Origin of the sequence: Bifidobacterium sp. wkB338 (assembly GCF_003688325.1) — a bacterium.
Classification (GTDB): Bacteria; Actinomycetota; Actinomycetes; order Actinomycetales; family Bifidobacteriaceae; genus Bombiscardovia; species Bombiscardovia polysaccharolytica.
Genome location: NZ_NPOR01000007.1, coordinates 1 through 57,671, shown reverse-complemented (window position 1 = coordinate 57,671; position 57,671 = coordinate 1). Strand labels below are relative to the sequence as shown.

At 62.0% G+C, this 57,671-nt stretch carries 32 protein-coding genes (1 of these 32 running past the window's edge); 17 read left to right on the top strand and 15 right to left on the bottom strand.

The features are described from left to right. The 7 genes from CI603_RS01375 to CI603_RS01345 form a co-directional block, all read left to right on the top strand. Positions 1-3,177 carry the 3' portion of a PD-(D/E)XK nuclease family protein gene (locus CI603_RS01375; RefSeq protein WP_220702244.1) on the top strand. Its footprint begins 1,437 nt before the window's first position, so the window shows 3,177 of its 4,614 coding nt (coding positions 1,438-4,614); its start codon lies beyond the left edge, outside the window; the stop codon is at positions 3,175-3,177. Next, positions 3,174-7,214, top strand: coding sequence for an ATP-dependent DNA helicase (locus CI603_RS01370; protein ID WP_121912744.1), 4,041 nt, complete (start codon positions 3,174-3,176; stop codon positions 7,212-7,214). Before CI603_RS01375 ends, CI603_RS01370 begins: the two co-directional genes overlap by 4 nt. 128 nt (positions 7,215-7,342) lie before the next feature. Then, on the top strand, positions 7,343-8,083 hold the full coding sequence (locus CI603_RS01365; RefSeq protein WP_183122191.1) for an N-acetyltransferase: 741 nt from the start codon (positions 7,343-7,345) through the stop codon (positions 8,081-8,083). Further along, entirely contained in the window at positions 8,070-9,380 is a 1,311-nt protein-coding gene (locus tag CI603_RS01360; RefSeq protein ID WP_121912742.1) for a sugar MFS transporter, read from the top strand. The genes CI603_RS01365 and CI603_RS01360 overlap by 14 nt, the downstream gene beginning before the upstream one ends. Before the next feature lie 27 nt (positions 9,381-9,407). Then, entirely contained in the window at positions 9,408-10,145 is a 738-nt protein-coding gene (gene dapB, locus CI603_RS01355; protein ID WP_121912741.1) for a 4-hydroxy-tetrahydrodipicolinate reductase, read from the top strand. A gap of 40 nt (positions 10,146-10,185) precedes the next feature. Next, on the top strand, positions 10,186-11,091 hold the full coding sequence (dapA, locus tag CI603_RS01350) for a 4-hydroxy-tetrahydrodipicolinate synthase (RefSeq protein ID WP_121912740.1): 906 nt from the start codon (positions 10,186-10,188) through the stop codon (positions 11,089-11,091). A gap of 66 nt (positions 11,092-11,157) precedes the next feature. Continuing rightward, positions 11,158-13,011: a ribonuclease J gene (locus tag CI603_RS01345; protein ID WP_121912739.1), complete on the top strand. Its 1,854-nt coding sequence runs from the start codon at positions 11,158-11,160 to the stop codon at positions 13,009-13,011. 208 nt (positions 13,012-13,219) lie between these two features. Here the strand turns inward: CI603_RS01345 and CI603_RS01340 are convergent, their stop codons facing one another. Continuing rightward, a complete protein-coding gene (locus CI603_RS01340; RefSeq protein WP_121912738.1) occupies positions 13,220-13,399 on the bottom strand; it encodes a hypothetical protein in 180 nt (59 codons plus the stop codon). 92 nt (positions 13,400-13,491) lie between these two features. Further along, on the bottom strand, positions 13,492-14,250 hold the full coding sequence (locus tag CI603_RS01335; protein ID WP_121912737.1) for a hypothetical protein: 759 nt from the start codon (positions 14,248-14,250) through the stop codon (positions 13,492-13,494). A gap of 213 nt (positions 14,251-14,463) precedes the next feature. Between CI603_RS01335 and pepN the strand changes: the two genes are divergently transcribed. The 3 genes from pepN (at position 14,464) to CI603_RS01320 (ending at position 19,238) form a co-directional block, all read left to right on the top strand. Continuing rightward, entirely contained in the window at positions 14,464-17,079 is a 2,616-nt protein-coding gene (gene pepN, locus CI603_RS01330; protein WP_121912736.1) for an aminopeptidase N, read from the top strand. A 98-nt stretch (positions 17,080-17,177) separates the two neighbouring features. Beyond that, positions 17,178-18,554, top strand: coding sequence for a phosphoglucosamine mutase (gene glmM / locus CI603_RS01325; RefSeq protein WP_046322570.1), 1,377 nt, complete (start codon positions 17,178-17,180; stop codon positions 18,552-18,554). Positions 18,555-18,584: 30 nt separating this feature from the next. Then, on the top strand, positions 18,585-19,238 hold the full coding sequence (locus tag CI603_RS01320; RefSeq protein WP_121912735.1) for a peptide deformylase: 654 nt from the start codon (positions 18,585-18,587) through the stop codon (positions 19,236-19,238). A gap of 14 nt (positions 19,239-19,252) precedes the next feature. Here the strand turns inward: CI603_RS01320 and CI603_RS01315 are convergent, their stop codons facing one another. Continuing rightward, complete coding sequence (locus tag CI603_RS01315; RefSeq protein WP_121912757.1) at positions 19,253-19,936, bottom strand: SOS response-associated peptidase; 684 nt, start codon at positions 19,934-19,936, stop codon at positions 19,253-19,255. Between the two features lie 225 nt (positions 19,937-20,161). Between CI603_RS01315 and CI603_RS01305 the strand changes: the two genes are divergently transcribed. Continuing rightward, positions 20,162-21,280, top strand: coding sequence for a zinc-binding dehydrogenase (locus CI603_RS01305; RefSeq protein ID WP_052323105.1), 1,119 nt, complete (start codon positions 20,162-20,164; stop codon positions 21,278-21,280). Positions 21,281-21,415: 135 nt separating this feature from the next. Here CI603_RS01305 and CI603_RS01300 read toward each other — a convergent pair whose 3' ends face one another. Together CI603_RS01300 and CI603_RS01295 are read right to left on the bottom strand one after the other, a co-directional pair. After that, positions 21,416-22,546, bottom strand: coding sequence for a glycerate kinase (locus tag CI603_RS01300; protein WP_121912733.1), 1,131 nt, complete (start codon positions 22,544-22,546; stop codon positions 21,416-21,418). 27 nt (positions 22,547-22,573) lie between these two features. Then, positions 22,574-23,872, bottom strand: coding sequence for a GntP family permease (locus CI603_RS01295; protein ID WP_110424965.1), 1,299 nt, complete (start codon positions 23,870-23,872; stop codon positions 22,574-22,576). A gap of 199 nt (positions 23,873-24,071) precedes the next feature. Here CI603_RS01295 and CI603_RS01290 point away from each other — a divergent pair, with 199 nt between their 5' ends. Next, positions 24,072-25,256, top strand: coding sequence for a sugar diacid recognition domain-containing protein (locus CI603_RS01290; RefSeq protein WP_183122190.1), 1,185 nt, complete (start codon positions 24,072-24,074; stop codon positions 25,254-25,256). Positions 25,257-25,291: 35 nt separating this feature from the next. Here the strand turns inward: CI603_RS01290 and CI603_RS01285 are convergent, their stop codons facing one another. Continuing rightward, positions 25,292-26,011, bottom strand: coding sequence for a DUF4391 domain-containing protein (locus CI603_RS01285; RefSeq protein ID WP_183122189.1), 720 nt, complete (start codon positions 26,009-26,011; stop codon positions 25,292-25,294). 174 nt (positions 26,012-26,185) lie between these two features. Here CI603_RS01285 and CI603_RS01280 point away from each other — a divergent pair, with 174 nt between their 5' ends. Next, positions 26,186-27,223 (top strand): alpha/beta hydrolase, encoded by a 1,038-nt coding sequence (locus CI603_RS01280; protein WP_121912730.1) that lies wholly within the window; start codon positions 26,186-26,188, stop codon positions 27,221-27,223. A gap of 113 nt (positions 27,224-27,336) precedes the next feature. After that, on the top strand, positions 27,337-27,540 hold the full coding sequence (locus tag CI603_RS01275) for a hypothetical protein (protein WP_015021464.1): 204 nt from the start codon (positions 27,337-27,339) through the stop codon (positions 27,538-27,540). 74 nt (positions 27,541-27,614) lie between these two features. Here the strand turns inward: CI603_RS01275 and CI603_RS01270 are convergent, their stop codons facing one another. After that, on the bottom strand, positions 27,615-28,985 hold the full coding sequence (locus CI603_RS01270) for a sugar porter family MFS transporter (RefSeq protein WP_121912729.1): 1,371 nt from the start codon (positions 28,983-28,985) through the stop codon (positions 27,615-27,617). Positions 28,986-29,291: 306 nt separating this feature from the next. On the opposite strand from CI603_RS01270, the gene CI603_RS01265 reads away from it, so the two are divergent. Together CI603_RS01265 and CI603_RS01260 are read left to right on the top strand one after the other, a co-directional pair. Next, positions 29,292-30,248 carry a nucleoside hydrolase gene (locus CI603_RS01265; RefSeq protein ID WP_121912728.1) on the top strand — a complete coding sequence of 319 codons (957 nt, stop codon included), beginning with the start codon at positions 29,292-29,294 and terminating at the stop codon, positions 30,246-30,248. A 51-nt stretch (positions 30,249-30,299) separates the two neighbouring features. Next, positions 30,300-31,688 carry an MFS transporter gene (locus CI603_RS01260; RefSeq protein ID WP_121912727.1) on the top strand — a complete coding sequence of 463 codons (1,389 nt, stop codon included), beginning with the start codon at positions 30,300-30,302 and terminating at the stop codon, positions 31,686-31,688. A gap of 187 nt (positions 31,689-31,875) precedes the next feature. On the opposite strand, the gene CI603_RS01255 is transcribed toward CI603_RS01260, so the two are convergent. From CI603_RS01255 to CI603_RS09145, 5 genes are all read right to left on the bottom strand, one after another. Beyond that, on the bottom strand, positions 31,876-35,430 hold the full coding sequence (locus CI603_RS01255; protein WP_121912756.1) for an InlB B-repeat-containing protein: 3,555 nt from the start codon (positions 35,428-35,430) through the stop codon (positions 31,876-31,878). Between the two features lie 523 nt (positions 35,431-35,953). Continuing rightward, the gene (locus CI603_RS01250) at positions 35,954-39,520 is read right to left on the bottom strand and encodes an InlB B-repeat-containing protein (protein ID WP_121912726.1); all 3,567 of its coding nucleotides are present in this window, start codon (positions 39,518-39,520) and stop codon (positions 35,954-35,956) included. Between the two features lie 713 nt (positions 39,521-40,233). Further along, positions 40,234-43,458, bottom strand: a complete 3,225-nt coding sequence (locus tag CI603_RS01245) for an InlB B-repeat-containing protein (protein ID WP_259465445.1) — start codon at positions 43,456-43,458, stop codon at positions 40,234-40,236. Positions 43,459-44,448: 990 nt separating this feature from the next. Continuing rightward, a complete protein-coding gene (locus CI603_RS01240) occupies positions 44,449-45,639 on the bottom strand; it encodes a hypothetical protein (protein ID WP_259465444.1) in 1,191 nt (396 codons plus the stop codon). A gap of 51 nt (positions 45,640-45,690) precedes the next feature. Continuing rightward, positions 45,691-46,074, bottom strand: coding sequence for a hypothetical protein (locus tag CI603_RS09145; protein ID WP_259465443.1), 384 nt, complete (start codon positions 46,072-46,074; stop codon positions 45,691-45,693). Positions 46,075-46,372: 298 nt separating this feature from the next. Here CI603_RS09145 and CI603_RS01235 point away from each other — a divergent pair, with 298 nt between their 5' ends. Continuing rightward, complete coding sequence (locus tag CI603_RS01235) at positions 46,373-47,422, top strand: LacI family DNA-binding transcriptional regulator (RefSeq protein WP_121912725.1); 1,050 nt, start codon at positions 46,373-46,375, stop codon at positions 47,420-47,422. 5 nt (positions 47,423-47,427) lie between these two features. Here the strand turns inward: CI603_RS01235 and CI603_RS01230 are convergent, their stop codons facing one another. From CI603_RS01230 to CI603_RS01220, 3 genes are all read right to left on the bottom strand, one after another. After that, positions 47,428-49,851 carry a beta-L-arabinofuranosidase domain-containing protein gene (locus CI603_RS01230; RefSeq protein ID WP_183122188.1) on the bottom strand — a complete coding sequence of 808 codons (2,424 nt, stop codon included), beginning with the start codon at positions 49,849-49,851 and terminating at the stop codon, positions 47,428-47,430. Positions 49,852-50,138: 287 nt separating this feature from the next. Then, complete coding sequence (locus CI603_RS01225; RefSeq protein ID WP_183122187.1) at positions 50,139-53,753, bottom strand: InlB B-repeat-containing protein; 3,615 nt, start codon at positions 53,751-53,753, stop codon at positions 50,139-50,141. Positions 53,754-54,065: 312 nt separating this feature from the next. Next, the coding region (locus CI603_RS01220; RefSeq protein WP_121912722.1) for an InlB B-repeat-containing protein at positions 54,066-57,671 on the bottom strand (3,606 nt) is incomplete at its 5' end.

The window sequence follows — 57,671 nt, the reverse complement described above, 5'->3', positions numbered from 1 at the left end:
AACACAACCCTGCGCACCCTGGGCCGCAAGCTGCGCGTCCAAGGTGTGCCGGTGCGCTTCTCCTCAGTGACCCGTCCGCTCAGCCAGGAGCCTGCCATCCAGGGTCTCTTTGCCCTGGTCGAGCTGGCCCAGTCGGTACTGGACCCTGACACCATCGGCAGCGCCCCGGACGATCCTGCCCAGGTGGCCGCCTGGATCCGTTCGCGCCTGCGCACCCTGATGGCCGGACCGCTCTTCCGTGTTCCTGCTACTGCCGCTCGTGCAGAGCGTCCCGTCAGGATGGAGCGCCTGGAGTCCATCATGGAGACCATGGCCGCTCTGGCCCCCTTGTCCGGTGAGCAGGGGAGCGGGGCGGACTCATCGGGCTCCTTGGATGACCTGCCTCTCCTAGGACAGTCCTGGCGGAATTGGGTCGAGGACCTGGCCCGGCGGCGTGCTGAGCGGGATCGTTCATCCGGCATCAGCGTCGACGATTCCCTGCTGACCAGGCATGATTCCTCCCAGGAAAGGGGCGGGTCAGATCCCTTCTCGACTGCCTCGGCCCTCGACCAGCCAGTGGATCTGGGCGACCGGGATGCCCAACGGCCAGCCATTTTGTCTGTTCAGGCCTTGGAGACCCTGCTGGTTCTGGATCCGGATGGCCGATCCTCGGGAATCATCCTGGAGGCCATGACCGCCATCGCCGGAGGTCGCAGGGAGGATCCTGACGTTCAAGTCCTGGACAAGGCCCTGCAGGTTCTGCGACTGACCGCCAGCCGCATCAGCGCCCTGGAGGACCGTCAGCCTCAATACGTGCTCTGGGAGGCCTGGCGGAGCCTGGACCTGGCCGATGACTGGCAGCGGAGGGCCCTGATGGCCACCCAGGAGGGGGAAGAGGCCAATGACCGTCTGGACGCGCTCATGCGGCTCTTCCAGTACGCTGCTGGCTCCCGTCGTTTCCCCACGGTTGAGGCCTTCATGGATCAGGTGCGTACCATGCAAATCGAGGCCGACTCCTTGGCGCGGATCGGGCCCATTGAGCATGCCGTCACTCTGACCACGCCCGCCGGCGCAGCCGCCTTGGCCACTGACTGGCCCTTGGTCTGGTTGCCCGCCGTTCAGGACGGGGTCTGGCCCAACCTGATTCCCCGCGACACCATGTTCGGGGCCGAGGAGCTGGCCGACCTGGTTCTGCATGACCGCATCGGCGACCCCCTGGCGGACACGCTCAGCCACGATCCGGCCTTGCGATCCATCCTCTACGCCGAGAAAAAGGGTTTTCTGGAGGCGCTGACCCGGGCGCGGACCCAGGTGCGCATCAGCGCGGTCTGGAACGATGACCTGGTTCCATCGGACTTCCTTTACGGCTATCTGCCCGAACGCTATCCACGCACCGCCGATATGAGCCAGGCGGAGTTCAGCATGGTCGGCGCTGGCTCAGGCGGCAGTGAGCGCTATGGAGGGCTGGAGGTGTCTCCCAGGGGCCTGACTGCGGCCGCCCGGTCCATCCTGGCTGTCCAGGCGTTGCTTCCGCAGGACCAGGTCGACCGTGACCGAGTGGACGATGCCGTGCAGACCCTGCGGTTGCTGGCCGACCAGGGCCAGGATTCGGCCGATCCCAGGCATTGGCCCTTCCTCTATGACCAGTCGGCATTGAATCTGCACGTTCCAGACGGACAGTCCACGGTTGGGCCGGCTTCAGACCGGCATGCCACAGACGAGCAATCTACGGTTGGACAAGCTCCGGATGAGCATGTCCCGGATAGAGGGATTTCGGTTGAGCAGGCCGCTGAGTCAAGGGCCGTGACAGCAGCCTCAGGTGTCGCATCGGTTGCTGAATGGGATCGTGCTTCCCAGCCCTCGTCTGCTTCCTTCAATCACGCTACACAGGCGGGCCGAACCCACGACCATGACAACCGCCGTGACCATCGCCATGAGCACCAGTCCGGCCGCCAGGTGGTTCTCCTTTCGCCGTCGGCGGTCGACGCAATCTGGAACTGCCCCCTGGAGTGGGCTTTGGGAGACCAGTTCTCCGGTCCATCCCCCTCCAGAGTGCCCACCGAGTTCGGCTCCCTGATCCACAAGGTGGCCAGCGAGGGCACAGCCCAGGGTCTGGACCGTCCCGGCCAGGGTGATCCGGACGCTCGCCAGCAGCAGGTGCGGGATGCGCTTCTGGACATCTACCAGGAGCTGGCTCCTCAGGAACAGCGCCTGCGGGACCCCGACGAACTCTATGACCAACGCGGCCGCAGCAGCCGGGTGGAGTCCATCCTGGACAACCTGGCCTCTTATTTCGTTCGCTCCTCGGATTCCGAATACGGCCTGGGGGGCAAGAGTCCGGTCCCGGTCGGCGACCTGCTGGGGGTACAGAGCGAGCGTTCCTTCGACGTCAATATGTCCGTGGAGGATTTGGTTCCTCTTTGGAAGGCCACCTTCCCTGAAAGTCCTCTGGATGCCGACGGGCTCTTTGCCCTGATGTCCGGCCTGGTCGACGGCTTCCCCGCAGCCCTGGATGCCAGGACGACGGTCAGGCTGACCGGCCGCATCGACCGTCTGGAGGTCAGGTCCCTGCCCGAGGGCATCCGTCTGCGGCTGGTGGATTACAAGACTGGCAGAGTCCCCTATACCCAAGGGCAGCTCTTCAACGATCTGCAGCTGATCTGCTATCAGCTGGGACTGGCCTTCCCACCCACGCACGGCAGCAGTCCGGAGGTGGGAGCGGCCTGGAGTCTGTCCCAGGCCCCCGACCTGGAGAGAACCGAGGGGATGAAGCTGAGCCAGTCCCTGCTCTTGCAGCTGCAGGCCCCGCCCAAGGATGTGCAAACAGGGCTGCGCCGGGAGGAGATAGCCTACCAGCCGCCACTGTTCGAGCGTGACAGGCTGGTCACTATTGCTCAGCCCAGAACCGGCATGCCTTCCCCGCTCAAGTCCAAGGCCGAGCCTGCGGACCTGCCTGATCAGGTTCCCCCTGGGGTGGATGCGGACCTGTGGGCCATGGTCCGAGCCGCCCGGGTCTCCTCCCAGGCTGTATGGGGGCTGACCATGATAGCCAGGGTCTTCTTCGCTGCCGGGGTCAAGCTGACGGCGGGCCGGGATGACGCGGTCTTCGACCCTGCCCGTTGCCGTCGGGCCGGCAATGGCCAGGAATGTCAGGCATGGCAACTGGTGGCGCCCAATCTACTGGAGGATCAGGAATGAAGCAGACTGCCGAACAGTCCGCCATCGTCGATGCGGATGTCAACGAGGATCTTCTGGTGGTGGCCGGCGCCGGCTCGGGCAAGACTATGACCATGACCAGCCGAATCATCGCCCTGATCCGTCGGGGAGTGCCCTCCGAGCAGATACTGGGGTTGACCTTCACACGCAAGGCCGCCTCCGAGCTCCAGTCCAGGGTGGGGGCGGCGGTCATCCGACGCGACCAAGGCAGAGGCGCTTCGGGCGTGGACCCCGAACGCAACTTCCTGAAGCCGACTGTGTCTACCTATGACGCCTTCTTCCAGTCCATCGTGCGCCAGTACGGCCTGCTGGTGGGCATGGACCAGGACACCCGTCCCCTGAGTTCGGCCGGGGCCTACCAGCTTGCCTCTCAGGTGGTCGCCGACCATCTGGATCTGATCTTTCCCGCCGGTTCATCGGCACAGGATGGAGACTCCGACGACCTGGGCTCGGCGACCTTCTCGACCACCGTCAACCGAGTCCTGGGGCTGACCGGGGCGGTGACCACCTCCATGATCAGCAGCGACTGCCCGGATTTCGACCAGGCTATGGAGCGGATCCGCGCCTGGGACCGCGCCTTTGTGGATCGTGCGGACCAGTTGATCGGCGACCAGCCTGTGCCGGATGACGAGCCCAGGGTCAGCGAGACGCCGCCCAAGCGAACCAAGAAGGAGACCGACGAGCACTATCAGGGCAAAATCAAGGACTTCCAAGATAAGCGGCAGAGCATTCGCCTCTATCGGGTAAATGCCATGCGACGGGCGGTTCTGACACGCGAGAAGCTGCTGACCCTGGTCCAGGACTACCAGAGGGCCAAGCGCCAGGCCAACATGGCCGAGTTCGGCGACTTCACCCTGGCCGCCTTTCAGCTGGTCGACCGTTTCCCATCCATCAGTGCCCAGCTACGACGCCGCTACAGTCACGTTTTTCTGGATGAATACCAGGACACCTCCACCACTCAGGCCCTGCTTCTGGCGGCCATCTTCCATCCGCAGAATCGGCAGGAGGATCAGAGGAGCGCGGATCAGGCTCCTGGCAGATCGGCCGTGACTGCCGTGGGCGACCCCTTCCAGTCCATCTATGCCTGGCGCGGAGCCAGTCCTGGGGCCTTCCGCACCTTCCAGGCCCAGTTCGGCATGCTGGCCGACCGACCCGCCTCCGGCAGTGGTCCCATGTCTGGTGTGACCGCCTTTGGGCGCTCGCAGGACCAGGATCCGCTGACCCTGTCGCGCACCTTCCGCAATTCCAGCTGGGTGCTTAAGGCCGCCAACCAGCTGACCGTCCCCCTGCGCCATCGGGGCCAGGAGAGCCGGTCGGAAGCGGAACTGCGCGAGGTGGACGTGGCCAGGCTCCGTCCCCGTGAGGACGCCGACCCGGGCACCGTGGGCCTCTTGGGCTACAGCACCGGCGGCCAGGAGATCGATGGCGTGGTCAGGTTCGCCCTCAGAGCACGCGAGCTCTATGGCAATCAGGGTGATGCGCCGCACGTGGCCGTTCTCTTCCGCTCCAAGGCTGCCCTGCCCAGGTACCGCGAGGCCATGGAGGCTGCAGGGCTGAGCTGCCAGGTCGTCGGGTACTCCTCCCTCTTTGACCGGCCCGAGGTTATGGACCTTAGAGCCCTGCTCTCTCTAGTCTGCGATCACACCGACAGCGATTCCCTGATGCGTCTGTTGGCCTCGGCCCGGTTCGGCATGGACGCGGCCGATCTGAGCGCTCTGGCCTCCCTGGCCGCCAAGGTCAATGAGGACAGCCAATACCGGGCTCTTGTCCGGGCCGGTCTGGTCGAGTCCGACCCCGATCCGCGCCGCCGTCGCGAGGATTTGCATCGTTACCGTGACCAGGTCCCCAATGATGTCTTCCTGGTGGATCTGCTTCTGCGCGACGACCTGCCAGACCTCTTGAAGAGCTCAGGGCTCTCCGCCAGGGGGCAGGTCCTGGCCGCTGAGGCTGCCCGGGTCATCTGCCAGGTCCAGGCCGAGTCCTCGGCCCCCCTGCGCCAGGTGGTCATCGCTGCCATCCGTGCCCTGGATCTGGACGTGGACCTGGTGCTGGCCCGCACACTGGCCAATCCTGAACGTCCTCTGGAGCCCAGCCAGGCCAAGGCTGGCATCCAGGCCCTGCTGGATCAGGTGGATGTCTACCTGTCCGAGTTGCCCCAGGGCCTAGGGCCCAGCCTGCGTGGGTTCGTCTCCTGGCTGTCCTCACTGGATCAGAGTCCCGAAATGCCTGCTGACGGGAATGAACGACAGGCCGACGTGGCCCTGATGACCGTCCACCAGGCCAAGGGTCTGGAGTGGGATGCCGTGGCGGTGGTCGGGCTCAAGCGTGGAGCCTTTCCCAGCAGCCAGGGAGACCGGCTCACGGTCAAGCCCGCCTTGGACCAGCCGGTGGTCCAATCCACGGACGGCCCGGTCTACCAGTACAACTGCACGGCCCGTACCTGGTTGGTCGATCCCCAGTCTGTGCCGGTGCCGGTGCGGGCTGATGCCATGATCCTGCCCCGTTTTCCACACGACGCCCCCCTGGGAGCTGACCCTGGGGATCTGCTGGGTCGGATGGACCTGGCGGGCTTGGAGGAGGAGGCCATGGGCCTGTCTCGTGAGAGCGGGCTGGACGATCAGGCCCACCCGGTGCGTGCCGATGCCATTGCCCCCTCTCAGCGAGAACAGTATGGCCGACGGCTGCTGGACGATGAGCGGCGGCTGATCTATGTGGCGGCGACCAGGGCCCGGCATGACCTGCTGCTGACCTTCAGCCAGGATTCCCAGGCGGAGTCTGCAGCGCTGAACACGCCGGCACCGGACCCGGATAAGGCTTCCAACTTCTGGACCGAACTGGTGGAGCTCTTCCAGGAAGAACCCGATGCGGTCAAGCTGGAGCACGCAGAGGATGCACAGGAGGGCGAGCCAACGCCGCCCTTGGGGCTCTTTGTCGGTGAGAACGCCCAGTCCTACCGCCGGGCTGTCGTCGACCGTGCCCTGGAGGAGGTGGACCAGGTCGCCGCCCGAGACGGCGAGCGGGATCAGGTGCTCTGGCCTCCTGTTCTGAGTGCGCGGACCCGTGAAGCCTTGGATCGCTCGGTCGCCTGGGTGCGCGCCGGGGAACCAGGCGACCACGAAATCCCTGATGAGGGCGATGACGGGCTCTACGCCAATGCGGTCCGCGTCCTGCAGGTCAGCACGGGTCGCCTAGGGGTGGCAGACGACCAGTTGCTCACGGATCTGGATCTGCTGCGGCGCACCGGCCGCCGAATCCTGGGACATGGGACTAGCAGCGTCACCGCCATCCAGGCCAGCTCGGCAGGGGGCGATCCCAAGATGGAGAGGGATTACTGGCAGGGGCTGGTCAGACCCATACCCCGGGTGGCCTCCCCGCAGGCCGAGGCTGGCACCCGCTTCCACGACTGGGCCAGGCGCTTCATCCTGCCCGAGATTTCCGCCCCTCAAGGACTGGTGGACCTGCCTGATCAGGCGGAAGCACCGAACCTGCTCGATGGTCCGCTGGGCCCTGGGGCCATGGCTGAGCGGGCCCGGATGCTGGCCGGGCTTGACCAGGAGCGGGAGTCCCTGGATCCCAAGGCCGATCCCGTGCAGGCCCGTCTGCTGGCCTGGGAGCGGCGGCTGGCTGGTTCTGACTGGGCCCAGCGCACTCCTGTCTGGGTGGAACGGCCAATCGTGGCGGTGTTGGCTGGCTCTATCGTCAAAGGCAAGTTGGATGCGGTCTTCGCAGGTGGACTGGACCCTGATCGCCCGGATCTGCGCTACACCATCGTGGATTGGAAGACCGGAGCCCGACCTCACGGAGAGGAGTCGACCAACCGCCGTCTGGTCCAGCTGGACTTCTACCGGCTGCTCCTGTCACGCTTGGAGGGTATCGGCCTGTCGACCATCGACGCCTGCCTTTATTATGTAAGCGAAGACCAGCCCCAGGATCGACTCATCAGGGCCCGTGCCAGGACCGAAGAAGAAATTCTCACATCCCTGGCCGAGGGCATACCCGAGCAGTCGGACGAGGACTGAGTCTGTGGCAGACCCCGCCAGACAAGGGCGATGGGTGCCGCGCATCAGCAATCATGAACAGCAGGCGATCGGCAGACGGCCAAAGACCGTCGTGGGGCCGCGCACGCCCGAATGGAGCAATGAGACAGATGACTACGTCCAGTAATCGCGACCAGGCCTCCCGGCGGAGGGGGAGCGTGGAAATAAGACCCATGGTCTGGGCGGACATGCCCGACCTGGTGGGGACCTTTGATGCCACCTGGAAGGTGCAGGAGGATCCCGAGGGAACTGTGTCCCGGCTGAGCGCCGCGCATTTCATCCTGCATTATTTGGTGGGTACCACCAGGGCTCGGATAGCTGTCGATGGGCAGGACTTTCTAGGGGTAACTTTGCTGGCCGAGGGGCGTGGCGAGCTTTGCTTCCCCAAGGCTGAAGAGGAGCTGGAGCGAGTGGACCGGCAACTGTCTGCAACGACCTTGGGCGCCCATACCCTGGACCGGGCCCGTCAGTGGCAGCTGACCGAGGTCAGACTGGAAAAGCAGTGCGGGCTAGCCGTCCCGCCCCAGGCTGAACTGAGGCTATTCCTGGTCTCCAGCCGTGCCCGTGGACGCGGCGTGGGCGGCGCCCTATGGCGGGACACCTTGGTGCATCTGGACCAGGCGGGCATCGAGCGCTTCTATCTGCACACGGACTCCTCCTGCGACGTGGGCTTCTACGACCATCAGGGCATGGAGCGGCTGGCCGAGCTCAAGGGGCGGGACCATGCGGCCTTCGCCGGGCGCGACCCCTCGGACGATCCACAGTTCTTTGAGGGTATTGACGACATCTTCATCTACGGAGGCCGTGTGAGCGACCAGCTGGGCAAGGACGGTGATCATGGCGGCCGCTAAATCACCCTTCCTGCGCCTGTTCACCTACCCGGGCGCCGCCGGTTTCTGCCTGTCGGCCGTTCTGGCCCGTCTGCCCCTGGGCATGATGGGTCTGGGCATCGTGCTGGCCTTGAACCACATCTATGACAACTGGACTTCGGCCGGTCTGATGAGCGCCGTCTACACGCTCTGCGCGGCCCTGGTCACCCCCTTCTACGCCCGTCTGTTCGACCGGTTCGGTCAGCGTCGGGTCGGGGTGACCGCCCTGATCGTGCAGGCTCTGGCCATTCTGGGTTTCGCCGTGGGTGCCATGCGCCGGGTTCCCCTGGGAGTGCTCTTTGTGCTGGCCGCCCTGATGGGCCTGACCCAGTTCGCCTTCGGAGCCCTGGTGCGCACCCGCTGGGCCTGGGTGCTGCGCGACGACAAGACCAATCTGCTCAACACCGCCTACGCCCTGGAGTCGGGGCTGGACGAGTGCGTCTTCATCCTGGGACCCATCCTTTCCGCCTACCTGGCCACCTCGGTCAGCCCGGTTTCCCAGCTCTATCTGCCTGCCCTGGCTCTGCTGGTCGGTGGACTGACCTTCTTCGCCATGCGTTCCACCGAGCCTCCGGCCGTCGTTCGCATGGAGGCGGTCAACCAGTCGGCAGCGGATCATTCTCCGGTGGATGCCCATGGGGAGGTCCTGCCAAGCGATGCTGAAGGCCACCAGGGCTCTCGCTCGGCTCTGGTCTATCCGGGCATCCTCCTGCTGGTGGTGATCTTCGTCGTCTTCAACATGAGCTTTTCTGCGGTGGACGTCTCGGTGACCGCCCTGACCAAGTCCATGGGCCGCGAGGGGGCGGTGGGCCTGCAGCTGGCCCTGTTCGCCTTGGGCTCCCTGTGCGGGGCGCTGATCTTCGGCTCAGTCAGGCTCAAGGGATCCCGCTGGCGCTATCTGGCGACCTTCCTGGTGCTGCTGACCCTGGGCTATGTGGTCTTCCGCCTGGTCATGGACAACCTGGTCCTGCTGGGTCTGGCCGAGGTGCTGACTGGCTTGTGTGTTTCGCCCATCTTTGCTACCGGCAACTTGATTGTGCGCGAGAACGTGGATGCCCGGGCCCTGACCGAGGGGCTCTCCTGGCTGTCCACCGGCGGGTCCATCGGCACCTCCCTGGGATCCACACTGGCCGGGGTCGCCCTGGATCAGTTCGGGCCGCACGGCGGCATGACCATCCCGGCGGTGGTCACTTGCTGCGCTGTCCCCCTGGCACTGCTGGGCTGGGCCAGGAGCCGCGGGAGGGGTATGGTCGTGGAAAAGACCGAAAATGCTGAGTGAAATGAACAGTCAAGAAGGAGGCAGCCGATGATCCGCGTATCGGTGCTGGGTGCAGGCGGACGCATGGGAACCGAGGTGGTGCGTGCTCTGAATGTCGCGCAGGATATACAGACGGCCCTGCTGCTGGGCCCGGATGACGATCCGGCGGCGATCAGTCCGAGCAACACGGATGTGGCGGTCGACTTCACCAGCCCCGATGCAGTCCTGGGCAACACCCTGACCTTGATAGGGCAGGGGGTCCACTCCGTCATCGGCACCACCGGCTGGACCAAGGAGCGTCTGGACCAGGTCAAGCAGGCCTTGGACGAGCATCCCGGGCTCAGCGTCTTCATCGCTCCCAACTTCGCCATCTCTGCAGTGCTGGCCGACCGGTTCGCAGCAATGGCGGCCCGCTACTTCGAGTCGGCAGAGGTGATCGAGATGCACCATCCCGATAAGGTCGACGCCCCCTCCGGCACTGCCCTGGGGACCGCTTCCGCCATTGCCGAAGCCCGTCGCAAGGCTGGCATGGGTCCCATGCCCGACGCAACCCAGCAGCCTGATGCATCTAGGGGTCGGGTGGTTGACGGTGTCCACGTCCATGCCGTCCGGCTGCGGGGACTCAACGCGCATGAAGAGGTGCTCATGGGCAACCCCGGCGAGCAGCTGACCATTCGCGCAGACAGCTTCGAGCGTGTCTCCTTCATGCCCGGAGTCCTCCTGGCCGTGCGCCGTGCTGGAAGCATTCCAGGACTGACCGTGGGCCTGGACCACTACCTGTTCTGATATCCACAAGAGCGTCCCCATCTGCAAGTAGCGTGAAGGTATGACCGAGACCGTTACCCATCTGCTTCCGCCTGCACCCTTCGGACGGGTGATCCCCGCCATGATCACGCCTATGAATAAGGACGGATCCGTGGATTATGGGGCTGCCGCCAATCTGGCCCGTACCCTGGTGGCCGATGGGGCCGACGGCATCCTGGTCAACGGCACAACAGGCGAGTCTCCCGTCACCCACATGGAGGAGAAGGTCAACCTGGTCAGGGCCGTCAAGGATGCCGTTGATGTGCCCGTCATCTCCGGAGCGGGATCCAACGACACGGCGCACACGGTACGCATGGTGGAGATGACCCAGGAGGCCGGGGCCGATGCCCTGCTGGTGGTCATGCCCTATTACTCGCGGCCCTCCCAGGATGGGGTGGTGGCCCACTTCCGTTCGGTATGCCAGTCGGCTCAGCGACCGATCATTCTTTACGATGTGCCCGGACGGACCGGACTGCACGTCGAGCTGGACACCTACCGGCGCCTGGGCGATTTGGATGCGATCACCGCCGTCAAGGATGCCACGGGCGACTTGGCCTCCATGCCCCGCAAACGCCAGGAGACCGGCCTGACCTGGTACTCAGGCGATGACGGACTCTACCTGCCCTTCCTGGCCTTGGGCGCGGTCGGCGTCATCTCGGTCATTGCCCATGTGGCATCCGGACCTATGAAGCGTCTGGCTGACGACTTCGATGCTGGCGACCTGGATGGCGCAAGGGATCTGGCCGTGCGTCTGGACCCGCTGGTCCAGGCTCTGAACGGCCAGGGGCAGCAGGCCGTCATGGCCAAGGCCGCTCTGAAAGCGGCCGGCAGACTGGACCAGACGGCCATGAGGCTGCCCAATCTGGGTCCCGATGAGGACCAGGTGGCTCTTGCCCGCAAGGGCATGAAGGCTGCCGGGCTGATCTGAATCAGTCCTGAAAGCGACGTCGCCCCTGTATAGGCAGGGGCACAGATGATAGAAACACAAGTGACTATGGCAAGAAAACAAGAAGAATCAAACACGACCGGCAAGAGCAGAAGTCGTCGGTCCTCCTCCAAGAATGGCAAGCAGGGGTCAAGCAGGTCCCGGGGCGAATCCCGCAACCGTCGCAACGGCGCCATCGCCCGCGGTAAGGGCACCCAGACCGAGCAGCATCTGGTAGCGCCCCCCAAGTATCGCAAGGGCTCCATGCGCATCGTTCCCTTGGGTGGCCTGGGCGAAATCGGCCGCAACATGAATGTGATCGAGTACAACGGCCACATCCTGCTGATCGACTGCGGCGTGCTCTTCCCTGAAGAGGAGCAGCCGGGCGTGGATCTGATTCTGCCTGATTTCAGCTACATCAAGGACAAGCTGGATCAGGTGGATGCCCTGGTGCTGACCCACGGGCATGAGGACCATATCGGCGGCGTGCCATACTTGCTCAAGCTGCGTCCGGACATTCCCCTGATCGGATCCAGGCTGACCCTGGGATTCGTCGATGCCAAGTGTGAGGAGCATCATCTCAAGCCCACCAAGGTTGAAGTCAAGGGCCGTGACAAGCTCAAGGTTGGCCCCTTCAACCTGGAGTTCGTGGCGGTCACCCACTCCATTCCCGATGCCTTGGCCGTCTCCGTGCGCACCCCGGCAGGCCACATCATCGACACCGGCGACATGAAGATCGACCCGCTGCCTCTGGATCACCGTCTGACCGATCTGCGCGAGTTCGCCAAGCTGGGCGAGTCCGGCGTGGACCTGCTCATGGTCGATTCCACCAACGCCGAGGTCCCCGGCTTCGTCAAGCCCGAAATCTCCATCGCCCCCGCCCTGGACAAGGCCTTCGCCGAGGCCCAGCGCAAGATCATCGTGGCATCCTTCTCCAGCCACGTCCACCGGGTGCAGCAGGTGGTCGATGCCGCGCACAAGTTCGGCCGCAAGGTGGTCTTCGCCGGCCGGTCCATGGTCCGCAACATGTCCATTGCCTCCGACCTGGGCTACCTGCACCTGCCCGAGGACACCGTGGTCGACCTCAAGGACGCCCACAGCATCCCCGATGAGAAGATCGTCTACATGTGCACCGGATCCCAGGGCGAGCCCATGGCGGCTCTGGGCCGCATCGCAGACGGGACCCATCGCGACATCACCATCAACGAGTTCGACACGGTCATTCTGGCCAGCTCGCTGATCCCCGGCAACGAGCACGAGGTCTACAAGGTCATCAACAAGCTGGTGCGTCTGGGTGCCAAGGTGGTCAACCGCGACAACGCGGCCATCCACGTCTCCGGCCACTCCGACGAGGGCGAGCTGCTGCACTTCTACAACATCGTGCAGCCCAAGTGCGCCATGCCCATCCACGGCGAGAACCGGCACCTGGTGGCCAACGGCCTGATCGCCGTCAAGACCGGCGTAGATCCGCAGAACGTGGTCCTGGCCGAGGATGGCGATGTGGTGGACCTCTACCATGGCCAGGCCGCCGTGGTCGGGTCCGTGCCTTGCGGATACGTCTATGTGGACGGCGACTCCGTTGGCCAGCTGACTGACGACGAGCTTGAGCAGCGCCGGATTCTGGGCACCGAGGGCTTCGTCTCCGCCTTCGCCGTGGTCGACACCGAGACCAGCAAGGTCGTTTCCGGCCCCAAGCTCTACCTGAACGCCGTGGCCGAGGACGAGAGCGAGTTCAAGTCCATCAACGTCCAGATAGTCGATCAGCTTGAAGATGCCATGTCCAAGGGAACCACCGGCACCTACCAGCTCCAGCAGATGATGCGCCGCACCCTGGGCGGCTGGATCTCACGCAAGCTGCACCGTCGGCCCATGATTGTGCCCGTGGTGGCCGACATCGCCACCGACGTGCAGTCACAGGACTGACCATCGTTTCCTGCAACTGATACCGAAGGCTCCGGCCGTCCATCTGGGCAGCCGGAGCCTTCGGTGTTATCAGTAGACAGCAGCGCTTACATGCTCACGATGGTCTTGACGTGGTTTCCGTGTCCTCACGCAGCTGGCGGAAGCCCTTGTCCACGATGTCCTCGACGGTACCCGAGACCTCATGGCCGAAGACCACCGGTAGGGTCTCTCACGTCAGCGGATGGGGATGGTTGGGCGAATTCCTGCTCCCGTTGACCGTCCCGCCATAGTAAAGATGAACATTGGAACCGCAGATACTGGTGAAGGCGGGATGAATCTTGATGGTTCCCGGCTTGCGCCCAGGCTCGGGCACGTCCTCCAGACGTACAACTTCCTTGCCGTAGTACATCAATGCTTTCAGATCGCATATCCTCTCTGATAAGCGTGTACGACCCTGCGGGCGCGTGACGCTCTCTCGTTGGAGACTGCCCAATTTCCACGTTACCGTGGGTATTCGGCCAAAGTGATGGGAGTTTCGGCCAGAACCTCACCGCCCTGGTCGAAGTCGAAGTCGCCCAGCCAGTGTCCGAACCTGCTGGGTCCCTGACCGCACCAAACCACACAGGCGCTCCGGTCAGCCTGTCCGCTCAGCAGACGGTTGGCAGTTCCGGTCACCCTGTCGTTGCCCAGACGGTAGTCCAGGAACTTGCCGTCCCCGTAATGGCGGGCCACCCGCTTACGCTGCTCCTGGCCCAGCACCCGCCAGGGGTCGGCGGCGCAGAAGACCCGGGCGGGCAGGTCCTGCTCCGCCGCCTGAATCAGGGCGAGGCCTCCGCCCAGACTATGTCCGGTAAAAAGCACCCCGCGGTCGGTTCCCGCCTTGTGCCGGGCCAGGTCAAGCGCCTGCCTGGCCAGGATGCCTGCCTGCTGTGTCTGTCCCGGCTCCCCATTCAGCGGCGGCAGGAAGCAGGTCAGCGCGGCATGGATGTCGTGGCGGGGGTCGTCGCGCAGATTGGTGCCGGCATAGACCACGACCAAATGGGCATAGTCCGGACCGTTTTCCATGTTCTGGGCGGCAATCATCCCCTCGAAGCCGTTTTCGGGGCAGTAGCGTGAGCGCAGCACCCAGTAGCTGCCCAGGGTCGGATCCTCGAACCAGTGCAGGCCCGGCCGGGTCTTGACGTCCCCTCGACCGATCCCGTAGGAGTACTGGCAGAGCATGTTGAGCTGCTGTGTGGTAAACCCGGTCCGGACCTGCATGACGCTCCCTTTCCGCCAGACTCATAAAGCATGGACCATGAACAACCGCCTGGAGGCCTGACTATTCCCGTCCGGACTGCGCCGTGAGAAAAGAGGGAAACCGTCCCGCTGGCCCGTCGACTGGTGTCCGCATTAGACTTGACATGCCATATCCATACAGGACCTATGCCGATGCCGGTGGGGGCACCGACATCCATGCGCGAAAGGAAATTCATGCCCGGAGCCAATCTGACTCGTGTGGAAGCCGAAGAGCGAGCCGTCGTCGTATCCAATGTCAGCTACAAGGTCAATCTGGACCTGACCAAGGGGCCTGCAACCTTCCCCTCTACCGCCCTGATCGACTTTGATGCCCGGCCGGGGGAGTCCACCTTTGTGGATCTGATTGCCGACCAGGTCAGCCTGATCGAGCTGAACGGCCGGCGTCTGGACCCGGCCCTGGCCTTCAGGGACGACCGGATTGAGCTTACCGACCTGAGCGAGCACAACCAGCTGCGGGTGGAGGCCCTCTGCCGGTATTCGCGCACAGGCGAGGGTCTGCATCGCAGCGTGGATCCCTCGGATGGCAACGTTTACCTATACTCCCAGTTCGAGGTACCCGACGCCCGCCGGGTCTATGCGGTCTTCGACCAGCCGGACATCAAGGCCGTCTTCGACTTCACCGTGGATGCCCCCGCATCCTGGACGGTTCTGTCCAACATGCCTCCCGCCTCCCATCAGGCCCTGGACAGCCGCACCGCCGAGGGAACCCTGGAGAACGGCCGTACCGAGGGCGTGACCCGTTGGGTCTTCCAAACCACCCCGGTCATGAGCTCCTACCTGACCGCTTTCGCCGCCGGACCCTACGCCCGTTGGACCAGCGAGTACCATAACGAGGACGGCCGGACCATCCCCATGGGCCTATACTGCCGCCAGGCGCTGAAGGACTCCCTGGACGGGGATGCCGAATACCTCTTCGATGTGACCAAGAAGGGCTTCGCCTTCTACGCCAAGACCTGGGACCTGCCCTTCCCCTGGGCTAAGTACGACCAGATCTTCGTGCCCGAATACAACGCGGGCGCCATGGAGAACATCGGCCTGGTCACCTTCCGTGATTCCTACGTCTTCGAGTCCAAGGCCACCGGGGCCCAGATCAACCGCCGCGTGGAGACCGTCCTGCACGAGCTGGCCCACATGTGGTTCGGCGACCTGGTGACCATGAAGTGGTGGAACGATCTGTGGCTGAACGAGTCCTTCGCCGAGTTCATGTCGACCCTGGCCACTGCCGAGGCCACCGAATGGACCGACGACTGGGCCACCTTCTGCTCCGGGGAGAAGAGCTGGGCCCTGACCGAGGACCAGCTGCCCACCACCCACCCCGTGGTGGCCCCCATCCGCGACCTGCATGACACCGAGGTCAACTTTGACGGCATCACCTACGCCAAGGGCGGTTCCGTGCTGAAGCAGCTGGTCGCCTACGTGGGCCGTGATCGCTTCTTCCAGGGCATCCACAACTATCTGACGGCCCATGCCCACGGCAACGCCACCCTGAAGGATCTGCTGACCGAGCTGGAGAAGACCAGCGGCCGCGACCTGGGCAACTGGTCCCGGCTTTGGCTTGAGGAGGCCGGCATCACCACGCTGACCAGCCAAGTGCAGACCGACGAGCAGGGGACCATCACCGCCATGCGGATTGACCAGACCGCCCCCGAGGAGCATCCGGTCCTGCGTCCTCACCGCCTGGCTGTGGGCTTCTATGACGAGGACCAGTCCGGCAAGGTGGTGCGTACAGACCGGTTCGAGCTGGATCTGGACGGCCAGGGAGCCGAAGTGCCCCAGGTCGTTGGCAAGAAGCGTCCGGCCCTGATTCTGATCAACGATGACGACCTGACCTACGCCAAGCTGCGTCTGGATCAGGACTCCCTGGAGTATGCCACGCAGAACCTGTACCGGATCGAGGACCGTCTGGCCCGGGCCGTGGTCTGGCTCAGCCTGTGGGACATGACCAGGGATGCGCAGTTCCCTGCTGAGCGCTTCATCAGCCTGAGCTTGAAGGCACTGGCCACCGAGCACCAGTCCACCACCTTCCGCTACGCCCTGTCTCAGATCTCCACGGCCGCCCACCACTTCACCGCCTCCCGCCGCCGTCAGCCCATGCTGCAGCTGGTGGCCAGCACGCTCTGGGATCTGGCCATGAAGGCCCAGCCCGGTTCGGACGAGCAGTTCCAGCTGGTCCGCGCCTACCTGGGCTACGGAGACGACGCCGACTTCGAGGACCACGCCCGGGGTTTGCTGAGCGGTGACCTGAAGCTGGAGGGGCTGACCATCGACAACAACACCCGCTGGCTGATCATCCACGCCTTGTCTGCCCACGACCTGCTGGCTGACGGTGAGATCGACCGGGAGCTGGCCGCGAAAGACACCACGGAGAACCGCGAGTTCGCCATGGGAGCCCGGGCTGCACGTCCGACTTCCGAGGCCAAGGCCTGGGCCTGGGATCAGGCTCTGCACAATGAGGATCTGACCAATTCGCAGATCGAGGCCTTAGCCGACGGCTTCTCCGGTTCAGGGGACCAGGAGCTCTTCGCGCCCTACGTGGACCGCTTCTTCGCAGCCGTGGACGAGGTCTGGACCCAGAAGACCTTCCACATCGCGGAGACCCTGCTCAACCCCCTGTCGGCAGGCGGACTCTACCCGACCAAGGCCGACCCGGCCGCCCTGGTCAAGGCGGGCGATGCCTGGCTGGCCGACCATGCTGAGGCACCCAAGGCCCTGCGTGGGATGATCATCCAGAACACGGAGTCCTCCAGACGCATACTCAAGGTCCGCGAATACAACGAGCGTCTGCGCTGAGTATTCTACCCGCCCCGGCCCAAGTGGCGACGGGTCAGGGGCGGGGTCATAATGAATCTGTTGCCTGCATTCAGGATGGTACGTTCGGAGGAGAGCAAATGCCCAGATTATTCGGTACCGATGGTGTACGCGGTTTAGCCAACAGAGACTTGACTGCACAGCTGGCCCTTGATCTGGGCGATGCAGCTGTCCGGGTCCTGGGCCGTGGCGCGGATCGGTCCGCGGGCCGCCGACGGGCCCTGATCGGCCGCGACACCCGGGTCTCCGGGGACTTCCTGGCCTCGGCCCTGGCCGCCGGCATGTCTTCGGGCGGCTTCGACGTGATTGACGTGGGCATCATCCCCACTCCGGGCATCGCCTACCTGACCAGCGTGCTCAACGTGGAAATGGGCGCTGTCATCTCCGCCTCCCACAACCCCATGCCGGACAACGGCATCAAGTTCTTCGCCCGGGGCGGGTTCAAGCTCCAGGATTCCAAGGAGGACGACATCGAATCGGTCCTTGGCCAGGACTGGGAGCGCCCGGTGGGAGAGGGCGTGGGCCGCGTCTCCCATGACACGGTGACCGCCACCAACATGTATATCGACCATCTGGTGGAGGCCGTGGCCCCTGTCGCCCCTGACAAGACCCAAACCAAGCCATTGGACGGTCTGCGGATCGTGGCCGACTGTGCAAACGGAGCCACCTCGGTGGTGGCCCCCGAGGCACTGCGCCGGGCCGGTGCGGACGTGGTGGTCATCAATGCCTCGCCCGACGGGTACAACATCAACAAGCACGCCGGTTCCACCCACCCCGAGCAGCTGCAGGCCATGGTCAAGGCCTCGGACGCGGTCATGGGCGTGGCCTTCGACGGGGATGCCGACCGCTGTCTGGCCGTGGACGAAGAAGGAAACATGGTCAACGGCGATCAGATCATGGGCATCCTGGCCCGCGCCAAGCAGCGTGAGGGCAAGCTGGCCAACGATACCCTGGTGGTCACCGTCATGAGCAACCTGGGACTCAAGTTGGCCCTGAAGCAGATGGGCATCGTCACCGTCCAGACGGCTGTGGGCGACCGCTACGTCCTTGAGGAGATGCTGCGCGGAGGCTATACCCTAGGCGGCGAGCAGTCCGGTCACGTTATCAACCGCGAGTTCGCCACCACGGGCGACGGAACCCTGACTGCCTTGACCCTGGCCAAGGAGGTCGTGCGTTCAGGCAAGAGCCTCAAGGAGCTGGCTGCCGACTTCCCACAGCTGCCCCAGCAGCTGATCAACGTCTCCGGTGTGGACAAGAACGCGGCCCGCACCAATGCCAAGGTCCAGGATGCGGTCGAGGCGGAGGAGCGGATGCTGGGCAGCACCGGCCGGGTCCTGCTGCGGCCCTCGGGCACCGAGCCTCTGGTCAGAGTCATGGTCGAGGCGGCCACACAGGAGCAGGCCGACCAGGTCTGCCAGCGGCTGGCCTCAGTCGTGGCCGACGAGCTGGCCATCTGAACCGACGACCCAGGAAAGGCGGAATCATCCATGTTCGGCAGAAAGGCGGCCTTCGACGCCGATCTCAACCACCGGGTGGAATCCATGCTGGCCGAGGCCGGCAAAGAAGAGCTCCTGCCTATTGTGCAGATGGGCGAGCCCGTACTTCGTCAGCAGGCCCAGCCCTACAAGGGTCAGTTGGCAGCCAAGACCCTGAACAGGCTGCTCAAGGCCATGCGGGCCACCATGCTTGAGGCACCGGGCGTGGGGCTGGCAGCACCTCAGGTGGGCCTGGGCTTGGCAGTCGCCGTCATAGAGGATCATGTTCGCGAGGACGAGGATGATCCGCGTCAGATCGACGAACTGCCCTTCAGGGTCATCATTAACCCCTCCTATGAGCCTATCGGGCAGGAGACTGCGTCCTTCTACGAGGGGTGCCTGTCCCTGGAGGGATTCCAGGCGGTTCGTCGGCGCTGGTTGGACATCACGGCCAGCTGGGAGGACCGTTCCGGGCGCAAGCACCGCCAGCGCATGCACGGCTGGCCGGCCCGCATCTTCCAGCATGAGACCGATCATCTGTCAGGCGAGGTCTACATCGACAAGGCCGAGATTCGCAGTCTGTCCTCCGACGAGAACCTGAGCGAGTATTGGGCCTACGACCCGGTCCCCACCGAGGCGGCAAGGGAGCTGGGCTTCACTATCTGAATCCTGCCAACCCTCTAAATTCTCTTGACCCTCTGGTCCAGAGCCATAGCCTCTGTCAGCTCCGGACCGTCCCCTTTCAAGGGCGCCACCGGGTGCATGGTCAATGCTTCGGAGGCATGGCGGCCAGGCTCCACGGCCTTGGGCAGGATCGCCGTGCCCTCTATGCTTGGGTCCAGCCAGGAGTCCAGGTTTTCATCAGTGATCAGCAGGGGCATCCGATTGTGCACCCGGGCGGCCTCCGGGGTGGCTTGCGTCGTCAGGATGGTGGCCGTCAGCAGCCAGGGTTGGCCAGGTCTGGCACGCCACCAGGAGTAGAGTCCTGCTATATTCAGCGTGTGGCCGTCGGGGGCCTGGAAGTAGTAGGGCTGGTGGTCAGGTGCCCACTCGTAGTAGCCGCTTGCCGGAATGATGGCCCTCTGACTTTTGGCCGAGTCCGCGTAGGTCCGCTTGGTCAGGGCGCTCTCCACCCGCGCGTTGTGGGTGGGGTAGGCCATCTGGTCGCTTTCGGACCAGGAGGGGACAAGGTTCCAGCGGGCCGGATGCAGGTGCCGCTGCCCATGTCGGTCCTGGGCCACCAGGGCTATGACCGATCCGGGGCTGATGTTCCAGGAGGGCTCGGGCAGTCCCGGAGCCTGCCGGGCACCATAGTGTTGGGCCAGGCTGGAGTAGTCCAGGTCAGCCGCGAATCGTCCACACATGAAGCCCATTCTATGGATGCTTGGAGTCCCCGTCGAGGAAACGCCGGAGGCCTTTTTCCGGGCCAGTCTAAATGCTGATTGGCCTTTCTTTCCTGCTAGCATGAAGGTGGTCTGCGGCAGCGGTGCATACATTGAGGATGGCCGTGGTCACAGCGGAATGTTCAACGTTGTTTTTGCCCTGCCTGGCATGAGGCCGGTGGCGGCATGGTGATTAGGAGATGGTTTATGCCTCAGAAGATCAAGGCGTCGATTGCTTACGGCATCGGCAAGGGGTTTGCCCAGCCCGAGGAGATCATCATTGATGACCCCATTGGCGCGGAGGTCCTGGTGGACGTGCAGGCCTCGGGTCTGTGCCATTCGGATCTGCATCTGGTCGAGGATGACGACAAGTTCTTCCCCTTCCCGGCTGTGATCGGCCATGAGATCTCGGGCATCGTCGAGGCCGTGGGCCCCGAGGTGTCCGGCATCAAGGTGGGCGACCACGTGGTGGCTTCCCTGGAGCAGGTCTGCGGACACTGCGCCAACTGCCTCAAGGGCCAGCCCCAATCCTGCACTCAGCAGCAGGAGTGCGTGCGCGGTGCGGGCGAGAAGCCCCGTCTTTCCTTCCCGGACGGTCGGCCCATCACCCAGGCCTTCGGCACCGGCGGCTTCGCCGAGAAGGCCCTGATTCACGAGAACCAGCTGGCTGTGGTCAACAACCAGGTCAAGTGGGATGAGGCCGCCTGCATCGGCTGCGCCACCATCACCGGAGCCGGAGCGGCCATCAACACCGCCCATGTGCGTCCCGGCGACACCGTGGCCGTCATCGGCACCGGCGGCATCGGCCTGAACATCATTTCGGGCGCCCGGATTTGCGGCGCCAAGCGGATCATCGCCATCGACCTGCTGGACAACAAGCTGGAGTTCGCCCGCAAGTTCGGCGCCACCGATGTCATCAACTCCAAGAACGAGGACCCTGTGGCCAAGGTGCGCGAGCTGACTGATGGCGGCGTGGACCAGGCCTTCGAGGCCATTGGTCTGCCCGTCACCATGAAGCAGGCCTGGGACATGCTGGGCGTGGGCGGCACCGCCTACCCGATCGGTCTGACCAAGCCGGATGCCACGGTCTCCCTGGAGATCAACCCGGCCGACCTGCTGGTCCACCAGCGCGGCTTCAAGGGTGTCTGGATGGGCTCCACCAACATCAAGCACGACATCCCTATGTATGCTGACTTCGCTGTGGACGGGCGGCTGAACATGCATGACATCGTCAGCCAGCACATCAAGCTGAGCCAGATTGACGAGGCCTACAAGCAGCTGGTCAACGGCGAGGTCATCCGTTCGGTCATCACCGAATTCGACTGATCCCTTCCAGCTGTCCGGCATTACTGCTGATGATTGTGCCGAACAGGAGTTCTGACAGGGGTTCTGATTATCAGGGGTTCCGGGCGCATAAGACATCCGGAGCCCCTTTCGTGTTCTGCTGATCCGAGAGCCGGATCAGGCCAGGAGCCTACCGATGTTCTCGGCCACTGCGGCAAGGTTGTCGGCGGCCTTGGCCATGGCCTCCTTAAGGCTGACGGCCCCGGGGCTGATGCTGAAGATGGCATCGATGCCCACCTTGTAGAGCTCTTCGGTACCTGCGCCCACGTTCCCTGCCAGGGCGATGACCTTGCAGCCGGGGGAGGACTCCTTGACGGCCTGGGCTGTGCCCATGGGGGTCTTGCCGAAACCGGTCTGGAAATCGATGCCGCCCTCGCCGGTGAAGCAGAGGTCGGCGCTGCGGGCCAGCTCCTTAAGGCGTGTGGTCTCTATGACAATATTGACGCCTGAGGCCATAACGGCCGGAGTGAAGGCCAGGAATCCTGCGCCCAGACCTCCGGCAGCCCCTGCCCCCGGTTTGGTCTCCACCTCCCGGTGCAGGTCCTTGCGGATGACGGCTGCATAGTGGCCCAGGGCCGCATCCAGGGTGGCCACCATGGATGGGTCCGCCCCCTTTTGCGGCCCGAAGACGGCAGAGGCTCCTTCGGGACCGGTCAGGGGGTTGGTCACGTCCGAGGCCAGACGAATGCGGGTGCTTGCAAGCCTGGGATCCAACCCGGAGATGTCGATTCGGTCCAGTCGAGCCAGTGCGGCTCCTCCCTGACTCAATTCCCGTCCGTCAGCATCCAGCAGCCGGGCACCCAGGGCCTGGGCCATGCCGGCACCGCCGTCGTTGGTGGCCGAACCGCCGAGGCCGACGATGATCTCCTGCGCGCCCTGGTCCAGGGCTTTGCTGATCAGTTCGCCCGTACCGTAGGTGGTGGTGACCAGTGGATCTCGGGTCTGTTCGTCGACGAACTGGATGCCGCTGGCTGCAGCCATCTCGATGGCAGCCGTCCGTCCGTCGCCCAGGATGCCGTAGCTGGCGTCCACGGTCTGGCCCAGGGGTCCGGTGACTTGGGTCTGGATCATATGGCCTCCGGTGGCATCGACCAGGGACTGGACCGTGCCTTCACCGCCGTCGGCCATCGGCACCAGGACCATTTCGGCCTTGAGGGGGCTGCGTTGCAATCCGCGTTCGATGGCTTTTGCAGCCTCCTTGGCGGTCAGGCTGCCCTTGAAGGAGTCGGGTGCAATGATGATTTTCATGTTTGTTACCTTTCCTGACTCGTCGACTCAGAAGACCAGATAGACCAGCATGGCCACCAGGGTCATGGTCAGGCCTACCAGGAACTCAAAGGGGACGACCTTCATCCGCTCGCCCAGGGTCATGTTGATGGACTTGGCGGTGACGTGGAAGTAGTTGCCGTGGGGCAGCTGGTCGATGACCGTGGCGCCCGCCTGCATGGTGACGGCGGCAGCCACCCCCGAGGTGCCAAAGGCCAGGATGGACTTGCCGAATGAGCTGCTGCCCAGGATGACGCCCGTGGATGTGGAGGCCGTGGCGGCGGCCATGAGGATGCCGGCGATGGGGGCCAGCATGGACCCGGGCACGCCCATGGCATGGATGAGGTTGACGATCTGCTTGGGCAGGTCGGAGCTGGTGATCAGCCCGCCCAGGGCTCCGGCTCCGATCAGGATGAGGACCACATCAACCATGCGCTGCAGACCGGCACTGGTGTATGTGAGGATTTTGCCGCCTTGCCCCATGGCCAGCAGGCCCAGGATGGATGCCAGGGGCAGGATGTACATGGCATCCACTTGGAACCGCTCCAGCAGGCCGATGTGCAGAATGGAACCCACGGGGTTGAGCAGGAGCAGGACCACGGCGGTGATGGGAGCCACCAGTGAGCGTCCCAAGGAGGGCAGGTCCTTGTCCTTGGAGGCTTTAGCTGCATCCTCGCCAAGGTCGTCCATGGTGACGATCCGCCCGCGATGCTGCATGATGGTGGCCAGCAGGACGGCCATGGCCAGTCCGCATAGAGCCGGGATGAAGCTGCCGATCATGACAGCCGAGGGCTGTATGTGGAACCCTGAGGCCACCGCGATGGTGTTGGGATTGGGGGAGATGATGTTGCCGGCCTTGCCTCCGCCAGACAGGGCGATCAGCAAAGCCAGCTTGGAGATCTTGAGTCGGCTGCCGACCTCGATGGCGATGGGTGCCACAATCAGAACGGCCACGGGAATGAAGACCCCGACGGCGCAGATGATCATGGTGGCCAGGGCCAGGGAGAGGATGGCCATGCGCTCGCCCAGGCCGTCCACTATGGCTCGAGCTATCCGGTTGGCCGCGCCGGACTCCATCATGACTCCCGCCAGCACTCCAGCAGCCAGGACCCGGATAACCGTGCCCATGACGCTCTGGGAGCCGGCCACCACGATGTTGACGGTCTGGCCCAGGGAGGCTCCACCGATCAGGCATCCTACGATGGCTCCCAGCATGAGTGCGTAGGTGGTGTTGAGCTTCTTGAGAATGAGGATAATGGCCAGGGCCAGGCCCAGCAGGGCGGCCCACCATGACAGGGTAATGTCCATGTCAGTTCCTTTGATCCGTAACTTGTGCCAGGGACCAGGTTGGCATCGTCGTAGCTGCCAGACCAGTAACAGTCCCATGATTTTTCTCACTTCCATTGTGGCTCTGTTTTGCTCTTTTTGCCAGGGCTCCCATACTCGAAAAGCGATGGATGGCGTTGGCAAAAATGGTTCATGTACCATGTCCGTAGGGAGGCAAGCCATGACCATAGATCCTGCGACGGCGCAGACAATCGTCGACAATCTCAAGGATGTAATCGAGTACAACATCAACTTTTTCGACACCGAAGGAACTATGGTGGCCAGCACTGATACTTCGCGCATAGGCAGCTTCCATGACGCGGCCCGTCAGGCGGCCGTTGACTGCCAGACCGTTGCCGTGGATCGTCGGCATCCTTATCAGGGAGCCCGTGACGGTGTCAACGTGCCGGTAGTGCTCAACGATGCGGTGGTGGCGGTCATCGGAATCACTGGACCAGTGAACAAGGTGGGCGCTCTGGGCGGGATCATCGAGCGCATGACCGAGCTCATGCTCTGCGCCAACATGGAGCAGATCGCCCGATTCAACCGGCGGATCATGACCACCAATCTGGTCAACCTGCTGACCCTGGAGCACAAGGACGACGAATTGATGAACGCTCTGGCTCTGGCCCTTGATCTGGATCTGTCGGGTCCACGGCTGGCTCTGGTCGGCCGAGCGCCAGGCATCCGGCTGGAAAGGCTCAACCAGGATCGGCTCTACGAGAGGCTCTGCCAGACATGCCTGTCCTTCGGCGTTCCCCTCTTCGCTGTAAGTCCCAGGGACTTTCGCATTTATGCGCCGCAGATGGGGGATGCCGAGCTTGATGAATTCGTGACTGCTCTGCGCAAGGCCCTTGGTCAGGCAGTAGGCTCCAAGGTGGTGCTGGGTGCGGGAATGATTCAGGCGAATCCGGGCCAGTACTGGCACAGCTACCGGCAGGCCTGCGTCGCTGCGCGCTGGGCCGGGTTCACTGCCGATGACCAGCGCTATCGGTACGAGCAGATGGGCGCGGGGCTGCTGATCACATCATTGTCCACCGAGCAGTGCCGGACCTTTGTGGAGCAGGTCTTTGCGGGTCTGGCGCCGGATCGTGTCGATCGATTCGAGAGGGTTTTCAGCGCCTACACTCGGCACAATGGCAGCATCACCCATGCCGCCCAGGAGCTTTTCATCCACAAGAACACCATGCAGAACCGGTTGGATGCCCTGGGCAGAGAGACAGGCTACAACCCCCGTCGCCTGAGCGATTATCCCATCCTGGCCACGGCCTTCGAACTTCGCAAATACCTGGCCTACAAGGATATTCCCGACGAAAGCGCCGAGTTGAGTGGCCATACTGAGACCTCTGGTCATTTTGGTGGATGAACCAGGTCGAACTAGGCCCGACTAGACTCTGTGTTCTAATCCTCTGCCGTCTGATTATCGGCGGAAAGTTGCTTTAGTTCGGCGCGGACTTTCTGGAGTTTGGCGAAGGCTGTGTTGCGGTTCTGGGTGGTTTTGGCCCGGCCGTGGTCTCCGGTCAACTTGGCTTCCTGGGCCTTGAGAAGGTCGATACGCTCGCGGATTGCGAGTCGGTTGTCCAGATCTTTGCCGTCAGTCTGGTCCAGGGTCACCTGGGCACAGAGGCTGTCCCAGAGCTGGTCCATATCGTCGCCGGCCAGGGTCAAGTTAGTCTGATCAGCAGGACGGGGTCTGCCCAGGTGGAGCGCATGCTTGGTCTCATGACCGGCTTTGGTGGGCAGGGCCCGGCGGACGGCCGGCGTGCAGACGAGACCCTTTTCACCCTGGTGAATGGTGATGAAAACCATGCCTGAGGAGCGCATGGCGGCGATATGCTCCAGCACGTCCTCCGGCACATTGGGGGTCTTCAGCCCGATGGCCATGATCAGCACCTCATGGCAGTGCGCGCCGTCCCTCACAGGAATGGTCCCGGGTCGCAGCAGGGCCAGCATGACGATCTTGTCGACGCTGGTGGAGAAGTGCTGACGCAGCCGTGAGGAGACGGGCGGTCGCGTGGTGAAGGCCCTTATGGGCAGTTCACCCTTGGCTGCTGGAATGGCGGTGGTGGGTGGCAGGCCCAGGGAGAGCGCGGACACGCCTTCGTAGGTTGCGATTGTCATCCTTGGCCTTTCTGTCGCTGTTTCCGTTATTCTACCGGCAGGAGCGCAATCAGAGGCAAGAGTGTCCGTTTGCCGGCAATGTATATTAGTTGTAAACCCGAAAGAGCGGATGCGTTGGGCTGAACGAGCTGCAGACATGCGTAAGATCTGAGGGGTTGGAGCAATGAGGGCTGAATGATGAGCAAAGATGCAAAGATGACTGTAACCGACGAGGAACGCGAACTCCTAGAGGGCTGGACCGAGGTCGACGGCGATCTTGATGGCTGCAGTCCGGATATGGCTCAGGTCGTTCTGGGCTCCCGGCTGGCCTGCGGACGCGTGGATGCTCCCCGCTCCCGTCACTGGCAGGTGCCCGAGGGAGTCGACTGCCTTAACGACATCGCCTATATGGACGATGGTCTGCGCGCCCACAAGCTGGATCTTTACCTTCCTCATGATGCCCTGCTGCGCTACGGCAAGGTGACTCCGGTCTACATCGACATCCACGGCGGCGGGTTCATGTACGGCTACAAGGAACTCAACCGGAACTTCTGCACCCATTTGGCCCAGCGCGGCTTTGCGGTCTTCTCGGTCAACTACCGGCTGATTCCCAGTACGGACTTCATGGGCCAGCTGGGTGACGTGCTGACGGCCCTGACCTGGATAAAGAACCACCTGGACGAGTATCCGGTTTCGCCTGATCGGATCTTTCTGACGGGAGACTCGGCCGGAGGAACGCTGGCCCTCTATACGCTGGCAGTGGAGTCCGATGACCAATTCGCGCAGATGATGGGGCTGAAACCTGCCGGTCTGCGGCCTCGGGGCGCTGCCTTCGTTTCAGGGCTTTTCGATCTGGCTCCTTACGTATCGGTGGATACGGAAGACCGCCAACCAACCAGTTCACCCACCGATGACCTGGCCATGGTTGCTCCATCCTTCTTCAGAAGCTTTGTGCATGCTGGGGGCGACCAGGCGGCCGACCTGACGACCATGGTCGACATGGTCCACCTGCCGCCGGTCTTCCTGAACACCAGTGCCGACGATTTTCTGCAGGGCGACGCTCTGAAGCTGGCCGAGATTCTGTGCAGGAAGGGCCGCGACTTCGAGCTGCACGACCCAAGGCCCAACCGTCTGCAGACCCTCGGACACGTCTATCCGGTGGCCATGACCTGGCTAGAGGAGAGCCGACAGACCCTGGACCAGATTCGCGATTTCTCCTACGATCTGATTTGAGCCTTTCTGCGCGCCCGGTTCATCCGATCGCTGGCTATGATGGGTAGAGAAAGGTGGGCATCGATGGCGCAAGGCCCCCGGTGTCTGCACAGCCGCTTATAGAGGAGTGATTCATGGACGAGAAGACCTTGGTAGAGAAGCTGAGCAACCTGGAGACCATCGACCAGCTGGTTGACCTGTCCAAGGAAATCGGCCAGCCCCTGTCATACAACGACGCGGACCAGCTCTTCGGCAGGATCAACCAGTGCAAGAATGATGTCGCACAGCTGGGCGGCGACACCATCGCCAAGCTGGCCAAGCAGGTCTTCAACATCTGAGGCATCAGAATCAGAAGTATCAGATTTCATAAGGGCGGGCCGGTATCCGGTTCCGCCCTCTTTTATGCCTGCTTTCATGCTCGCTCCCGGGCCTCCTGCTCGATCTGGGCCAGGCTCTTGCCTCGGGTTTCGGGCACCATGACCCAAGCGAAAACCAGGGCGCACACATTGATCAGGGCGAAGAGCAGGTAGGTGCCGGTGCCGCCCAGGCGGGCCAGCAGGGTGGGGAAGACCAGGGAGAGTCCGAAGTTGGTCAGGTTCATGGCCACGTTGGCGTAGCCCATGCCGCGGCTCTTGACCTCCTGAGGGAAGATCTCGGACAGAAGCAGCCAAGTGACCGGGGCCACCAGGCCCTGGACGAAGACCACATAGATCATCATCATGCCGATCATGATCCAGGCGGCCCTTCGTGACCCGGAGCCGGGGGTGCCGACGAACCGGTAGCAGACCCCGATGGCGGCCAGAAAGACGATGGTGCCTGCAAGTCCCACAGCCAGAATGGCGCGGCGATCAAAGCGGTCGATCAGTCCCAGCCCTCCGATGGTGGCCGCTATGGCGGAAACCAGGATGACGGGCACGGTGGCGACCATGGACAGGGAGGGGTCGAAGCCCAGGGTGTCGGTGAAGATGGTCGGCGCGTAGTAGTTGACGATGTTCAGCCCGGTCAGCTGGTTGATCATGGCCACGCCGATGCCCACGATCAGCACCCGCCGGAGCCAGGGGGCCTTGAAGCTGGCGATCTTCGCGCTCGCCGACTGCGACAGCTCCTGCATGGTCACCCGGGCATCTGCCTCCTCGCGGGTGGATTCCAGGAAAGCCTCTGCCTGGTTCGGTTGACCACGGCGGATGAGATGGGCCGGGCTGTCATGCAGGAAGCAGGCCAGCAGGGTCAGCAGGATGGCGGGCGGCACTAGAGCCCAGAGCATGGTTCGCCAGTCGGCACCCATCCGGTCCAGGATGGCGTTGACGCTGACCGCCAGTAGCTGCCAGACCACGATCATGACCGAGTTGACCGAAACCACCCGTCCGCGTTCCGCCGTGCCGACCATATCGGCCAGGTAGATGGGCACGATCGTCGAGGTCATGCCGATGCCAGCCCCGATAATCAATCTTCCCAGTCCAAGCAGGGCCAGGCTGGGGGCCAGAGCGCTCAGCAGGGCGCCGGGGATGGTCAGCAGGGCACCGGCCAGGATGATGTGCTTGGGGCCGAAGCGGTCGTTGAATGTGCCTGCCAGGTAGGATCCCAACGCGGCGCCTATCAGCAGGGCTGAGGTCACCATGCCCTGTTCGCCGGCCGTCAGGTGTCCGCCAGATCCCGAGCCTAAGTTCATGCCGACCAGTGCTCCGGAAATGACGGACATGGTATAGCCGTAGAGGCCACCGGCCAGCACGCCCAGGGCGGTCATCAGTTGCAGATTGCGCCGCCGTCCTTGAATTGCGGTCATGGGTTCCCCTTTCGCCAGATCATCCGGGCAGAATCAGGGTAATCATAGGCACCTGGGGGAGTGGCCCGTCGGTCCGGCTCGCCATGGTGAACCAGGGAATCGCCCGAAAAACCAGCTTCTGGATTCGCTATCCAGGCCCTGGTTGCCGGCTACATGAACATCTGAGGATATTGTCCACGACTTGCGCCTGTCATGGGCAGCGAAACTGCTTAATTTCGCATATGATAAACAAGCATCCACCACAAGGACATCGTGGATGCTTACGGCCATGGTTCCATACAGCCTGGCAATGAAAGGAAACACTGTATGCGCAAGCTGATTCTCGATCTGGACACTGGTGTCGACGACACTCTAGCCATCTCCTATGCCTTGGGCAGCCCCGAAGTTGAGCTGATCGGCATAACGGGCACCTATGGCAACGTGCTGCTGGAGCAGGGCATCCGCAACGATCTGGCCATCACCGACCTGCTGGGCCACCCCGAGGTCAAGGTCTATCCGGGTCTGTCCCACGCATCCAAGGCGGACTCTTTCGAGGTGCTGCCTGTCTCCGCCTTTATCCACGGAGAGAACGGCATCGGCGACGTAGCCATCCCTGACTCCGACCGCAAGGCGGAGACGCAGTCGGCCGTGGACTTCATCATCGAAGCGGTCAATACCTACGGCAAGGATCTGGTCTACGTGCCCACCGGCCCCATGACCAACATCGCTGCTGCCCTGGCCAAGGAGCCTGATATTGCCCAGCGCATCGGCTCCATCGTGCTCATGGGCGGGGCTCTGACCGTGCCGGGCAATGTTGATGCCTGGCAAGAGGCCAATATCTCCCAGGATCCGGACGCGGCCGACGTGCTCTTCCGCTCCGGTGCGCCCGTGACCATGGTCGGCCTGGACGTGACCCTGCAGACCCTGCTCACTTACAAGGAGACCGCCCGCTGGCGGCAGCTGGGTACTGCTGCAGGCACCTTCCTGGCGGATATGACCGACTTCTACATCAAGGCCTACGAGACCACATCGCCCCACCTGGGTGGCTGCGGCCTGCACGATCCGCTGGCCGTGGGCGTGGCCGTGGATCCGACCCTGGTCACCACCCTGCCCATGAACATGAAGGTGGAAACCGAGGGCGCCACTCGCGGGCGTACCATCGGGGACGAGCAGCGGCTCAACGACCCGAACAAGACCATGCGCGTGGCCGTCGGCGTGGACGTGCCCCGCTTCCTGGACGAGTTCATGACCCGCATCACCGGGCTGGCCTCCCAGGCTGACTGAGGTCTGCCGTCCCCGGCAAGTTCACGCAAGAGAAAGAGAATTGAAGGCATCATGTCCGAAAAGCAATCCACCGAGGATTCGACAGCCGTACGATCGCTGATCCTGCTGCTGATTACCTTCGTCCTGGGCACCCTGTGCCTGCAAGGCTTCAACCTGGTCTTCCAGCAGGTCGGCAAGGACGCCGGCGCTCCCGACCAGGCCTCGCTGATCACGGCCCTGCCCAGCATCGTCCTGGGCATCGTCTGCTTCATCTACGGGTCCCTGGGCGACTTCGTATCCCTGCGCAAGCTGGTCACCTTCGGCCTGTGCATACTGTTCGTCGGGTCCGTGTATGGGTACGTGGCCAACACGATCATGGTCCCCAACATCTGGAATGTGATTGCGGCCCGGCTGCTGCAGACTGCGGGTGAACAGGTGGCTGGCTCGGCCTACCTGGTCGTGGCCACCAAGTATCTCAAGCCCTCCCTGAAGGTGATCTTCTTCGGCATCTTCACAGCAGGCTACCAGGTGTCTGCAGCCATCGGCATCTTCGCCGCCGGCCTGCTCAGCTCCATAGCCTGGCAGTACCTCTTCCTGATTCCCGCGGTCACCATCGTCTTCCTGCCCATCCTGCTCAAGAGCCTGCCAACCGGCGGCGGCAACGGTGAGAAGGTGGACTGGCTGGGCTTCGTCATCTTCGGACTGGCCACGGCCCTGCTGACCCTCTTCTTCTCTTACACGGCATGGTGGCTGCTGGCGGCCTCCGCTGTCTGCTACCTGATCTTCGCCCTGTACATCAGCCGGGCCCAGAGCCCCTTCATCACTCCGGACTTCTTCCGCAACAAGCGCTGGCTGATGGGCATTGGGTTGATCCTGATCTTCTACTTCATGAACTACTGCATGTCACCCATCTTCAACGCCATCGGGCGTGACGTTTACAAGGTGTCGACCACCACGGTCTCCCTGCATGTGGTCTGGGCCTTCCTGGTGGCCGCTGTGCTGGGTACCACATCGGGCGCCATCGTGGACAGGATCGGCCGCAAGCCCGCCATCATCATCGCTGCTTGCCTGATGATTCTGGGCTTCGCAGGGTCCGCGCTGGTGGTCAACTCCGGTCTGCTGGCCCTAACACTGACTGCCTGTGTCTACTATGCCGGGGTCGGACTGATGTATTCGCCCATCGTCTCCACCGTACTTGACACCCTGCCTCAGGACCAGTCGGGCCGCGGCGTGGGCATGAACGATCTGGTTATGAACGTGACCGGTTCCATCGGCATCGCCATCATCGGCGGTCTGATGGGCAAACCCAGCCTGGAGGGCTTCAGCATCATGGGCGCCACTGGTCCGGCTGCCAATTACAGCAACCTGCTGCTGATCGGGGCCGCTGTGTCCCTGCTGGGCCTGGTTGTGTATTTGATCTGCAAGAAGACCATCTACGCCACGACTGCAGACCAGAAGTAGAACAGTTGTAGTCGACCGTCCGAGCGCTATAAGAGGAGTTGCTTCCTGTGTTGCGCTTGAGCGGTCGACTGATATGTGTGGTGGGAGCGCGGGAGGAGTGTCGGCTCACTTGGGGTTGAGCCTTTATTGACGCCGGCCTCCCTGCTCCCCCTGTTCTGGCCGGGGGGTGATCCGTTCCCTGCCTGTCTTACTCGTACGAAGTGTGTAGCAGCCGTAGTTGTTCTCTGCGGTGGCGGCGGGATGCCAGCACCCCGCCCATGCCGGTCATGCCGGTGGCCAGGGCGAGCACGATACCTTCCCCTCCGGCCCGGGGGAGCACGCCTGGAGGCGCTACAGGCATGTACGTGTATTGGAGGTTGTTGTAGGTCAGGGTGCTTCCTGCGCCGCCCAGCGTGTAGTCGACGCTGACCGTGACCGTGCCAGGCAGGTGCGCGGGCGTGGTCACGGTGACGCTGTTGCCATCGCCGCGCGTCAGGCCTTTTGCGGCATCGCGGTCGAATTTGACGCCGGTGATCACCGGCTGCAAATTGAACGCCACCGCCACAGGGACCTTAGAGTCGTCGGTAGTGCCGTCACCGAGGTGGCCGTATTCGTTCCATCCCCATGCTTTGGTGTTCCCGTTTTTGTCAATCGCCAGCGAATTATAGTATCCGGCGCTCACTCGCGCAGCGTTCAGCCAGGGGCCGACTGCATTTGTAGACTGCTCGGAGGCAAACACCTTTACAGGGGTAAGCCGATCCCCCGAATCGTTGTTACCGAGCCCACCATACCAGTTGGCTCCCCACGCCAATGTGTTCCCGTCCGTGTCGATAGCCAGTGAATGCCAGCCTCCGGCGCTAATCTGAATGGCTTTCAGCCCTGTGCTTGCATCGGAGGGGTTGCCAGAGTCACGTACGCGCACGGGGACAGTGGAAGATGTTCTGGTGTTGTTGCCGAGCTGGCCATTCGGGTTGTTCCCCCAGGCGTAGGCGTATCCGTCGTTGCCCACGGCCATTGAATGATAAAATCCGGCGCTGATCTGGATGGCTTTCAGCCCCGTATTAACGTTGGATCTTGTCGAGGGATTGCATACGCGTACGGGGACAGAGGAAAACCCACTGCTGGTGTTGTTGCCGAGCTGCCCATATGGGTTGTTCCCCCAGGCGTAGGCGTATCCGTCGCTGCCCAGGGCCAGAGAATAATTGTTCCCGGCGCTGACCTGCACGTAGGTGAAAGCCGACGGCGTGCCTGTAGGCTTCTTCACCATGACCGGCGTAGTCCGGGGGTTGCCGGTCGTCCCGTCGCCGAGCTGGCCATACGCGTTACTTCCCCAGGCGTAGGCGTTCCCATCGCTACCTAGTGCCAGAGAATGATTGCTTCCAGCGCTGACCTGTATAGCTTTCAGCCCTTTGCCTGTGTCAGTGGGGCTGTTGGGGTCGCGTACGCGCACGGGAACAGAATTCGCATTGTCGCCGCTGGTGGTGTTGTTGCCGAGCTGCCCAGCACCGTTGTTTCCCCAGGCGTAGGCGTATCCGTCGCTGCCGAGGGCCAGTGAATGAGAGCCGCCGGCGCTGACCTGCACGTAGGTGAAAGCCGACGGCGTGCCTGTAGGCTTCTTCACCATGACCGGCGTAGTCCGGGGGTTGACGGTCGTCCCATCGCCGAGCTGGCCATACGTGTTGTTTCCCCAGGCGTAGGCGTTCCCATCGCTACCCACCGCCAAGGAAAAACCATAACTATAGTCTGTTGACCCGGCAATCTGGTTGAATTTGATGCCGTTGGTAGTCGCTGGCGGTGTGATGGTGGTCTGCTGCCCTCCTGTCCGGCTGCCTCTGTCGGGATTGATACTCCACGTCTTGCTGGCGCTTGTGCTTGTCCATTTGGCGGTGAGGGTGAGGTTTTGGGTGATGGGTGTGCTGAAGTCGTAGGCGACCTGTCCGGTGAACCATCCGTCGAACTGGTAGCCTTGGCGTACCGGGTCGGGGGAGGGGCGCCTGGCCCTGCCGTATGGGTAGGGGACCTGCTGGTCTGAGGGTTTGGGGTTTCCCTCTCCTGCGTTGAAGTGGACCGTAAATGAGGAACTTCGTCCGGCGTCCCTGGTCAGCGGCTGGTCGACCGTGTAGTTGAGGCTCTTGGTGAAGGGCTGGCTGTCTTGTTTGCCGGTGATGAGGATGGCTGCTGGTCCTGGCTTGCGGGCGGGCATGTCCGCCTGCCAGGCATCGCCGGTTTTGGTGAGTGTGAGCGTCTGGCCGTCCAGGCTGGCTGTTTCCAGTGTGGGGGTCGAGATGGTGTCGAGTCTGGATGGCTTGCCGGGCTGGCCTTGAGCGTCCAGACTCCACTGGCATAGGCTTCCTTGCCTGTTGATGGCGGTGATCCTGCCGTCGGCTTCGGCGGCCTGAATGTAGGACTGGCTGCCGTCGTCCGCCCGCGTGGGCGACTCGCCGGGCTTCCAAGCCCAGAGGCGGCCGTCCGTGCCGGTGATGATGGCCCGGCTGTCGTTGCCGGCGATCCTGCTGGCCTTCTGGCCGTCGGGCAGGCTGACGGTTGCAGGGCTGGCCGTGCTCTCGTTTAGGTACAGGGTCTGCCCGTCCGCGTCCAGGAGGAGGAATCCTCTGTTGAGTGCTTGGGCTTGGATGATGCGCATGCCCGGCTCCTGTTTGACGGGTTCGGGTTCGGCTTTCCCGGTGCTGCTCGTCTCCCAGGTCCAGGTTTGCCCGTGCACGTCCACGGTGAGGATCCGCTTGTTGGAGGCGACGGCGGTGACGGCCTGAGCATGCCCGGGCAGGCCGGTTGCGGCTTGTTCTGTCGGTTTCATGCTCTGGCTGTCTGTCAGGCTGATTTGGAAGGCGTGGACGTGTCCCTGCCGGTCCACCGCCAGCAGCTGGTCATCGTGCATGCTGATGCTGGTGAACCCGGTGTTCCGGTCGGTGTTGAGGATCACGGGTTCAGTCTGTCCGCTGGTCCAGGTGTAGATCCGCTGGTCGGAGCCGAGCGCGGCCTGCAAGTGTCCTGTTGTTGTAACCTGCAGGTAATGGAACCCTTCGGGAGCCTGGGCGGGGAAGGGAACCTGTGATGGCGTGCTGTTTTGCGGCCATGTGTAGATGCTGCCGTCGCCGGTCAGGCCGACGGTCTGGTCGCCTTCGGCCTGGATGCTGGTGTGGTAGGGCTCCTGCCTGTCGGGCGGGTTGATGGTCAGCTGGCTGCCTGATGCGGGTCCGTGGTCCGGGCTCAGCGTCCAGTCTGTGACTTTTGTCCACCGGGCTTTCAGGGTCGTGTCCTGGAGGACGGGGGTCTGCAAGTCGTAGGGCTGGCCGTCAAGCGTCCACCCGTCGAACCGGAAGCCCTCACGTACAGGGTTGTGTTCCGGAGGGGAGGCGAGTGTCCCGGTCTTCACGCTCGCCTGGGTTGGCCTGCTGCCGTCGGCCGGGTCGAAGCGCACCGTATGCGAGGCCTGGTCATCCGTCTGATCGGATGGCTTGTCTGAAGCGGAGTCAGGGCTGTCATGAGTGCCCGTCGGCGGTGACGGGATGTCCGTACCTGGCGTTGCCGAGCTTAACGGCGAGGCGGGTTCCGGAGGTGAGGGCAGGGGTGTGTTGGCTGCGCTGCTGGGGGGAATGGCGGGGGTTTGCTCAGCTACGTGGGGGCCTGATCCGGCGGGTGCAGGAGCGTCCGCCTGCGCGGATGCGACGCCCAAGCCTGCCAGCAGGCCCAACAGGACGGCCGTCATCGCCAACGTGCGACGCAGACGGGAAACCAGACGCATGAAACCAACCCCCCAACCAACATCAAGCGGTATAAACACCGCCTGTCTTGCCATATCTTAACGTCATTACTGTCGGAAAGCCGTATTTCCTGCCTCCGCCAGCCCTGCATCCCATCGCAGGAACCAGTAATGAAAAGCCAGCCGGTCCACGACACCCCTGTTTTCGCCCAACCACCCAGCACACAAACAGCACACATAAGCCAGAGTCAGCCGCCCGGCTGCAATGATCCTCTCGGCTGAGGAGGGCGGCTGCTTACAGCAACTATCTGGGATGTGAGTATGGACAGTGGCTGGGGTGTCTTGTGCTCATGTGCCATCGGCCTGCCTGCCCGCGTTTCGCTATCTGCAGTGTAGAAGCGGGGAGCGCATAACCGCCCTCAATTTTTTGTCAGCAGTAATTGACAATAGTGTGGTGGGGGGGCGCGGGAGGTGTGTCGGCTCACTTGGGGTTGAGCCTTGTATGACGTGCCTCCGTGCGCCCCTTGTAAGCCGGGGCGTGGGGATTGATCCGTCCTGGCCTTTCTTACTCGCGCAAAGTGTGTAGCAGTTGTCTCTGTTCTTTCAGATGGCGGCGGGAGGCCAGCACCCCGCCCATGCTGGTCATGCCGGTGGCGAGGACGAGCAGGACGCCTTCACCGCCGGCTTTAGGCAACACACCCAAGGGTGTGTACGTGTATCTGAGGGAGTCGTAGGTCAGGGTGCTTCCTGTGCCGCCCAGCGTGTAGTCGACGCTGACCGTGACCTCGCCCGGTTCATGAGGGGGCGTGGTCACGGTGACGCTGCCATCGTCCTGGCTTTTAGATATATTCTTGATGGCTATGCCGTCGAAGCTGACACCGGTGATTACTGGAGATAGGTCGAACGTCACCGGCAACGGAACACGATTCGCGTCGTTGCCGCTGGTGGTGCCGTTGCCAAGCTGACCGTACCGGTTGAATCCCCATGCACTTGTGTTACCGTCTTTGCCGATTGCCAGCGAATGATTCCCTCCGGCGCTGATTTGCGCTGTGCTCAGCCAGGGGCCGGCCTTGCTTGTAGATTGATCGGAAGCGAACACCTTCACGGGGGAATGTTGATCGCTCGTGGTGTTGTTGCCGAGCTTCCCATAGTTGTTTTGTCCCCACGCCCAGGCGTTTCCATCCGTGTCGACAGCCAGCGAATGAGCCCATCCGGCGCTCACTTGCACAGCCTTCAGCACTGTACTTGTATCCTTTGGGTTGAGAAGCACCGAACTGGGGACAGGATTCCTTAGGCTGCTTGTGCTGCCGTTGCCGAGTTGGCCATAGTCGTTGTGCCCCCATGCCCATGTGTTCCCGTCTTGGTCGATTGCCAACGAAAGAGAGCCTCCGGCGCTGACTTGGACAGCTTTGAGCACCGTGCTCGCATGCTTGGGATCGAGCAGCACCGAGCTGGGAGTAGGATTCGCGTTAGTGCCGCTGGTTTTTCCGTTGCCGAGTTGGCCATAGTCGTTGCGTCCCCATGCCCATGTGTTCCCGTCTTGGTCGATTGCCAGCGAATGGAAATCCCCGGCGCTGACTTGGACAGTTTTGAGCACCGTGCTCGCATGCTTGGGATCGAGCAGAACTGACTGAGGGGTGTTAGTGCCCCTGGTATTTCCGTTGCCGAGCTGGCCGTTGTCGTTGTTTCCCCATGCCCATGTGTTCCCGTCTTGGTCGATTGCCAGCGAAAACAACCTTCCGGCGCTCACCTGTATGGCTTTCAGCCCCGTATCAACGTTGGATCCTGTGGAAGGATCGCATACGCGCACGGGGACGGACGAAAAGCTTGTTGTGTTGTTGCCGAGCTGGCCGTTGTTGTTGTTTCCCCAGGCGTAAGCGTATCCGTCGCTGCCCACGGCCAGTGAATGATCGGTTCCGGCGCTGACCTGCACGTAGGTGAAGTCAGCCGACACGCCCGCAGGCTTCTTCACTATGACTGGTGTATTTCGGTTGCTGGTATTTCCGTTGCCGAGCTGGCCGTAGTTGTTGAATCCCCAGGCGTAGGCATTGCCGTCGCTGCCCACAGCCAAGGAGAAGTTGTTGGTGCCTGAGCTGCTGACTTGGCTGAATTTGGTGCCGTTGGTAGCCGCTGGCGGAGTAATCGTGGTCTGTTGTCCTCCTGTCTGGCTGCCTTTGTCGGGGTTGATCTTCCATGTGTTGTTGGGGTCTTTTAAGGTCCATTTGGCGGTGAGGGTGAGGTTTTGGGTGACGGGTTTGCTGAAGTCGTAGGCGGTGTTGCCGGTGAACCATCCGTCGAACTGGTAGCCGTCGCGTGTTGGGTCGGGGGAGGGTCGTTTGGCCCTGCCGTACGGGTAGGGGACCTGCTGGTCTTCGGGTTTGGTGTTTGCTTCGCCTGTGTCGAAGGTGACTGTATGGGTGGTGTCTGTAGTGGCGTCTCTGGTCAGGGTCTGGTCGACGATGTAGTCCAGGCTCTTGGTGAAGTGCTGGTTGTCCTGCCTGCCGGTGATGGTGATGGCGGCTGGTCCGGGCTTGCGGGCGGGTATGTCCGTCTGCCAGGCGTCGCCGGTCTTGTTGAGTTTGAGGGGCTGACCGTCCAGGCTGGCTGTTTCCAATGTGGGCGCGGTGCTGGTGTCGAGCTTGGATGGCTTGCCGGGTTTGCCTTGAGCGTCCAGGCTCCACGTGAACATGGCGCCCTTCGTGTTGGTGGCGGTGATCCTGCCGTCGGCTTCGGCGGCCTGCGTGTAGGCTTGGCTCCCGGCGTCCGCCCGCTTGGGTGCCTCGCCGGGCTTCCAGGCCCAGAGGCGGCCGTCCGTGCCGGTGATGACGGCCTGGCTGCCGTTGGTGGTGATTGAGCGGGCTTTCATACTTTCCGGCAGGCTGGCGGCTGTTATTTTGGTCGAGCCGTCGGCCAGGTACCAGGCGTGCCCGTCCGCGTCCTGGAGGATGAGCCCCTTGCTGAGGGCTTGGGCTTGGATGATGCGCATGCCCGGCTCCTGTTCGATGCGTGAAGGCTCGGCTTTTCCAATCTTGCTCGTCTCCCAGGTCCAGGCCTGCCCGTCCGCGTCTACGATGAGGATCCGTTTGTCGGAGGCGACGGCGGCGACGGCCTGCGCCTGCCCGGGCAAATCTACTGTGGCTTGTTCGACGGGCTTTATGATTGGGTTTTGCGTGTCGGCCTGGCCGGCCTGGAAGGCGTGGACCTGTCCCTGCCGGTCCACCGCCAGGAGGCGGTCATCGTGCATGCTGATGCTCGTGAATCCGGTGTTCCGGCCGGTATCGAGGATGGTGGGCGTGACCTGCCGGCTGTTCCAGGTGTAGATCCGCTGGTCGGATCCCAAGGCGGCCTGCAGTTCGCTGCCGGCTGCGGCCTGCAGATAGTGGAACCCTTCGGAAGCCCGGGCGGGGAAGGTCACCTGTCTGGGTGTGCCCTCCTGCGTCCATGAATAGATGCGGCCGTCGCCGGTCAGGCTGAGAAACTGCTTGTCAGAAGCCTGGATGCAGGTGTAATAGGGCTCCTGCGTGTCGGGCGGGCTAATGGCCAGGCGGGTGCCGGAGGCGGGCCCGTGGTCCGGGCTCAGCGTCCAGTCCGTGATCCTGGTCCACTGGGCTTTCAGGGTCGTGTCTTGGAGGACCGGGGTTTGGAAGTCATAGGGCTGGCCGTCAAGCGTCCACCCGTCGAACCGGAAACCATCACGCCGGGGATTGCGTTCCGAAGCAGAGACAAGAGTCCCGGTCTTCACGCTCTCCTGTGTCGGTTTGCTGCCGTCGGCAGGGTCGAAGCGCACCACGTGCACGGCCTGGGCATCCGTTGTTTCTGTTGATTTGGTCGGAGCTGATTCGCCGCTGCCTGTACTGCCCGTCGGCGATGAGGGAGCATTTGGGCTTGCTGTTGCGGTGCTTAACGGCGATGCTGTTGTCAGAGGCGATGGCGAGGGAAGTTGAGTATTTGATGCACTGCTGGGGAAAGAGGCGGGATTTTGCTCAGCTACGCGAGGGGTCTGACGACCCCCCCCCCCGGTGAGGATAGGAGCGTCCGCTGCGTTGGCGGACGCGACGCCCAAGCCTGCCAGCAGGCTCAGTAGGACGATCATCATCGCCGAAACGGAACGCAGACGGGAAACCAGATGCATGACTTATAAACCCCTTACCAACACCAAGCGAATCCAACTGCTCGCCTATAACGTCTTATCTGTCGGAAAGTCCTTCTGTCTTCCAATGCCAGCTCAGCATCAGATTGCACGAGCCATAGCGGAAAGCCAGCCGTTTCCCGACACCCCTATCTTCACCATACCACCAAGTTAAAAAGCAACACAAAGCAATTGGTGGTAAGTCATTTGGAATTATTTGCAATATGGACCGTATAATCGTCGGTTTTTATGGCATAACAGCAATTCCGATTAATTGCATTACTGGTGGAGCTGCACGCAAGCATCGCTCCTATTGGCTCTTATCTCCTTCACGAAGTTCAGCATGTGCCTGGCGATAGAGGCTGAAGGGCGGATCTAGTCTGGAGTGCCCCAACATCTTGGGGGATTCGACTGCATTAACGTGCCTCAGATTGACGCCGCTATGTCTTTGCTTGATCGGCAAAACGACCATCTGCTTTAAGCTTGTCGGCCAATAATAGACCGGTTGTCAGGTTTGTTCCTGATGCAGGATAATCGGCTGACTGCGCGCGATAAAAGCTGCTGCTTCCACTATTGCAGCCGTGTGGTCGATTGATAGATGTGGTGGGGGCGCGAGAGGGGTGTCGGCTCCCTTGGGGATTGAGCCTTGAATGACACTCGCCTCCGTGCGCCCCCAGTGAGGCCGAGGCGGGGGGATTAATCCGTCCCGGTCTTTCTTACTCGTGCGAAGCGTGTGACAGCTGTCGCTGTTCCCTCCGGTAGCGACGAGCTGCTATGACACCCCCCATGCCGATCATGCCGGTGGTCAGGGCGAGCAGTATGCCTTCCCCGCCGGCCTGAGGGAGCACGCCCAAAGGCGTGTAGGTATATCTGAGGGTGGTGTCCGGCTTTTGGGCTGCGCCGCCCAGCGTGTAGTCGACGCTGACCGTGACCGTGCCCGGCTCATGAGCGGGTGTGACCACTGTGACGCTGCCGTCATCTTGGCTTTTGGGTAGGTCCTTTACGACGGTGCGGTCGAATGTGATGCCGGTGATCACCGGCTGCAGGTTGAACACTACTGGTACTGGGGCTAAACTCCGACTCCCTGCGTCGGGATTGCCGAGTTGGCCATAGTAGTTGTATCCCCATGTTCTGGCGCTCCCCTCCTCGTCGATTGCCAACGAATGCCAGCCTCCACTACTGATCTGTGTAGCGTTCAAGCATGGGCCTAGTGAGCTTGTGGATTGGGTGGAGGCGAATACCTTCACCGGAGAATGCTGATCATTCGTGGTGTTGTTGCCGAGCTGGCCATACTCATTACTCCCCCATGCCCAGGCCCTTCCCTCCTCGTCGATTGCCAGCGAATGCTTAAATCCGGCGCTTGCTTGTATTACTTTCACCTCCTTGTTTTCGGTGGTGGGGAATTGTACGGACGCGGGAAGAGAATTCGCGTTTTTGCCGCTGGTGCTCCCGTTGCCGAGTTGGCCATAATAGTTGTATCCCCATGCCCAAGCCTGGCCATCAGTGTCGATTGCGAGCGAGTGCCAGCCTCCTGCACTGACCTGTACAGCTGTAACGCTGCCTGACTCTTTCTTGGGGTATTGCACCAGCGTGGGAGCGGTATTTGTACTACTATCGCCGTTGCCGAGTTGGCCATACCTGTTGTATCCCCATGCCCAGGTGTTGCCTTCATTGTCGATTGCCAGCGAATGCTCATACCCGGCACTTGCTTGTATTACTTTCACCTCTTTGTCCTCAGTTATGGGGAATTTTGCGCGTACCGGAATAGAATTCGCGACATTAGACGCACTGCTAGTGCCGTTGCCGAGCTGGCCATAGTGATTACGTCCCCATGCCCAGGTGCTTCCATTTGCATCAATTGCCAGCGAATGTTCGCCTCCGGCACTCACTTGTATGGACTTCAGTCCCGTGGTCGCATTGGATCTGGTAGCGGGGTCACGCACTCGCAAGGGAGCAGTGGAATAACCGCCGTTGGTATTGTTGCCAAGCTGGCCATATGTGTTGTCTCCCCAGGCGTACACGTATCCGTCGCTGCCCAGGGCAAGCGAATGCCCATCTCCGGCGCTAACCTGTACATAGGTGAAATCATTTGGTAGATTCGTATATATCATGGGATTGGGCTTCTTCACCACGACCGGCTTGTCTCGTTGAGTAGTGGTCCCATCGCCAAGCTGGCCATAGTCATTGTTCCCCCAAGCGTAGGCGTTTCCATCACTGCCCACAGCCAAGGAAAAAGCAAACCAAGTGCTTTTTGAGCTGCTGATCTGGTTGAATTTGATGCCGCTGATATTGGCGGGTGGGGTGATGGTGGTCTGTTGCCCGCCAAGCTGGCCACCCTTGTCAGGGTTGATCTTCCAAGTGTTGCCCGGGTTCTTGGGTGTCCATTTGGCGGTGAGCGTGAGGTTGTCTGTGACAGGCTTGCTGAAGTCGTAGGCGACGTTTTTGATGAACCACCCGTCAAACAGGTAGCCTTGACGGGCCGGATCGGGGGAGGGCCGCTGTACCCTGCCGTACGGATAGGAGACCTTCTGGTTGCTGGGTGTCGGGTCTCCCTCGCCTGTGTTGAAGTAAACCGTGTAGCTGGTTTCTGTTTCGGTGTCCCTGGTCAGCGGCTGGTCTACGGTGTATTGGAGACTTTTGGTGAAGGTCTGGTCATCCTGCCTGCCGACGAGTGTGATGGTGGTTGGTCCGGGCTTGTGGGCTGGGGCATCTGCCTGCCAGGTATGATTCTTTCCGGTGAGTTTCAGCGGCTGGCTGTCCATACTGGCTGATTCAAGGGTGGGCACCTGAGTGGTGTTGAGCCTGACCGGTTTGCTGAGTTGGCCTTGAGCGTCCAGACTCCACGTGAGTATGCTGCCATGCTTGTCGATGGCGGTGATCTTGCTGCCAACACTGGCGGCTTGTACGTACTTCTGATTCCCGTTGTATACGCGCATCGGCGTTTCGCTGGGCTTCCACGTCCAAACGCATCCCTCTGTGTCTGTGATCAAGGCCTGGTCCTCGTTGGCGATGATCCAGCTGGTCTGCGCGCCGTCCGGCAAGCCGACCAGGTTCATGTTGGTTGTGCCGTCGGCCAGGTACCAAGCCTGACCGTCCGCGGCCAGGAGGAACCCCTGGTTGAGAGCTGCTGCTTGGATGATGCGTCTGCCCTGGTCCTGCTTGACGCGTGCTGGTTCGGCTTTTCCAATCTTGCTCGTCTCACAGGCCCAGGCCTGCCCGTCCGCGTCCAAGATGAGGATCCGCTTGTTGGAGGCGGCGGCGAGGATGGCCTGCGCTTTTCCGGGCAGGCTGGTTGCGGCTTGTTCTGTCGGTTTTATGCTCTGGTTGTCTATTGGGTCGGTTTGGAAGAGGTGGACTTGTCCTTGCCGGTCCACCGCTAGCAGCTGATCATCGTGCATGCTGATGCTGGTGAACCCGGTGTTCTGGTCAGTGTTGAGGATGGTGGGCGTGGCTTGTGCGCTGGTCCAGGTGTAGATCTGCTGGTCGGATCCTAAGGCGGCATCCCAATGGCTGCCGGCTGCGGCCTGCAGGTAATGGAACCCGTCGGCAGTATGGGTGGGGAAGGGGACCTGCTTTGGTGTGCTTTCCTGCATCCATATGTAGATTCTGCCATCGCCGGTCAGTCCGACAGTCTGGTCGCCTGCGGCGTGGATATTGCTGAAACGTGGTTCTTGCTTGTCGGGCGGGCTGATGGTCAGACGGGCTCCGGAGGCGGGCCCGTGGTCCGGGCTCAGCGTCCAGTCCGTGATTTTCGACCACTGAGCTTTCAGGGTCATATTCCGGAGTACTGGGGTTTGGAAGTCATAGGGCTGGCCGTCAAGCGTCCACCCGTCGAACCGGAAGTCCTCACGTTGCGGATTCTTTTCCGGAGAGGTGGCTAAAGACCCGGTTTTCACGGCTGCTTTGGTTGGTGTGCTGCCGTCGGCCGGGTCGAAGTGCACCTCGTGTGCATCTTGATCATCCGTTTTTTCTGATGATTTAGCCGCAACGGAGTTTGTGCTGTCAAGTGTTCCCGTCGTTGATGACGGGGTGACTGGACTCGCTGTTGGGCTTAATGGTGTGGTGGCTTGTAATACCGATGGTGAGGGCAGTGGTGTGCTGGTTGTGCTGCTGGGGGTAATGCCTGGGGTTTGTTTAGCTACGCGAGGGGTCTGACGACCCCCCCCCCCCGGTGAGTACAGGAGCGTCCGCCTGGGCGGATGCGACGCTCAGACCTGTTAGTAGGCTCAGCAGGACGGTCGTCATTGCCAAGATGCGGCGCAGACGGAAAACCATATGCATGAAACCAAAACCCCTTCACCAAACGTCAAGCGGTGTCAAAGCCGCCTGCACATAACGTCTTGTCTGTCGGAAAGTCCTTCTGTCTTTCAATGCCGACTCAGCATCAGATTGCACGAGCCATAGCGGAAAGCCATCTGTTTTCCGACACCCCTATTTTCACCATACCACCAAGTTAAAAAGCAACACACGAAGTAATTTGTGGTAAGTGATTTGGAATTATCTGGTTTATAGACCGTGTCATCGTCGGTTTTTACGGCAGCACAGTAATTTCGATTAATCGCATCACTGGTGAAAGCGCTGCGTGAGCATTACCCTATTGAATCTCGCCCCCGCCACGATATTCATCACTGATTGGCCATAGAACGCTGATAAACAACTGAATCGGCGGGGGTTTCAGCATCTCAAAGCAGCCGACTATAGAAGCTTGCTCTTGCTTGGTCTGCAAAAAGACGACCCAGACAAGCATGGTAACAAGTAGCAAACAACCATAGGTTTTGTTCCTGACACGAAACAATAACCTCCAACGTCAAGAGCAGTTGCTTCCTTTATCGCTGTCGTGTGGTTGATCAATAAGTGTGGTGGGGATGCGGGAGGGGCGTCGGCTCACTTGGGGATTTGAGCCTTTAGTGACGCTTGCTTCCCTGCTCCCCTTATTCTGGCAGGAGGTGGGGGGGGGGATATATGCCCCCGGCCTTTCTTACTCGTGCAAAGCGTGCAATAGATGGTGTTGCTCTCTCCGGTGGCGGCGGGAGGCCAGCATCGCGCCCATGCTGGTCATGCCGGTGGCCAGGGCGAGCATGATGCCTTCCCCTCCGGCCCGGGGAAGAACGCCTGCAGACAGGTACGTGTATCTTGAAGGAGGTGTCGGTCAAAGTCTGTCCTGAGCCGCCCATCGTGTAGTCCACGCTGACCGTGACCGTGCCCGGCACGTGCGCGGGCGTGAGCACGGTGACGCTGTTGCTGTTGCTGATATTGTTCAGATTCGTGCCGGGGCTAGTGTCGAACCTGGCTGCGCTGATCACCCGAGACAGGTTGAACTCCACTAACACTGGGGCATAGGCATCTTTGTAGCTGTTGTTGCCGAGCTGACCATAGCCGTTGTATCCCCATGCATACGTGTATCCATCCTTGCCGATAGCCAGAGAATCCCAATTTCCCGCACTGACCAGAGTGCTGTTCAGACTTAGATCAGTGTTGTTTGGGGATCCAGGATTTCGCACTTTTGCTGGTTGTCTGTGAACAGTGGAACTGTCATAGTTGGTATAACCGAGTTGGCCGTAATCGTTTCGTTCCCACGACCATGAAATTCCATTGTTGTTGACAGCTAGGGACGTGTCGTATCCCGCACTGACCTGGCTGGCTTTGAAGGGGATAGTGGGATTGTCGGGATTATATGTTCGGGCTGGGGGAAGAATATCATCATTCGTCGTATTCTGTCCGAGTTCGCCCCAATAATTCCATCCCCACGACCAGGTGTTTCCTTGGGCATCAATCGCCATGGAATGCTCAAAACCGGCGCTGATCTGAACGCTTTTCAAGCTTTTGCTTGTATCTTTGGGATTGTTCGGGTCGCATACACACCCAGGAACAGGATTCGCACCGTTGAAGCCGCTGCTGGTGCCGTTGCCAAGCTGACCAGACGTGTTGTGTCCCCATACGTACGCGTTACCGTCGCTGCCCACAGCCAAGGAAACACTATTGTGCATCTTGCCAGATCCAATTGAATTGCTGATTTGGTTCACTTTAACGCCGCTGCGGCTGTATGGCGGGGTGATGGTGGTGGTCTCATCGCCTGGCTGGCTTTCCTTGTTGGGGCTGATGGTCCAGCGAGGGGCGAGCATGATGTTTTTGGTGGCGGGTGTGCTGAAGTTGTAGGCGGTGTTGCCGGTGAATTATCCGTCGAACTGGTAGCCGTTGTGCGTCGGATCTGGGTTGGGCCGTTGCACTCGCCCGTACGGGTAGAGGATCTGTTGGGGTTGGGGTGCCTTGCCTCCTCCTGTTGTATTGAAGCTTACCATGTAGGTGGAGCCAGGCTGGGCGTCTCTGGACAGAGTCTGGTCGACCATGTATTTGAAGCTCCTGGTGAAGGACTGGTTGTTTTGTTTGCCGGTGATGAGGATGGCGGCTTGTCCGGACGTGTGTGCAGGTATATTCGTCTGCCAGGTGAGTGTCAGTGGCTGGCTGTCTCCACCGTGGGTGCTGTGCTGGCATTGATTCTGCCTGGCTTGCCCTGCCGTCATCGCCGATGCACGACGCAGACGAGAAGCCAGACGCATGAAATCAAAACCCCTCACATCGGCAAGCGAAGCCATCATCGCTTGCCTATAAACGTCTTGTCTGGCGAAAAGCTGCCCGGTGTGCCAGCGTCAGCACTGCACCAGTCGAAAAGGCCATGACGAAAAGCGCTCAGATCCTCAACACTTCAGCATTGAACATACCATCGAAAGAAAATATAGCTGTATTGTTAACCAACCGCGGTAGTAGCGAAAGCGACGCGTAAGCGGCGCACCGTCAATCAATATTCACCTTTAAGTCCTTGTCTGTCTGGCGATAGAATGAGCTGACATATCAGGCGTGAGGGAAGCGACGACCATAGTGACGACTTTGGACGATGTGGCCGGTGAGGCCGGGGTGTCGCGGATGACTGCATCCAATGCCCTACGGGGCAAATCCTCAGTCAAGCCCGCCACGGCGCGTCGGGTGTTGGAGGCGGCGCAACGTCTGGGATACCGGCCCAATCTGGCGGCCCGGCGACTCAGCTCGGGCAGGTCCGGGATCATCGGCTTCTCCACTGTGGAGCTGGACCGTTCGCCCTTCTCGGCGGCCCTGGCGGCGGCGGTATCGGATCAGGCCTTCAGCATGGGGTATCAGACGCTAATCCAGCAGACGCGGCAGATGGCCAGCTACGAGTCGTCCATGGTGGCAGACATCGCCACCCAATTTTGCGAGGGAACCATCCTGTCCGCGCCGGTCCTGTCAGCTGATTCTATCGCCGCGCTCAATCGGCGCTATCCCTTGGTGGTTTTCGACGGTCCGCGGCTGGACTCATCCGTAGACACCGTGCGCAGTCCTAACCGTCAGGGTGCCCAGGCAGCAGTGGAGCATCTGATAGACCATGGTTGTCGGCGGATTCTGGTTCTTGGCACCTCATACAAAACCCCAGACCAGCTGGCTCAGACCAGCCTAGGGCGGGAACAGCGACTCTTGGGTGCCATGCAGGCAGCACAAGGTCATGGAATCCGCCTGGGGCCTGAAGATGTGGTCGCCTGTGACTGGGATCAGGGCAGCGCCGACCAGGCCATGGTCGCTCTGCTGGCTCGCCGCAGGGATTTTGACGCGGTCTTCGCCCTGACGGATGTGGTGGCCATCGGGGCCCTGCACGCGCTAGGTGCACATGGTGTGCGAGTACCCGAGCAGGTAGCCCTGATTGGTTTCGACGGGCTGGAAGTGTCCCGCTTCCTTACACCTGCCCTTTCGACCATTCGCGTAGACACTGACCGGGTGGCGGTCGAGTGCCTGCGACTGCTCATGGCTCGGATGAAGGATCCGTCCGGTAGACATCAGCCCGAGCAGGTGGACCTGCCCTTCACACTGGTGGAGGCTGGCAGTACAGCCCGGTTCTGAACTCTTCAACCGCGAATCAGTGCCAGAGTCAGCAGGTCAGGGGTGGGGCCTTCGCCTCCGGCTTGGACCTGTACCCTGACAGCCCGGTCGGGCAGAGCGTTCAGTCCACGACCGGTCAAGGGGTAACGGTCCAGTATTCTGCCGTTTTCGTGGCTTCTTACGGGCTGGCCCAATTCCAGGCCTTCGGTCCGCAGGGAGTAGGGTGCGGCGCTGTGCTGGTCCCGCATGGCAACCTCCAGCATTTTCGCGCCGCCGGTGGCATCCCGCAGCCGGTATGAGAAGCAGCCCCCAGCCAGGGCGTGACGGGTGTTGATTCCCTCAATCAGCTCCTGCCGGTCATTCCTGCCCTGATACTCGTGGTCGATTTCGGACTGCTGGGACCCGCAGTCCACCCGGTCGCAGACCTGCAGCTCATGGGCCTGCTCCTGTGCATCGATCTCTTCCAGGGCTCGGTGAACACGGTCCTTATCGCCATCCTTCGCCCAGGGTAGGTAGACCGAGTATCGCGAGGCTTCGATGGAGGTGAAGGGGACCAGTAGCAGGCGCGAATCGGTCCACCCTTGTTTTCCGGTCTTGGGTCTGGAGACGGCCACTTCTATGGCGCCGTCGTCCTGGGGGTGGGACAGCAGGAAGTCCTGGGGCGCTCCCTGGAGCACGGGCAGGTCGCCCAGCGGACGCAGGGGACCGGAGGCGATGTGCCCGGCACGGGAGTCGTCAGCCTTCAGGCCTATCAGGTCGGCATCGTCGCTACGGGCGGCCATGACCTTGACGCCGCGCAGCAGGCTGACCCAGTCCGAACCGTCCGGCAGCGGCTCGGCAGTCACCCGGACCTGGTGGCGCAGCTCCAGGCTCACTCGGCCGGTCCAAGTCAGATGCAGGTGGTCGAAGCGGGGGCCGCCATCCGAATCGGACTTCGCCGGCTCGACGGTCATGTTTGCCTGGCCTTGCCTGATCCGGTAGTTGGCATCCTCCAGCCACCAGGGATGACGCAGGTAGAGGTCCAGGGTCTGCTGGCTTTGGTCGTCGGCTTCTAGATCCAGGCATCCAATATTGGTGGTCCCGGGGCCAGGAGCGTAGGCCAGGCTGATCCGCAGCCCGCGCTGGGACCAGTCCAGGCTGGCAGGGATGAAGAGGTTGACCGCCAGAGACGCGGATTCCTGGTCAGGATTCTTTCCGGGTCGGCGCTCGAAGATCATGGCGCCGTAGCGGGCGTGGTTTTCCAGGCCGGTGCCCACGCAGCACCAGAAGGAACGCTGTGCGCTGGAATAGACCCTATAGTGCCGGGGTCGCATGGGGGTGAAGTAGACGAAGCCATGCTCGCGGATGCCCACCGTGGAGACCAGATGGTTGACCAGTACCCGCTCATAGAAATCCAGGTAGCGGGCTTGTCCGGTGCGGTCGTAAAGGCGCAGTGCCAGCTTGGCCATGTTGTAGCTGTTGCAGGTCTCCAGGCCTTCGCGGGAGGTGACCATGGCCGAGAAATCATCGGGTGGATTGAAATGCTCGGAGACGGAATGGGCCCCGATGGAGACCGTGCGCTTGTCCACCACCCCATGCCAGAAGGTGTCCACGGCTTTGCGGAAGGCCTCGTCTCCGGTGATCTCGGCCAGACGCTCGTAGCCCAGGACCTTGGGTATCTGTGTATTGGCGTGCAGGCCGGTCAGCTGGTCCTTGCCGGCGGCCAGCGGCTCGAAGAAGGGGCGGTCGGTCAAGCGACGGGCCTGGCGGAGATAGCGGTCCTTTCCGGTCAGCTGATAGAGGCGGGCGAAGGCCTCGTTCAGGCCCCCGTACTCGCAGGTCAGCATGGTCTGAAAATTCTGTTCGTCGATATTATCCACCAGGTCGCACCACCAGTCGGCCAGGCGCAGGACCATAACGCGGGCCATGTCGGAGGCGCTCTTGGTTTGGAAGGACTGCCAGCAGTCCATCAGACCGGCGAAGAGCTTGTGCAGGTTGTAGAGGGGCACCCAGGAGCCCAGCAGATCGAAGGACTGGGCCTGCACGTGGTCCTGCCGCAGGTTCCGGAAGAGCTCGGCGCTGTGAGGCATGCCGCCCAGAAAGCCGTCGCCCGAGGCATCCTGGCACTCGAGCAGGCCGGTCAGCATGCGGGTGGCGCGCTCCAGAAAGGGCCAGGTTTGCAGACTCTGCCAGTAGGCCGCCAGTCCGGACAGGTAGTGGCCGCCGATGTGGCCGTCCAGACCCATGGATTCCCAGTTGGGGTATGGATTCGCCTTGGCGGGCAGACCTGCCTCGCGCCGATAGGGGGCCAGGAGGCGATCGGGATCCAGACTGAGCAGGTAGTCTGAGCCGGCCTGCTGTGCATCGGCATAGATGCTGCCGGGGGTCAGTCGGACCTGGGATGGTGCGAAGCGGACATCCGGTCCAGGATGGTTTTGCGCTGATTGGGATTGATGGCGTGCGTCGGTCATGGCTCCTCCTTGCGACGATTCGACGGCTGTGTTTGGGGTGCCGTTCGGACAGGCCTGCGGTGGCTGAGCTGTCGGCGTTGCTGACGTTAATTGTAGCGCTACATATACGGTAATGTCGCGGTATAAGCCATTGTCCATGTTGGCGATGTTGCCATGCGATGCCATTGCCGCTCTGAAGGAAGTATATGGGTGGCCCCATTGCGTCGGGGGAGTTGGGGCCACCCCTGTGGTCCGGGCTTTGTGTTGGGGATAGTGATAACCCGGACCTTCTTACACAAGAGAAGTCTTTATTGTTGTCGGCTGAGGGTTCCCAGCCGGTGGCGTCTGGCTGCTGCAGCGCATGCGAAGGCGAGCAGCCCGGCGACTAACAGGGGAAGCAGGCCGCCTCCTCCTGCCGAGGGCAGCAGGCTGATGGAGGTGTACCGATACGTGTTGCTGGTATCGGGGGTTTGGGCTGCTCCATCCAGCCTCCAGTCAATGGTGACGGTTGACGTGCCGGGCATGTGTGCCGGCGTGGTCGCCGTCCAGGTGCCGTCGTGGTTCTTGGTCAGGTCAGGGGCTTCCACATTGTCGAACAGGACATGCGTGGGGGTGCCTTGCCCGGGGAAATTGTCCATGGCCGGGCTGGCGGCCTGGGTGTTGCCGGCGTCGCGGCCCAGCTGACCATTGGTGTTGTTTCCCCAGCTGTAGAGGTTGCCGTCAGAGCCCAGGGCCAGACTGTGCCATGCTCCTGCGCTGGCTTGGGTGAACGTGATGCCTGCCGGCGTATCGGTTTTGCCTGGCATGTCTGCCGGGGTTTTGCTGGTGTCGCGGCCCAGGCGCCCATGGCTGTTGTCTCCCCAGGTGTAGAGGTTGCCGTCGGAACCTAAGGCGATGGAATGTTCGTCTCCTGCGCTGGCTTGGGTGAAGGCGAGATCTGTCGGGATGTTGGCTTTGCCTGGCTTGTCTGCGGGTGTGCTGTTGGTGTCGCGGCCCAAGCGTCCATTGTCGGGATTGCCCCAGGTGTAGAGGCTGCCATCGTCGCTTACGGCCACGGAGTGGCTTCCGCCTGCGCTGGCCTGGGTGAAGACGATGCCTGCAGGTGTGTCGGCCTTACCGGGCTTGTCTGCCGGAGTGCTGGTGGTGCTGCGTCCGAGTTCGCCGTGGGTGTTGCCACCCCAGGTGTACGCATTCCCCTGAGTGTCGAGAGCCACTGTGTGGCACCAGCCAGCACTGACGCTACTGAAAGTGACGTCTGCCGGAGTGTCGGCTTTTCCAGGCTTGTCAGCAGGGATGCTGCTGGTGTCGCGGCCCAGTCGGCCGGCGCTGTTGTCTCCCCAGGTGTAGAGGTTGCCGTCCGAGCCCACGGCTACCACATGCGATCCGCCTGCGCTCGCCTGGGTGAAGGTGACGCCTGCCGGGGACTCCACCTTGTTGGGCCTGTTGGCTGGTTTGCTGCTGGTGACGGCACGGCCCAGCTGGCCTCGGCTGTTGTCTCCCCAGGTATAGAGGCTGCCATCGGAGCCCAGGGCCACGGAAAATCCATAGCCTGTGCTGGCATGTACGAAGTTGACGCCTGCAGGGGCCTCCGCTCTGCCGGGATGGCTGTCCTGCTTGTCGGCGGTGTCGCGGCCCAGCTGCCCATGGCTGCTGTTGTCTCCCCAGGTGTAGAGGCTGCCATCGGAGCCCACAGCCGCGGAATGGAGGTCTCCTCCGTCGACTTGGCTGATGCGGATGCCGCGTTTCATCGGCGGGGTCAGTGTGACGGTCTGGCCGCCTGATTCGGGACCGCTGGCCTTGTCGAGCTTCCACTTGGTGTCGGCACTGCTCCAGTGGGCGGTCAGGTTCACCTTGCCGGTGACCGGCCTGCTGAAATCGTAGGCTGTATCGCCGGTGAACCATCCGTCGAACAGGTAGCCCCTCTTGGTTGGATCCTTGGCGGGGCGTTTCACATGGTCGCCCTCCGTCACGAGTTGGAGGTAGAACCCACTGCCACCGGCGGGGTCGAAAGCGATAAGGTAAGTGCCCAGGTACCTGTAGGGCAGATGCGCGTCTGGACGCTTGCCGTTCATCTTCCAGGTGACGGCCACATCCACCCCGCCATGCTCATGTCTGGGTGTGGTGACGCTCCAGGTGCCGTCCGTGTTGGCGGTCAGGTTGGTGCCGGGCGTCCCGCCGAAACTCACCTTGTCGGGTTTGGGATCCTCGGGGAAGGCGACCATGCCGGGACGGCTGTCATAGTTGCCGCTGGTGCGGCGTCCCAGCTGGCCGTACTTGTTTTCTCCCCAGCTGTAGAGGTTGCCGTCGGAGCCGATGGCCAGGGAATGGGAATAGCCTGCGCTGACCTGGGTGAATTTTGCGACGCCTGTCGGCATGGTCACCTTGCCTGGCTTGGTACCGTATAAAGCCGATCCGGTGTCGCGTCCCAGCTGGCCCCGATTGTTTTCTCCCCAGCTGTAGAGGTTGCCGTCCGATCCCAGGGCCAGGGTATGCCTGAGTTCTGTGCTGACCTGGGTGAATTTCGTCACGCCTGCCGGCATGGTCACCTTGCCCGGTCTGCCGTTACGGTAGGGATAACCGCCGGTGTCCCGTCCTAGCTGGCCGTGTTCGTTCCATCCCCAGCTGTAGAGGTTGCCGTCTGAGCCGGTGGCCAGGGATGTCCACTCTCCGGCCGCGATCCAAGTGAATTTTGTGATGCCTTCCGGGGTGGGCACTTTGACCGGTTGGCCGTCTTTTCCCGCCAAAGCGGTGTCGCGTCCCAGTTCGTCATAACTGTTGTCCCCCCAGGTGTAGAGATCGCCGTCCGAGTCGAGGGCCATTGAGTAGAAGGTCCCTGCGCTGAGCTGAGTGATTTTCGTAATGCCTGCTGGCATGGGCACCTGGTCTGGCTTGACGTCGTATGGGGCGGAACCCGTGTCGCGTCCCAATTCACCGTGCTTGTTTTCTCCCCAGCTGTAGAGGTTGCCGTCTGATCCTAGGGCCAGGGAATGCCATTTTCCTGCGCAGGCTTGGGTGAAGCGGACGCCGGCCGGGGCAGTGACCAGGCCCGGCTGATTGTCTATCTCGGGGTCGTCTTTCGGGGACTTGCTGACGGTCTCGCGCCCCAGTTCGCCGTAACTGTTGTGTCCCCAGCTGTAGAGGTTGCCGTCCGAACCGATGGCCAGGGAGTGGTAGTAGCCTGTGCTGACCTGGGTGAAGTGGACACCATCTGGCGGAGTGATAAGGCTCGGCGTGCGCTTTTCTTCTTCAGGGGTTCCCAGTATGTAGTTGTTGTCTCCCCAGCTGTAGAGGTTGCCGTCCGAAGCGATGGCCTGGGAACCTTCTATTTTTGCAGGGATAATATGGCTGAAGCGTATCTCTGGTTTGGTGGGCGGGGTCAGGGTGATCTTGGCGTCCCCTGTGGTTTTCCCAGAGGTGGGGGAGAGGCTCCAGGCGCTGGTTCCCTTGGTCCAGTGGGCGGTCAGGGTCAGGTCTGTGGTGACCGGCTGTGTGAAGTCGTAGGCTATCTTGGAGTCGCCGTTGGCGTCTTTGGTGAACCAGCCGTCGAACTGGTAGCCCTTCCTGATTGGGTCCTTGGCGGGCCGGCTGGCCTGGGTGCCTTCGGCAATGGTCTGCGAGTCGACGTTGCTGCCGTCAGCGCTGTCGAAGATGACTTGGTACGAAGTTGAGTTCGTTTGCGGACGGCCGGATGTCGCAGTCGCCAGCCTGGGTGTGACCACGGGGGTTGCTGTGCTGAAGGATGCGTCTTTTTGCTGGCCTGTTGCGGTTTCTTCCAATTTGGTCGGCTGGGGTGGGTTGATTGTTTTCGCGGTGGCGTCGGCCGCAGTGAGGCTGCCGATAATCATGCTGGCTGGAAGAATGACGATGACCTTCAAAAGGTCTACAACAATGGCTGACCGGGAAGATGCGTCCGGATGGCACATGATCGCTACAAACCCCTTTCCCAAGATAAGGCGGTCAAATGATGAAAATCCCAAGTTTTTCATCGACTGCGTGCCGGGCACATTCCCGGTAGCTAGACAAACGTTAGCATACAGGGTCGGTCCAAAACGGAAGCAACACCCGGATAAATCAAGTAAAAAATGTTATGTCAAATTCCGAATTGTAAGGCTTTCTGTCTAGGAAGGGGTAAAAAAGAGGTGGGTGGCTCCGTTGTGTTGGGGGATTGGCGGGGCCACCCTGGTCGGCCGGGCCGTCTTGGGGTACGGCCCGGCTTGCTTACTCGGGTGAAGATTCTAGGCGTGCTGGATGCGGGTTTCCCGCCTGTGGCGTCCGGCCGCGACCGCGCCGGCTACGGCGAGCAGCCCGGCGGCGAGCAGGAGAACCGTGCTGCCGTTGCCGCCCGTCAGGGGCAGGGTGCCTTCGTAGGTGTAGGTCAGGTGGGCCTGGGTCTGGATGACGCCGCCCAGGGTCCAGTCCACGATCACATCAGCCCGCCCCGGACTGTGAGCGGGAGTGGCCAAGGTGACGGACCCGTCAGAATTCTGCTGCAGGTGGTCCACAGCCGTCTTGTCGAACTTGACACCGGTGATTTGCAGTTGTCCGAGCATTACTGGTACCGGCACAAGGCTTATGGCAGCGTCTACATATACCCCTGTGGGGATGCTGGTGTTGCCGAGCTGGCCGAACTCGTTGTCGCCCCAGCTGTACGCGTTGCCATCCTGGCCGATAGCCAGGGTATGGAGGCCTCCGACGCTGACTCGTGCGGGTGTGAATCCCTTGGCGGGGTTGTCTTGACCTGCAGGCGGTGACATCTGCACAGGCGTCTTCTGCGGGCTATTGGTGCTGTTGATGCCGAGCTGACCGTAGTTGTTGAATCCCCATGCCCAGGCTGTGCCGTTCTCGTCGCCGACTATGGTTTTGTTTACGCCGGCGCTGATCCATGCAACTTTGAATCCCTGGCTGGAGTCCTTGGGGCTCCGTACTTGCATGGGAGTTGACCGATTCTCATACCCGCCGTCGCCGAGCTGGGCATCGGCGCCGTATCCCCATGCCCAGAGGGTGCCGTCCTGGCCGATGGCCAGTGCATGGCAGTCTCCGGCGCTGATCCTGACTGCTTTGAAGGCCTTGCTGGCATCCTTGGGATCGGGCACGCGTGCTGGGTCGGCAGCATATTTTTTGCTGTAGTCTCCTGCGATTGTGCCGTTGCCGAGCTGCCCGTAGTTGTTGTATCCCCACGTGTATACGTTGCCGTCCGCGTCCAGGGCCATGATGAAGCTGTATTTGGCGCTGACCTGTACCGCATGTAGCCCCTGGCCGGAGCCGTTGGGGTCCTTGGCCAGGGTCGGTGTCGGCCTGGCCGTGCCGCATGAGTAGGCGGCGTAGTGCTCGCTGCCCCAGGTATAGACGCGTCCCTGCGGGTCGATGGCTGCCGAGTCGGAGGAGCCGGCGCTGATCTGGACGGCCTTGAAGGGCTGGCCGTCCGCACCCTTGACGGGCTGGGGCTTGGGGTGGTTTTTCGTGTCCTTATTGCCGTTGCCGAGCTGGCCCTGGTCGTTGGCCCCCCAGGCGTAGACAATCTGGTCGGAGCCGATGGCCACCACGTGGGCGCCGCCTGCCGCGACCTGCGTGTAGGTGAAACCGGAGTCCACGCCGTCCGGCAGGGGGACCCTGACCGGCGTGTTCTGCGTAGGCGTCTTGTCTGGATCCTGGCCCAGCTGGCCGTCCTCGTTGTCGCCCCAGGCGTAGGCGTTCCCGTCGCTGGCCACGCCCACGGAGAAGCCGCTTATTGCAGTGCCGGCGCTGACCTGGTTGAAGCGGATGCCGCGGCTGAGCCTGGGCGGGGTGATGGTCGCCTGCTGGCCGCCCATCGCGTTGCCCTTGTCTGGGCTGATCGACCAGCCGCCGGTGCTGGCGGGGCTCCAATGCGCGACCAGGGTGATGTCTCCGGTGACCGGCTGGCTGAAATCATACGCCACATCGGATTTGCCATCGGTGTCCTTGATGAACCAGCCATCAAACAGGAAGCCGTCCTTGGCCGGGTCTGTGGTGGGGCGTGTGGCCTGTTTGCCTATGGTGATCTGCTGCTGGCCTGGGGTCTGCTGGCCGCCGGCGCTGTCGAAGGTGACCGTGTAGGAGTTGATGTAGGTGTAGTCCAGGTGCGTGTCGGGCTGCTGGCCGTTCATGGTCCAAGAAATGGCTACGTCTACCTGTTCTTCCGGATGTGCGGGCGTTGTCACGTTCCACGTACCGTCAGTGTTGGCAGTCAGGTTTGCTCCCGCCTTATCGCCGAAGCTGACGCGGGTCGGCTTGGGCTTCTCAGGGAAGCCGACCACGCCCGCCTTGGTGGCGGAAGACTTGGTGGTGTCGCGCCCCAGTTGGCCGCTATCGTTGTTTCCCCAGCTGTACAGGTTGCCGTCCGATCCCATGGCCAGGGAAGAGGCCACACCTGCGCTAGCTTGAGCGAAGCTGACTCTCTCGGTCGGGGGTGGCAGTTTGCCTGGCTTTTTTCCTGGTATGCTGCTGGCATCTCGTCCCAGTTGGCCGCTATCGTTGTTTCCCCAGCTGTACAGGTTGCCGTGCGAATCGATGGCCAGGCAATAGGATTGTCCTGCGCTTGCTTGGATGATGTTTTGATCGCTTTCTGGTATGGATACTTTGCCGGGTTTGTTTTCTGGCGTGGTGCTGGTGTCACGTCCCAGTTGGCCGCTATCGTTGTTTCCCCAGCTGTACAGGTTGCCGTCCGATCCGATGGCTATGGAGAAGAGTTTTCCTGCGCTTGCCTGGGTGAATGATGTGACTCCGTCAGGTGGGTCAACGATGCCTGGCCGGTCTGCTGGCGTAGTGCTGCTGGGGGTGCGTCCCAGCCGTCCATCGCCGTTGCTTCCCCAGCTGTACAGGTTGCCGTCCGAATCGATGGCAAGTGAAAAGAAAGTACCTGCGCTGACCTGGGTGAAACGGATGCCTGTTGTCGGCGAAGTCACGATGCCTGGCCGGTTTTCTGGCGTGGTGCTGGTGTCTCGTCCCAGTGCTCCCTTGGTATTGCTTCCCCAGCTGTAGATGTTGCCGTTCTCATCCAGGGCCAGGGCATGCCATGCCCCTGCACTGACCTGGGTGAAGCGGATGCCTGTTGTCGGCGGAATGACGATGCCTGGCCGGTTTGCCGGTGCTTTGCTAGTGTCTCGTCCTAGCTGGTCTGTCGTATTGTCTCCCCAGCTGTAGATGTTGCCGTCCGAGCCGACCGCTAAGGAATAGTCGTTTCCTGCGCTGACTTGGGTGAATTTTTGGATGCCGGCCGGAGGGGTGATGATGCCTGGCTGATTGGCCGATAGGCCGCTGGTGTCTCGCCCCGACTCGACTCCCCAGCTATATATGCTGCCATCCGACCCCAAGGCCGCGGAATTTGAGTTTCCTGCGCTGGCATGGCCGAAGCGGATTCCACGTGAAGGAGGAGGGGTCAGGACCACTCTTGTGCCGCCGGCTGTAAGCCCCTTGACTGGGCTTATGCTCCAATCTTTGGTCCATTTGGCGGTCAGAGTGGTGTCTTTGGTGACGGGCTGGGTGAAGTCGTAGGCCACGTTGTCGGTGAACCAGCCGTCGAACGCGTATCCAGGACGAGCCGGATCGTTTGGCCTTTGGGCTTGGATGCCTTTGGAGACGTGCTGGTCCGGTGTGGTGGATCCACCTTCAGGATCGGTGAACTTGATGGTGTATTGCGTTGTTGCGCGTGTTTGGGGCTGGATGTCGGCGGTTTTGTCTTCGGTGCTGTTGTCTGGTTTGGGCGCGAGGGGGGATGTTGTGTTTAGGGGCGATGGGGTGGCCAGGGGTGACTGGAATGTTGGTGGTGTGGTTGCAGGTGTTGCGTTACTGGTGGAAGTGCCGGGGTTTTGCTTAGCTACGCG

Excerpts from the sequence above, each read along its gene's own strand:
- CI603_RS01240 (WP_259465444.1), bottom strand. The coding sequence starts at position 45,639 with ATGCTCGCCCCTCGCTGGACCATCAGCCCCAACAAGGAAAGCCAGCCA.
- CI603_RS01270 (WP_121912729.1), bottom strand. The coding sequence starts at position 28,985 with ATGACCGCAATTCAAGGACGGCGGCGCAATCTGCAACTGATGACCGCC.
- CI603_RS01305 (WP_052323105.1), top strand. The coding sequence starts at position 20,162 with ATGCCTCAGAAGATCAAGGCGTCGATTGCTTACGGCATCGGCAAGGGG.
- dapA (WP_121912740.1), top strand. The coding sequence starts at position 10,186 with ATGACCGAGACCGTTACCCATCTGCTTCCGCCTGCACCCTTCGGACGG.
- CI603_RS01335 (WP_121912737.1), bottom strand. The coding sequence starts at position 14,250 with ATGCAGGTCCGGACCGGGTTTACCACACAGCAGCTCAACATGCTCTGC.
- CI603_RS01260 (WP_121912727.1), top strand. The coding sequence starts at position 30,300 with ATGTCCGAAAAGCAATCCACCGAGGATTCGACAGCCGTACGATCGCTG.
- CI603_RS01255 (WP_121912756.1), bottom strand. The coding sequence starts at position 35,430 with ATGCGTCTGGTTTCCCGTCTGCGTCGCACGTTGGCGATGACGGCCGTC.
- CI603_RS01295 (WP_110424965.1), bottom strand. The coding sequence starts at position 23,872 with ATGGACATTACCCTGTCATGGTGGGCCGCCCTGCTGGGCCTGGCCCTG.
- CI603_RS01225 (WP_183122187.1), bottom strand. The coding sequence starts at position 53,753 with ATGTGCCATCCGGACGCATCTTCCCGGTCAGCCATTGTTGTAGACCTT.
- pepN (WP_121912736.1), top strand. The coding sequence starts at position 14,464 with ATGCCCGGAGCCAATCTGACTCGTGTGGAAGCCGAAGAGCGAGCCGTC.
- CI603_RS01320 (WP_121912735.1), top strand. The coding sequence starts at position 18,585 with ATGTTCGGCAGAAAGGCGGCCTTCGACGCCGATCTCAACCACCGGGTG.
- CI603_RS01290 (WP_183122190.1), top strand. The coding sequence starts at position 24,072 with ATGACCATAGATCCTGCGACGGCGCAGACAATCGTCGACAATCTCAAG.
- CI603_RS01300 (WP_121912733.1), bottom strand. The coding sequence starts at position 22,546 with ATGAAAATCATCATTGCACCCGACTCCTTCAAGGGCAGCCTGACCGCC.
- CI603_RS01265 (WP_121912728.1), top strand. The coding sequence starts at position 29,292 with ATGCGCAAGCTGATTCTCGATCTGGACACTGGTGTCGACGACACTCTA.
- CI603_RS09145 (WP_259465443.1), bottom strand. The coding sequence starts at position 46,074 with ATGCGTCTGGCTTCTCGTCTGCGTCGTGCATCGGCGATGACGGCAGGG.
- CI603_RS01230 (WP_183122188.1), bottom strand. The coding sequence starts at position 49,851 with ATGACCGACGCACGCCATCAATCCCAATCAGCGCAAAACCATCCTGGA.
- dapB (WP_121912741.1), top strand. The coding sequence starts at position 9,408 with ATGATCCGCGTATCGGTGCTGGGTGCAGGCGGACGCATGGGAACCGAG.
- CI603_RS01340 (WP_121912738.1), bottom strand. The coding sequence starts at position 13,399 with ATGTACTACGGCAAGGAAGTTGTACGTCTGGAGGACGTGCCCGAGCCT.
- CI603_RS01250 (WP_121912726.1), bottom strand. The coding sequence starts at position 39,520 with ATGCATCTGGTTTCCCGTCTGCGTTCCGTTTCGGCGATGATGATCGTC.
- CI603_RS01365 (WP_183122191.1), top strand. The coding sequence starts at position 7,343 with ATGACTACGTCCAGTAATCGCGACCAGGCCTCCCGGCGGAGGGGGAGC.
- CI603_RS01285 (WP_183122189.1), bottom strand. The coding sequence starts at position 26,011 with ATGACAATCGCAACCTACGAAGGCGTGTCCGCGCTCTCCCTGGGCCTG.
- CI603_RS01280 (WP_121912730.1), top strand. The coding sequence starts at position 26,186 with ATGATGAGCAAAGATGCAAAGATGACTGTAACCGACGAGGAACGCGAA.
- CI603_RS01370 (WP_121912744.1), top strand. The coding sequence starts at position 3,174 with ATGAAGCAGACTGCCGAACAGTCCGCCATCGTCGATGCGGATGTCAAC.
- glmM (WP_046322570.1), top strand. The coding sequence starts at position 17,178 with ATGCCCAGATTATTCGGTACCGATGGTGTACGCGGTTTAGCCAACAGA.
- CI603_RS01360 (WP_121912742.1), top strand. The coding sequence starts at position 8,070 with ATGGCGGCCGCTAAATCACCCTTCCTGCGCCTGTTCACCTACCCGGGC.
- CI603_RS01275 (WP_015021464.1), top strand. The coding sequence starts at position 27,337 with ATGGACGAGAAGACCTTGGTAGAGAAGCTGAGCAACCTGGAGACCATC.
- CI603_RS01315 (WP_121912757.1), bottom strand. The coding sequence starts at position 19,936 with ATGTGTGGACGATTCGCGGCTGACCTGGACTACTCCAGCCTGGCCCAA.
- CI603_RS01345 (WP_121912739.1), top strand. The coding sequence starts at position 11,158 with ATGGCAAGAAAACAAGAAGAATCAAACACGACCGGCAAGAGCAGAAGT.